63 protein-coding genes and 7 tRNA genes (2 of these 70 only partly in view) are annotated in these 56,832 nt (G+C 41.0%); 52 read left to right on the forward strand and 18 right to left on the reverse strand.

The window, feature by feature from the left end:
* The 4 genes from NST59_RS02475 to NST59_RS02490 form a co-directional block, all read left to right on the forward strand.
* On the forward strand, positions 1-1,202 hold the 3' portion of the coding sequence (locus NST59_RS02475; RefSeq protein ID WP_058837370.1) for a dicarboxylate/amino acid:cation symporter. 40 nt of this gene lie to the left of the window's left edge; 1,202 of the gene's 1,242 nt are visible here — the last part of the coding sequence; its start codon lies off the left edge, out of view; its stop codon occupies positions 1,200-1,202.
* 127 nt (positions 1,203-1,329) lie between these two features.
* Positions 1,330-2,256, forward strand: a complete 927-nt coding sequence (locus NST59_RS02480; protein WP_058837371.1) for an ABC transporter ATP-binding protein — start codon at positions 1,330-1,332, stop codon at positions 2,254-2,256.
* Positions 2,234-3,001, forward strand: coding sequence for an ABC transporter permease (locus NST59_RS02485; RefSeq protein WP_107164167.1), 768 nt, complete (start codon positions 2,234-2,236; stop codon positions 2,999-3,001). Before NST59_RS02480 ends, NST59_RS02485 begins: the two co-directional genes overlap by 23 nt.
* Before the next feature lie 117 nt (positions 3,002-3,118).
* Positions 3,119-3,454 carry a hypothetical protein gene (locus tag NST59_RS02490; RefSeq protein ID WP_008359528.1) on the forward strand — a complete coding sequence of 112 codons (336 nt, stop codon included), beginning with the start codon at positions 3,119-3,121 and terminating at the stop codon, positions 3,452-3,454.
* Between the two features lie 97 nt (positions 3,455-3,551).
* Here NST59_RS02490 and fbpB read toward each other — a convergent pair whose 3' ends face one another.
* Together fbpB and NST59_RS02500 are read right to left on the reverse strand one after the other, a co-directional pair.
* On the reverse strand, positions 3,552-3,701 hold the full coding sequence (gene fbpB / locus NST59_RS02495; protein WP_064498175.1) for a Fur-regulated basic protein FbpB: 150 nt from the start codon (positions 3,699-3,701) through the stop codon (positions 3,552-3,554).
* Positions 3,702-4,009: 308 nt separating this feature from the next.
* Entirely contained in the window at positions 4,010-4,330 is a 321-nt protein-coding gene (locus NST59_RS02500; RefSeq protein WP_012008983.1) for a thioredoxin family protein, read from the reverse strand.
* Between the two features lie 184 nt (positions 4,331-4,514).
* Here NST59_RS02500 and NST59_RS02505 point away from each other — a divergent pair, with 184 nt between their 5' ends.
* The 7 genes from NST59_RS02505 to NST59_RS02535 all read left to right on the forward strand — a co-directional run bounded on the left by NST59_RS02505 (position 4,515) and on the right by NST59_RS02535 (position 11,962).
* Positions 4,515-5,597: a D-alanine--D-alanine ligase gene (locus NST59_RS02505; RefSeq protein WP_039176698.1), complete on the forward strand. Its 1,083-nt coding sequence runs from the start codon at positions 4,515-4,517 to the stop codon at positions 5,595-5,597.
* 80 nt (positions 5,598-5,677) lie between these two features.
* A complete protein-coding gene (locus NST59_RS02510; protein ID WP_039176700.1) occupies positions 5,678-7,042 on the forward strand; it encodes a UDP-N-acetylmuramoyl-tripeptide--D-alanyl-D-alanine ligase in 1,365 nt (454 codons plus the stop codon).
* Between the two features lie 18 nt (positions 7,043-7,060).
* On the forward strand, positions 7,061-7,753 hold the full coding sequence (locus tag NST59_RS02515) for an alpha/beta hydrolase (RefSeq protein ID WP_058837372.1): 693 nt from the start codon (positions 7,061-7,063) through the stop codon (positions 7,751-7,753).
* Between the two features lie 127 nt (positions 7,754-7,880).
* Entirely contained in the window at positions 7,881-8,219 is a 339-nt protein-coding gene (locus tag NST59_RS02520) for a n-acetylglutamate synthase (RefSeq protein ID WP_064498174.1), read from the forward strand.
* Positions 8,220-8,384: 165 nt separating this feature from the next.
* Complete coding sequence (gene cshA, locus NST59_RS02525; protein ID WP_024427371.1) at positions 8,385-9,884, forward strand: degradosome RNA helicase CshA; 1,500 nt, start codon at positions 8,385-8,387, stop codon at positions 9,882-9,884.
* A 112-nt stretch (positions 9,885-9,996) separates the two neighbouring features.
* Positions 9,997-10,476, forward strand: coding sequence for a PH domain-containing protein (locus tag NST59_RS02530; protein ID WP_058837374.1), 480 nt, complete (start codon positions 9,997-9,999; stop codon positions 10,474-10,476).
* The gene (locus NST59_RS02535; RefSeq protein WP_039176705.1) at positions 10,466-11,962 is read left to right on the forward strand and encodes a PH domain-containing protein; all 1,497 of its coding nucleotides are present in this window, start codon (positions 10,466-10,468) and stop codon (positions 11,960-11,962) included. The genes NST59_RS02530 and NST59_RS02535 overlap by 11 nt, the downstream gene beginning before the upstream one ends.
* Positions 11,963-12,016: 54 nt before the next feature.
* On the opposite strand, the gene NST59_RS02540 is transcribed toward NST59_RS02535, so the two are convergent.
* On the reverse strand, positions 12,017-12,622 hold the full coding sequence (locus NST59_RS02540; RefSeq protein ID WP_126681956.1) for a rhomboid family intramembrane serine protease: 606 nt from the start codon (positions 12,620-12,622) through the stop codon (positions 12,017-12,019).
* A gap of 94 nt (positions 12,623-12,716) precedes the next feature.
* Between NST59_RS02540 and acpS the strand changes: the two genes are divergently transcribed.
* The 14 genes from acpS to NST59_RS02610 all read left to right on the forward strand — a co-directional run bounded on the left by acpS (position 12,717) and on the right by NST59_RS02610 (position 23,718).
* Positions 12,717-13,082, forward strand: coding sequence for a holo-ACP synthase (gene acpS, locus NST59_RS02545; RefSeq protein WP_059376208.1), 366 nt, complete (start codon positions 12,717-12,719; stop codon positions 13,080-13,082).
* Positions 13,083-13,242: 160 nt separating this feature from the next.
* The gene (locus NST59_RS02550; RefSeq protein WP_087975235.1) at positions 13,243-14,259 is read left to right on the forward strand and encodes an outer membrane lipoprotein-sorting protein; all 1,017 of its coding nucleotides are present in this window, start codon (positions 13,243-13,245) and stop codon (positions 14,257-14,259) included.
* Positions 14,260-14,400: 141 nt separating this feature from the next.
* Positions 14,401-15,582 (forward strand): alanine racemase, encoded by a 1,182-nt coding sequence (alr, locus tag NST59_RS02555; RefSeq protein ID WP_341039974.1) that lies wholly within the window; start codon positions 14,401-14,403, stop codon positions 15,580-15,582.
* 294 nt (positions 15,583-15,876) lie between these two features.
* Positions 15,877-16,158, forward strand: coding sequence for a hypothetical protein (locus NST59_RS02560; RefSeq protein WP_003214273.1), 282 nt, complete (start codon positions 15,877-15,879; stop codon positions 16,156-16,158).
* A gap of 4 nt (positions 16,159-16,162) precedes the next feature.
* Positions 16,163-16,513 carry a type II toxin-antitoxin system endoribonuclease NdoA gene (ndoA, locus tag NST59_RS02565; RefSeq protein WP_024425388.1) on the forward strand — a complete coding sequence of 117 codons (351 nt, stop codon included), beginning with the start codon at positions 16,163-16,165 and terminating at the stop codon, positions 16,511-16,513.
* Between the two features lie 116 nt (positions 16,514-16,629).
* Complete coding sequence (locus NST59_RS02570; protein WP_039176712.1) at positions 16,630-17,460, forward strand: RsbT co-antagonist protein RsbRA; 831 nt, start codon at positions 16,630-16,632, stop codon at positions 17,458-17,460.
* A gap of 4 nt (positions 17,461-17,464) precedes the next feature.
* The gene (rsbS, locus tag NST59_RS02575; RefSeq protein ID WP_003214235.1) at positions 17,465-17,833 is read left to right on the forward strand and encodes an RsbT antagonist protein RsbS; all 369 of its coding nucleotides are present in this window, start codon (positions 17,465-17,467) and stop codon (positions 17,831-17,833) included.
* 2 nt (positions 17,834-17,835) lie between these two features.
* Entirely contained in the window at positions 17,836-18,237 is a 402-nt protein-coding gene (locus NST59_RS02580; RefSeq protein WP_024425390.1) for an anti-sigma regulatory factor, read from the forward strand.
* A gap of 10 nt (positions 18,238-18,247) precedes the next feature.
* A complete protein-coding gene (locus tag NST59_RS02585; RefSeq protein WP_039176714.1) occupies positions 18,248-19,255 on the forward strand; it encodes a PP2C family protein-serine/threonine phosphatase in 1,008 nt (335 codons plus the stop codon).
* Positions 19,256-19,314: 59 nt separating this feature from the next.
* The gene (locus NST59_RS02590; protein WP_017358393.1) at positions 19,315-19,644 is read left to right on the forward strand and encodes an anti-sigma factor antagonist; all 330 of its coding nucleotides are present in this window, start codon (positions 19,315-19,317) and stop codon (positions 19,642-19,644) included.
* Positions 19,641-20,129, forward strand: a complete 489-nt coding sequence (rsbW, locus tag NST59_RS02595) for an anti-sigma B factor RsbW (RefSeq protein ID WP_039176716.1) — start codon at positions 19,641-19,643, stop codon at positions 20,127-20,129. The genes NST59_RS02590 and rsbW overlap by 4 nt, the downstream gene beginning before the upstream one ends.
* Complete coding sequence (gene sigB, locus NST59_RS02600) at positions 20,095-20,883, forward strand: RNA polymerase sigma factor SigB (protein WP_024427378.1); 789 nt, start codon at positions 20,095-20,097, stop codon at positions 20,881-20,883. Before rsbW ends, sigB begins: the two co-directional genes overlap by 35 nt.
* On the forward strand, positions 20,883-21,482 hold the full coding sequence (locus NST59_RS02605) for a PP2C family serine/threonine-protein phosphatase (RefSeq protein ID WP_039176718.1): 600 nt from the start codon (positions 20,883-20,885) through the stop codon (positions 21,480-21,482). Before sigB ends, NST59_RS02605 begins: the two co-directional genes overlap by 1 nt.
* A gap of 76 nt (positions 21,483-21,558) precedes the next feature.
* Positions 21,559-23,718: a Tex family protein gene (locus NST59_RS02610; protein WP_039176721.1), complete on the forward strand. Its 2,160-nt coding sequence runs from the start codon at positions 21,559-21,561 to the stop codon at positions 23,716-23,718.
* Between the two features lie 19 nt (positions 23,719-23,737).
* Here NST59_RS02610 and cmpA read toward each other — a convergent pair whose 3' ends face one another.
* Positions 23,738-23,872 carry a cortex morphogenetic protein CmpA gene (gene cmpA / locus NST59_RS02615; RefSeq protein ID WP_008346893.1) on the reverse strand — a complete coding sequence of 45 codons (135 nt, stop codon included), beginning with the start codon at positions 23,870-23,872 and terminating at the stop codon, positions 23,738-23,740.
* Positions 23,873-23,971: 99 nt separating this feature from the next.
* Here cmpA and NST59_RS02620 point away from each other — a divergent pair, with 99 nt between their 5' ends.
* The 15 genes from NST59_RS02620 to cspC all read left to right on the forward strand — a co-directional run bounded on the left by NST59_RS02620 (position 23,972) and on the right by cspC (position 33,496).
* Complete coding sequence (locus NST59_RS02620) at positions 23,972-24,445, forward strand: SprT family protein (RefSeq protein WP_099662930.1); 474 nt, start codon at positions 23,972-23,974, stop codon at positions 24,443-24,445.
* Positions 24,446-24,645: 200 nt separating this feature from the next.
* Positions 24,646-25,623: a thiamine pyrophosphate-dependent dehydrogenase E1 component subunit alpha gene (locus NST59_RS02625; RefSeq protein ID WP_064498168.1), complete on the forward strand. Its 978-nt coding sequence runs from the start codon at positions 24,646-24,648 to the stop codon at positions 25,621-25,623.
* Positions 25,624-25,643: 20 nt separating this feature from the next.
* A complete protein-coding gene (locus NST59_RS02630) occupies positions 25,644-26,681 on the forward strand; it encodes an alpha-ketoacid dehydrogenase subunit beta (RefSeq protein WP_008346887.1) in 1,038 nt (345 codons plus the stop codon).
* A gap of 17 nt (positions 26,682-26,698) precedes the next feature.
* Positions 26,699-27,832 (forward strand): dihydrolipoamide acetyltransferase family protein, encoded by a 1,134-nt coding sequence (locus tag NST59_RS02635; protein ID WP_126681957.1) that lies wholly within the window; start codon positions 26,699-26,701, stop codon positions 27,830-27,832.
* Positions 27,833-27,848: 16 nt separating this feature from the next.
* The gene (lpdA, locus tag NST59_RS02640; RefSeq protein WP_039176732.1) at positions 27,849-29,228 is read left to right on the forward strand and encodes a dihydrolipoyl dehydrogenase; all 1,380 of its coding nucleotides are present in this window, start codon (positions 27,849-27,851) and stop codon (positions 29,226-29,228) included.
* Between the two features lie 104 nt (positions 29,229-29,332).
* Positions 29,333-31,180 carry a sigma-54-dependent Fis family transcriptional regulator gene (locus tag NST59_RS02645; protein WP_126681959.1) on the forward strand — a complete coding sequence of 616 codons (1,848 nt, stop codon included), beginning with the start codon at positions 29,333-29,335 and terminating at the stop codon, positions 31,178-31,180.
* Between the two features lie 223 nt (positions 31,181-31,403).
* Positions 31,404-31,478, forward strand: a tRNA-Asn gene (locus NST59_RS02650).
* Positions 31,479-31,482: 4 nt separating this feature from the next.
* A tRNA-Ser gene (locus NST59_RS02655) sits at positions 31,483-31,573 on the forward strand.
* Positions 31,574-31,582: 9 nt separating this feature from the next.
* A tRNA-Glu gene (locus tag NST59_RS02660) sits at positions 31,583-31,654 on the forward strand.
* Positions 31,655-31,674: 20 nt separating this feature from the next.
* Positions 31,675-31,749, forward strand: a tRNA-Gln gene (locus tag NST59_RS02665).
* A gap of 31 nt (positions 31,750-31,780) precedes the next feature.
* Positions 31,781-31,856 (forward strand) — tRNA-Lys (locus NST59_RS02670).
* A 7-nt stretch (positions 31,857-31,863) separates the two neighbouring features.
* Positions 31,864-31,946 (forward strand) — tRNA-Leu (locus NST59_RS02675).
* A gap of 48 nt (positions 31,947-31,994) precedes the next feature.
* Positions 31,995-32,078, forward strand: a tRNA-Leu gene (locus tag NST59_RS02680).
* Positions 32,079-32,239: 161 nt separating this feature from the next.
* A complete protein-coding gene (locus NST59_RS02685; protein WP_039176737.1) occupies positions 32,240-33,034 on the forward strand; it encodes an alpha/beta fold hydrolase in 795 nt (264 codons plus the stop codon).
* 258 nt (positions 33,035-33,292) lie between these two features.
* A complete protein-coding gene (cspC, locus tag NST59_RS02690; protein ID WP_008346765.1) occupies positions 33,293-33,496 on the forward strand; it encodes a cold shock protein CspC in 204 nt (67 codons plus the stop codon).
* 266 nt (positions 33,497-33,762) lie between these two features.
* Here the strand turns inward: cspC and NST59_RS02695 are convergent, their stop codons facing one another.
* Both NST59_RS02695 and NST59_RS02700 read right to left on the reverse strand, forming a co-directional pair.
* The gene (locus tag NST59_RS02695) at positions 33,763-34,224 is read right to left on the reverse strand and encodes a CarD family transcriptional regulator (RefSeq protein WP_039176740.1); all 462 of its coding nucleotides are present in this window, start codon (positions 34,222-34,224) and stop codon (positions 33,763-33,765) included.
* Positions 34,225-34,452: 228 nt separating this feature from the next.
* Entirely contained in the window at positions 34,453-35,502 is a 1,050-nt protein-coding gene (locus NST59_RS02700; RefSeq protein ID WP_039176742.1) for an NAD(P)-dependent alcohol dehydrogenase, read from the reverse strand.
* Between the two features lie 208 nt (positions 35,503-35,710).
* Between NST59_RS02700 and NST59_RS02705 the strand changes: the two genes are divergently transcribed.
* Positions 35,711-36,112 (forward strand): MerR family transcriptional regulator, encoded by a 402-nt coding sequence (locus NST59_RS02705; protein WP_039176745.1) that lies wholly within the window; start codon positions 35,711-35,713, stop codon positions 36,110-36,112.
* Between the two features lie 42 nt (positions 36,113-36,154).
* Here the strand turns inward: NST59_RS02705 and bglS are convergent, their stop codons facing one another.
* Positions 36,155-36,883, reverse strand: coding sequence for a beta-glucanase (gene bglS / locus NST59_RS02710; protein ID WP_041089240.1), 729 nt, complete (start codon positions 36,881-36,883; stop codon positions 36,155-36,157).
* A 235-nt stretch (positions 36,884-37,118) separates the two neighbouring features.
* On the opposite strand from bglS, the gene NST59_RS02715 reads away from it, so the two are divergent.
* Positions 37,119-37,715 carry a TetR/AcrR family transcriptional regulator gene (locus NST59_RS02715; RefSeq protein WP_268464248.1) on the forward strand — a complete coding sequence of 199 codons (597 nt, stop codon included), beginning with the start codon at positions 37,119-37,121 and terminating at the stop codon, positions 37,713-37,715.
* A 79-nt stretch (positions 37,716-37,794) separates the two neighbouring features.
* Complete coding sequence (locus NST59_RS02720; protein WP_059376082.1) at positions 37,795-39,234, forward strand: DHA2 family efflux MFS transporter permease subunit; 1,440 nt, start codon at positions 37,795-37,797, stop codon at positions 39,232-39,234.
* Between the two features lie 139 nt (positions 39,235-39,373).
* Here NST59_RS02720 and NST59_RS02725 read toward each other — a convergent pair whose 3' ends face one another.
* From NST59_RS02725 to NST59_RS02735, 3 genes are all read right to left on the reverse strand, one after another.
* Positions 39,374-40,681 carry an aspartate aminotransferase family protein gene (locus NST59_RS02725; protein ID WP_341039990.1) on the reverse strand — a complete coding sequence of 436 codons (1,308 nt, stop codon included), beginning with the start codon at positions 40,679-40,681 and terminating at the stop codon, positions 39,374-39,376.
* 250 nt (positions 40,682-40,931) lie between these two features.
* Positions 40,932-42,065 carry an aminotransferase gene (locus NST59_RS02730; RefSeq protein WP_126681963.1) on the reverse strand — a complete coding sequence of 378 codons (1,134 nt, stop codon included), beginning with the start codon at positions 42,063-42,065 and terminating at the stop codon, positions 40,932-40,934.
* A 100-nt stretch (positions 42,066-42,165) separates the two neighbouring features.
* On the reverse strand, positions 42,166-43,221 hold the full coding sequence (locus NST59_RS02735) for an ornithine cyclodeaminase family protein (RefSeq protein WP_341039993.1): 1,056 nt from the start codon (positions 43,219-43,221) through the stop codon (positions 42,166-42,168).
* 394 nt (positions 43,222-43,615) lie between these two features.
* On the opposite strand from NST59_RS02735, the gene NST59_RS02740 reads away from it, so the two are divergent.
* The 4 genes from NST59_RS02740 (at position 43,616) to NST59_RS02755 (ending at position 47,068) form a co-directional block, all read left to right on the forward strand.
* Complete coding sequence (locus NST59_RS02740) at positions 43,616-44,497, forward strand: LysR family transcriptional regulator (protein ID WP_268473323.1); 882 nt, start codon at positions 43,616-43,618, stop codon at positions 44,495-44,497.
* 285 nt (positions 44,498-44,782) lie between these two features.
* A complete protein-coding gene (locus NST59_RS02745) occupies positions 44,783-45,676 on the forward strand; it encodes an alpha/beta hydrolase (protein WP_039176762.1) in 894 nt (297 codons plus the stop codon).
* Positions 45,677-45,816: 140 nt separating this feature from the next.
* Entirely contained in the window at positions 45,817-46,194 is a 378-nt protein-coding gene (locus tag NST59_RS02750) for an MmcQ/YjbR family DNA-binding protein (protein WP_151284049.1), read from the forward strand.
* 112 nt (positions 46,195-46,306) lie between these two features.
* Complete coding sequence (locus tag NST59_RS02755) at positions 46,307-47,068, forward strand: SDR family NAD(P)-dependent oxidoreductase (protein ID WP_039176767.1); 762 nt, start codon at positions 46,307-46,309, stop codon at positions 47,066-47,068.
* 201 nt (positions 47,069-47,269) lie between these two features.
* On the opposite strand, the gene NST59_RS02760 is transcribed toward NST59_RS02755, so the two are convergent.
* From NST59_RS02760 to NST59_RS02770, 3 genes are read right to left on the reverse strand one after another with little or no spacing between them, the layout of a single operon-like run.
* The gene (locus NST59_RS02760) at positions 47,270-47,626 is read right to left on the reverse strand and encodes a hypothetical protein (RefSeq protein WP_080967148.1); all 357 of its coding nucleotides are present in this window, start codon (positions 47,624-47,626) and stop codon (positions 47,270-47,272) included.
* A complete protein-coding gene (locus tag NST59_RS02765) occupies positions 47,611-48,468 on the reverse strand; it encodes an SAR2788 family putative toxin (RefSeq protein ID WP_126681967.1) in 858 nt (285 codons plus the stop codon). The genes NST59_RS02760 and NST59_RS02765 overlap by 16 nt, the downstream gene beginning before the upstream one ends.
* A 9-nt stretch (positions 48,469-48,477) precedes the next feature.
* On the reverse strand, positions 48,478-49,263 hold the full coding sequence (locus tag NST59_RS02770) for a S8 family peptidase (RefSeq protein ID WP_052773102.1): 786 nt from the start codon (positions 49,261-49,263) through the stop codon (positions 48,478-48,480).
* Positions 49,264-49,531: 268 nt separating this feature from the next.
* Here NST59_RS02770 and NST59_RS02775 point away from each other — a divergent pair, with 268 nt between their 5' ends.
* Positions 49,532-50,680, forward strand: a complete 1,149-nt coding sequence (locus NST59_RS02775; protein WP_058837402.1) for a type II asparaginase — start codon at positions 49,532-49,534, stop codon at positions 50,678-50,680.
* A 35-nt stretch (positions 50,681-50,715) separates the two neighbouring features.
* Here NST59_RS02775 and NST59_RS02780 read toward each other — a convergent pair whose 3' ends face one another.
* A complete protein-coding gene (locus NST59_RS02780; protein WP_341040006.1) occupies positions 50,716-51,609 on the reverse strand; it encodes an alpha/beta fold hydrolase in 894 nt (297 codons plus the stop codon).
* Positions 51,610-51,665: 56 nt separating this feature from the next.
* Positions 51,666-52,118: a MarR family winged helix-turn-helix transcriptional regulator gene (locus NST59_RS02785; RefSeq protein WP_039176776.1), complete on the reverse strand. Its 453-nt coding sequence runs from the start codon at positions 52,116-52,118 to the stop codon at positions 51,666-51,668.
* Between the two features lie 309 nt (positions 52,119-52,427).
* Between NST59_RS02785 and NST59_RS02790 the strand changes: the two genes are divergently transcribed.
* The 3 genes from NST59_RS02790 (at position 52,428) to NST59_RS02800 (ending at position 55,180) form a co-directional block, all read left to right on the forward strand.
* Positions 52,428-53,033, forward strand: coding sequence for a TetR/AcrR family transcriptional regulator (locus NST59_RS02790; protein WP_059376099.1), 606 nt, complete (start codon positions 52,428-52,430; stop codon positions 53,031-53,033).
* A 31-nt stretch (positions 53,034-53,064) separates the two neighbouring features.
* Entirely contained in the window at positions 53,065-54,267 is a 1,203-nt protein-coding gene (locus tag NST59_RS02795; RefSeq protein WP_039176781.1) for an MFS transporter, read from the forward strand.
* Positions 54,268-54,394: 127 nt separating this feature from the next.
* Positions 54,395-55,180 carry a GNAT family N-acetyltransferase gene (locus NST59_RS02800; RefSeq protein ID WP_341040008.1) on the forward strand — a complete coding sequence of 262 codons (786 nt, stop codon included), beginning with the start codon at positions 54,395-54,397 and terminating at the stop codon, positions 55,178-55,180.
* Here the strand turns inward: NST59_RS02800 and NST59_RS02805 are convergent.
* A complete protein-coding gene (locus tag NST59_RS02805) occupies positions 55,175-55,648 on the reverse strand; it encodes a GNAT family N-acetyltransferase (protein ID WP_039176786.1) in 474 nt (157 codons plus the stop codon). The genes NST59_RS02800 and NST59_RS02805 overlap by 6 nt on opposite strands.
* 53 nt (positions 55,649-55,701) lie before the next feature.
* Here NST59_RS02805 and NST59_RS02810 point away from each other — a divergent pair, with 53 nt between their 5' ends.
* Positions 55,702-55,971 (forward strand): YesK-like family protein, encoded by a 270-nt coding sequence (locus NST59_RS02810; RefSeq protein ID WP_039176789.1) that lies wholly within the window; start codon positions 55,702-55,704, stop codon positions 55,969-55,971.
* Here the strand turns inward: NST59_RS02810 and NST59_RS02815 are convergent.
* A complete protein-coding gene (locus NST59_RS02815; RefSeq protein WP_039176793.1) occupies positions 55,968-56,507 on the reverse strand; it encodes a GNAT family N-acetyltransferase in 540 nt (179 codons plus the stop codon). The genes NST59_RS02810 and NST59_RS02815 overlap by 4 nt on opposite strands.
* Positions 56,504-56,832, reverse strand: partial view of a VOC family protein gene (locus tag NST59_RS02820; RefSeq protein ID WP_126681968.1) — the 3' portion only. It continues 67 nt past the right edge of the window; the window shows 329 of its 396 coding nt (coding positions 68-396); the start codon falls outside the window, past its right edge; the stop codon is at positions 56,504-56,506. Before NST59_RS02820 ends, NST59_RS02815 begins: the two co-directional genes overlap by 4 nt.

The following is a 56,832-nucleotide window of genomic DNA, read 5'->3' on the forward strand; positions in this document are numbered from 1 at the left end:
GTGCCATCACAGGATTGCTGCTTAACCTTTTTGCTCCAAATGTATTCAAAGTGTTAGACCCTTATTTATTTACACCTCTAGGTCAAATCTTCTTAAACCTGATTAAAATGCTGGTTGTGCCCATTGTATTCTTTTCGATCACGCTTGGTGTAGCAGGCCTTGGTGATCCGAAAAAGCTAGGCAGAATCGGTGCAAAAACCATTACTTACTTCCTGCTCACTACGACTTTTGCCATCATCATTGGCATTTCATTAGCTGTACTAATCAAGCCGGGAGCCTTCGGCAATTTTGATACAAAAGCAGCAGATTATTCCGCAGAGGAAGCCCCGTCAATGGCAGAAACACTACTCAACATTATTCCAACCAATCCAGTCCAATCGTTAGTTGAAGGAGATATGCTTCAAATTATCGTCTTCTGTGTATTTTTAGGTCTTGGCATCGCCATGCTCGGTAAAAAAACGGAAGGCTTGCTAAAGCTGTTTGAACAAGGAAATGAATTAATGATGTATCTTGTCGGTGTTGTGATGAAATTTGCACCATACGGGACATTCGGTTTAATTGCAACCGCGATCGGCAGTCAGGGGCTGGATGCCATGAAAGCGATGGGACTTTACTTCTCGGTCGTGTTAATTGCGCTCATCCTGCATTTCTTCCTGACATATGGTTCAACCGTTGCGATCTTAGCAAAAAGAAATCCGATGGAATTCTTTAAAGGATTTTCCCCGGCGATGGTTGTTGCATTTAGTACATCAAGCAGTAACGCAGTGCTGCCGGTTTCAATGGAAACAGCGCAAAAGCGTTTAAAGGTACCAGAGTCGATTTCAAGCTTTGTGCAGCCGCTTGGTGCAACTATTAATATGGATGGAACGGCCATTATGCAAGGTGTTGCGACCATTTTTATCGCTCAAGTATATGGGGTTGAACTGACGCTTGTTCAAATGCTGACGGTTGTGTTAACGGCTGTATTAGCAAGTGTCGGTACAGCAGGCGTGCCAGGGGTAGGGCTCATCATGCTGGCCATGGTTTTAAATTCCGTGAATCTTCCTGTTGAGGGAATAGCGCTGATCCTTGGCATAGACCGCTTATTAGATATGGCAAGGACCGTAGTGAATATTACAGGTGACGCAGCATGTGCGGTGATTGTTTCTGAAACCGAAAAGAAACATGAAAAAGAAGCGCCGACACCTAACTTATCACTGTAATAAGCAAGAAGGGCTGAGTGGATCAGCCCTTTTTTTCATGGATTGATTTGTCTAGCGTGATATACTTTTTACAGGATGAGCGGTCGTAACTGCCGCCATAGGCTTTACATCAGAAGGAGGAACCACTTTGCAGTCTGCTGTTTTAAAAGTAGAGAAAGTCGACAAACAAATTGGCCGGAAAATGATCTTGCAGGATATATCTATGGAAATTGGGCGGGGAGAAATTGTCGGATTACTTGGCCCCAACGGGTCTGGAAAAACAACCTTGATTCGATTGATCGTTGGCTTGATGAAAAAAAACAATGGCCGCATCATGATCAATGGATATTCACAAGATGAGGACTTTCTCCAGGCGATGTCATCTGTTGGTGCAATCATAGAAAACCCAGAATTTTATTCGTATTTAACAGGCTTTGAAAACCTTGAAATGTATGCAGCGATGCACGACGGGGTGACGGAGGAACGCATTCAGGAAGTAGTGGAAAGAGTTCGTCTGGAGGATGCCATTCATCAGAAGGTCAAGACGTATTCGCTAGGGATGAAACAAAGGCTTGGGATTGCACAAGCTATTTTGCATCGGCCGAACCTGCTCATTTTAGACGAACCGACAAATGGGCTAGACCCTGCAGGCATGAAGGAATTCCGGGAGCACTTGCAAATGCTCGTAAAGGAAGAAGGAACCTCCGTATTATTTGCGACGCATTTATTGCATGAGGTAGAGGAGCTATGTGACCGCATGATCATCATTCAAAAGGGACAGATCAAAGCTAGCACTCATCTCCTTGATATGGAAGGGAAAGAGCAGGTGCTGATGAATATTCAGCCAGTAGAAAAGGCGGTTTCATGGCTTGACGCACAGGAGTATACATATGAACGAGACGGAGCGCGTGTACTGCTTCAACTGGACAAAGAACGTGTGCCAGAGCTAAACAAACAGCTTGTGCTGGCGGGGTTTGATGTACTTGAAATGACGCCTCAAAAGCAATCAATTGAAGAGGCGTTTATGAAATGGACGGAAGGCGGGAAGACAGATGCTGAACCTCATCAAAAATGAGCATAAGAAAATTATGAGGAAAAAAATCACATTCATTGCTCTTGGGTTGATCGTTGTATTTCAACTAGCAATGGCTCTCACCTTGAAACGAGTCATATCAAGCTTTGGTGGACAAGACACAGTCGCAAACTATTTTGCTTATTCCACGAATGTCGTGTTTATTTTACAGGTGCTTGCTGTCGTTATTGGGGCGACCTTGATCTCAACAGAGTTTCAGAAAAGGACGATCAAGTTTTTATTGATCAGGCCAAAAACAAGACTGCACATTTTTCTGTCAAAATACATCACACTTCTGCTGACAGTCATTTATTTATTTGTTTTTTATTATGTGTTAGCTTTTCTATTTGGTCTTATTTTCTTCGGTACTGATTTTGATGAAAGAACGGGGCAATTATTTCAGCATACGTTTGCCGTCATTGGATCTCAGTGGGTGGAAGTGGTCATGATGGCAAGCTTTGCTTTTATGTGTTCCAGTTTGTTTAGAAACAGTCTTGTTGCACTTGTGACCTCGTTTTTTGTTTTATATGCAGCGAAATCACTTGTACCGATCATGTCTCTCTTAGAAAATCAGTGGGGGAAAATCCTTCTTTTTGCGAATACGGACTTTACTCAGTACAGCTTTCAAGGACCGCCGCCTTTTCAAGGGATGAGCCTTTTGTTTTCTCTATTTATAGTAGGGGCACATTTTGTTTTCTTTGTTGGATCGGCTTGGATTCTTTTTTGGAAACGTGATGTAAATGTGTAAAAATTGTGTCAAATAACAAGAAAAATTCGTGACATCTTTGTGAAAACGAGTCTGTATTTCACGATAAACGGCTGATTTTGTCTTATAATAAGAAGGAGTCATGGAGGTGGCACTATCGTGAAAAATTTCATTACGGCTTTACCAATTTTGTTGCTGCTGTCGTTTTCGTTTGTGTCTTTTGCCTTCCAGTTTGATCATCTTGTTTATTTCAGACTAGCGCTGGGGATCTTTTCGTTAGCGGGTCTTTTCTTTCTGTATACACTTAAAAGAAACATGAAATGGTTCATGGTTTACTTATATGCGAGCTGGATCATTCTTGCTGCCGTTACAACATTTGAGGAACCAGTCTTTTCTCAATTTTTCTTCGGTGGTTTAACGATGACAATGGGTTATCTCACATATATGCTCATTTATTTAGGAATGAAGCAGGACCGTGTAGCGAAATCACATTAAAACAAAAGCCGATAAAATCGAATAACAGATTTTATCGGCTTTTTTATTTTATTGAAGCAGACAAAAGAGCAGCCAGTGATGACTGCTCCTCTTGTAGTTATGATTCACGCCCAGCAGCTGTAAGCTGCTTCTGGTGTTTTTTGTCGATGGTTTCGTATATACTTTCCATCATTTGAGGATCGCGCATGATCGCCTTTTTGTTCTCTTCAATCAATTGCTGATAGGTTTTGATCTTCTTCTTAGACATGTGACTCATCGCTCCTTTATTAGAATGACCGTCTATAGGATTTCACATAGATGAAATTGATAATCATTTTCAATTAGCAACTCCATTATACAAAGACAAATGTCATAAGTAAAGATTCAATTCAGAAAATTCACGTAACCGACATATTCCAAGCTGTATCGACGCTGCATTCTTTCCCAGGAAATAATTTTGTCATGACTTGTCGTAAGGGAAAACATCAATTTGAAACGTTTTGGCTGCGAAGCTCGTCTTATGAAGAGATTAAAAAAGAAAAAAGACACCAGCAAAAGTTTGCTGATGTCCTTCAATTAAGAAACGTGCTCTTGAAGAAACTCTGTCACTTCTTCAGGCGATTTTGCGTTTGCACTGTGTAAATGCCCTGTTTTTTCACCATTTTTGAAAATTAACAAGCTTGGAATACCCATTACCTGATACGTTTCCGCTAATTCAGGGAAATCATCTTTATTTATTTCAAACCATTCATGGTGAGCATAAGCTTCTAGGATGTCTGGAATGAACATGTCCATTCTTGTGCAGTCAGGACACCATGTTGCAAAGAATTTAACGATGACTTCTTTGTCTGATTGAATTATTTCATTGAATTGTTCAGTACTTGTGATTTTTTTCAATTTGTCACAACTCCTTTTCAATGTCATTTTAATATAAAATTAAGGCGAATGACATACAAATGCTCGGGAGGCGCTTACAACGTTTACAAATCATTTCAATTACGTAACAACAAAAATTAATTAGAGCATTTTTGCTTGAAAGTGATAAGATAGTAAAGATGAATTTTAGTGGGGGGAGTATCCATTGAAAATAAGTTTAGGATTGATTTACGGCGGAAAGTCAGCCGAACATAATGTATCACTGCAAACAGCCCTTGCAGTTACAAAAGCACTTAACACTGAGAAGTTCGATATACATCCAATTTATATTACAGAAGAGGGTGAATGGTTAAGAGGAGAAAAACTCACTGAACCAGTATCAAACGTCAAAATGCTTCAATTTGAACAGAACGCAAAGACGTTTTTACCAACTTCTTTAAATGAAAGCATGTTTCCACAGCCTGCAACGGTTGATGAGAAAATTGATGTTGTCTTCCCGTTGCTGCACGGACCAAATGGAGAAGATGGCACAATGCAAGGATTACTTGAACTGTTAAATATCCCGTATGTCGGCAACGGCGTTCTTGCGTCTGCTGCGGGTATGGATAAAGTCATGATGAAAGATGTTTTTGCACAAGCAGGACTTGCACAAGCAAAGCACCTTTCCTTCAATAAAAAAGACTTTGAGAAAGCGACAACAGAAAGCTTAGAACAAGTGGAACAAGTACTTGGCTATCCATGCTTTGTGAAACCTGCCAATATGGGATCAAGTGTTGGAATTAGCAAATGCCGCAGCAAAGAAGAGCTGCAGACTGCATTCGACCTCGCTTTCCAATATGATCGTCGTGTGGTCGTAGAAGAAGGCGTTGTTGGAAGAGAAATTGAGATTGGTGTATTAGGCAATGATGAGCCAAAATGCTCTGTCGTTGGTGAGATTGCACCTAAAACAGATTTTTATGATTACAAAGCAAAATATGAAGATGGCGATACAGATTTGATCATTCCTGCGAGTGTGTCAGAGGATGAATATAAGACGATTCATGACATGGCAATTAAGGCATTTAAAGCCCTTGATGGATCTGGTCTCGTACGTGCAGACTTCTTCCTTACAGAAAAAGGTGAAGTGTTGATCAATGAAGTGAATACAATGCCTGGATTCACACCTTTTAGTATGTTCCCATTACTTTGGAAGCACACTGGTGTAGAGTATCCAGAGTTGATTGAAAAGCTGGTGTCACTTGCAATTGAACGCCATCAAGAAAAACAAACCATTAAAACAACTTTTTAATGTGAGCAGCAAGCAGACACTATCCTTAGGTAGTGTCTCTTTTCCTTCAAACGTGAAATGAGAAAGAGAGGCGAAAAATCATGATCAAACGTACAGTGAAACAAATCGCCCAAATGGCTGGTGGAACCCTATCTAATCAAGCTTTTGGCGAAGAGCAGATTCACGGAGTGACAACAGATACACGAAAAGTATCAGACGGCGCACTGTTTATCCCGCTTATTGGAGAACATTTTAACGGTCACACATTTGCTTCAAAAGCAGTAGAGCTTGGAGCATCAGCTGTTCTATGGAATCAAAAAGAAGCCAATCCGCCAGAAGGCGTTCCTGTTATTCTTGTAGAGGATACACTAGCTGCGCTTCAACAGCTGGCGAAATCATACTTAAAAGAAGAAAATCCTCGTGTTGTCGGTATTACAGGAAGTAATGGGAAAACCACAACAAAAGACATGATTCATTCCGTCTTGCAAACAGCGTATCAAGTTCATAAAACAGACGGTAACTTTAATAATCATATCGGTCTTCCGCTCACCATTCTTGCAATGCCAGAAGGAACCGATATTGCGGTTTTGGAGATGGGTATGAGTGCAAAAGGCGAAATCGAATTTTTATCAGACCTCGCTGAGCCGGATGCAGCAGTCATCACAAATATCGGGGAATCTCATATGCAAGATTTAGGATCAAGAGAAGCCATTGCCGATGCAAAATATGAGATCGTAAAAGGCTTAAAAGAAGACGGCGTCTTTTATTACCTAGGTGATGAGCCATTGCTTCGAGAAAGATCAAGTTCACTTTCTCAGCGTGTAAAAACCTTTGGAGAAGCAGAGGACTGTGATATCAAGGTAACGCACATCAACCAGCTTGCAGAAGGAACAGAATTTCAAGTAGAAGGGTATGCCCAGGGTTTTCTCATTCCTGTATTAGGGAAACATAATGTGAAGAATGCACTTGCTGCTATTGCAATAGGTCAGCATTTTGGGCTGAATGAAAGACAAATTGCCCAAGGACTGATGCAAACGAAGTTGACAGGGATGCGGCTTGAGCTGTTTAAAACAGACAAGGGAATCACTGTCATCAATGATGCGTATAATGCAAGTCCGACTTCAATGAAAGCGGCCATTGATCTTGTGGGGGATATGGACGGCTTTGCCAACCGTATTCTTGTACTTGGAGATATGCTCGAAATGGGCAGCGAAGAAGAAACGTATCATTATGAACTTGGCCGTTACATCAAGCCAGAATTTATTGATCATGTCATGACGTATGGCCGTCTAGGTGCATTTATTGCTGAAGGAGCGAAAAAATCATTCGGGGCTGAGCACGTATTCTCCTTTATGGACAAAGAGGACCTGAAGAAAAAACTAGCTGAAGTGGCAGGGCCTGACGATGTTGTGCTTGTCAAAGCCTCACGCGGTATGAGATTGGAAGAAGTCATTACTGCACTATAAAAGTGAGAAGGTGACAGAATGATTGGCTGTTTATGTATTCACGGTTTTACTGGTGCCCCTTATGAAGTAGAACCGCTGGCGCAATATTTAAAACAGGCGGCAGATTGGAATGTGCAGTCTGTCACGCTTCCAGGGCATGGGGATGAGCTGCAGTTAAAAGGCATTCTTTATCAAGAATGGATAGCAACAGCTGAACTCGAACTTCTATCCCTTTACCGGACTTGTGACACCGTGTATTTGGTCGGCTTTTCTATGGGCGGAATGATTGCTTCTTACTTAGCGGCGAAGTACCCAGTTGCCCGCCTTGTCCTTTTAAGTGCTGCGGCCAAATATGTGAACCCAAAACAAATGATGCAAGACACACGGCAGATGGTAAAGGAGTCCCTGTCAGGGATCGTTGATACAAACCCTTTATATGATCGATATCGCCATAAGCTCACAAGCACGCCGCTGTCAGCTGCGATAGAATTTATGAAGCTGGTAAAGCAAACGAAGAATTCGCTTGAGAAGCTTCATCTGCCTGTGTTAATTGTTCAAGGTGAAAGCGACGGGATTGTGCCTGCTTCAAGTGCAGAATTTATTTATCATAAAGTCCCGTCTCGCCAGAAAGAAATGTTTTATTTGCCGGATTGTAAACATCATGTTTGCCATGAGCCATGTGCCCAGCAATTGTTTGAGAAAGTAGAACATTTTCTAAAAAAAGCAATTTAATATATAGAAAAGCTAAAATGTGGCTAAACTAATATAAATTGAATCCCACTTGTTAAAATTTGCATCATTTTTGTCGAATGAGTGACAGGCCTATGGTACAATAGGAAAGAAAAGGTGGTTGATTCGGTTGTTTCAATATGACGGAAAAACCTTTGTCCCGCAGTCTAATTCGAGTAACGGAGAAGTATCAGCAGGAACCATATTTCAATATCGTCAGGACGGGAATATATTAACGGGCACATATCAAGGCGGCAGTATTATATCTGGCGTACTTGTAGGAACTGTGAATGAGGATGGAACACTTCATTTTAGATACCACCATGTAAGCAAGGACGGCGGCATAAGAAGCGGGTCTTGCGACTCCACTCCTAAGCAGCTGGATAACGGAAAAATTCAACTATTTGAAAAGTGGAAATGGATGGACGGAGATCAAAGTGAAGGTGAATCTGTCATTGTAGAGCAGTAGATATATCCATTTCTGTCTTGTTGAAAAACAAATAGTGTAATGGTAAGATATAAGGTAGGGTAATTCGGGCTTTGTATATAATGGACCTGTCCTTTCAGAAAAGGGCAGTTTTTAATGATCATTCACGAGATTACTGAAACAGCAATTAGAAGGAGTTTGAATAAATTGACTATAACGTTTCAAGATTTTCAATTAAGCGAAAGTCTCATGAAGGCTATTAACCGCATGGGATTTGAAGAAGCAACACCGATTCAAGCAGAAACGATTCCTCTTGGTCTTCAAAATAAAGATGTCATCGGACAAGCACAAACAGGTACAGGAAAAACTGCAGCATTTGGTATTCCTCTGGTTGAAAAAATCGACCCAGCGTCTCCAAATATCCAAGCGATTATCATTGCGCCAACAAGAGAATTAGCGATTCAAGTATCTGAAGAGCTATATAAAATCGGCCAAGACAAGCGTGCACGCGTACTTCCTATTTACGGTGGACAAGATATCGGCCGTCAAATCCGTTCGCTCAAGAAAAATCCTCATATCATCGTAGGGACTCCAGGACGTTTACTCGATCACATTAACCGTCGTACAATGCGTCTTCAAAATGTTGAAACAGTCGTGCTAGATGAAGCAGACGAAATGCTAAACATGGGTTTCATCGAAGACATTGAAGCGATCCTTTCAAATGTACCAAGTGAACACCAAACACTTTTATTCTCTGCGACAATGCCTGCACCAATTAAGCGCATTGCAGAGCGTTTCATGACAAACCCAGAACACGTAAAAGTAAAAGCGAAAGAAATGACTGTATCTAACATCCAACAGTTCTATTTGGATATTCACGAACGTAAGAAGTTTGATACATTGACTCGTCTTCTTGACATTCAATCACCTGAGCTTTCAATTGTCTTCGGCCGTACGAAACGCCGTGTTGACGAATTGACTGAAGCACTTAACCTAAGAGGTTATACAGCTGAAGGAATTCATGGTGACCTGACTCAAGCAAAACGTATGGTTGCGCTTCGTAAATTCAAAGAAGGTTCAATCGATGTGCTTGTCGCAACAGACGTTGCAGCACGTGGACTTGATATCTCAGGCGTCACACACGTGTATAACTTCGACGTGCCGCAAGATCCAGAAAGCTACGTACACCGTATTGGACGTACTGGACGTGCTGGACGTACAGGTATGGCGATGACATTCATCACACCACGTGAAAAAGATATGCTTCGTGCGATTGAGCAAACGACTAAACGTAAAATGGATCGTATGAAAGAACCTACACTTGATGAGGCAATTGAAGGACAACAGCAAGTAACAGTTGACCGTCTACGCACGATCATCAGTGAAAACAACTTGAACTTCTACATGACAGCTGCTGCTGAATTGCTGGAAGATCATGATTCTGTAACAGTGGTTGCAGCTGCTATCAAAATGATGACAAAAGAGCCGGATGCAACGCCTGTTCGTTTGACAGATGAAGCACCAATGATTTCAAAACGTCATCGTAACAACCGCAGCTCTTCTAAACGCAGAGACGGCGGCGGTGGCGGAGGCTACCGTGGAAAAGGCAAGAACAGCCGTTCATCTTATGGTGATAAAAAGCGTTCTTCAAATGACCGCAATCGTTCTTCTAACGATCGTCGTCAAAAGAAATCTTATAACAACTAATACAAGAGCGAATCCTTTGCAGGGTTCGCTTTTTTTAACAGGCTAAAATTGAAACTTTTTAGGCTTTGTTACGTAATATATTGATAGAAAAGTAAGAGAATGGGGGAAGAATGTGAGAAAACAGCCGCAACGTCAAATTAGTCTAAATGGTTTAAAGGTATGGCGTCTTCAAAATGGAATTATCTCATTGATTTTCTTACTCATCATCATTGGGGTATTTGTTACTAGCTACTATTTACAATGGCCATATTGGATTGGAGCGATCCTTTCTGGTTTATGGGTCTTACAGGTCATCTTTGGCATTTGGCTCATACCAAAAATCCGCCATCACATCTGGCGCTACGAAGTATTCGAAAATGAAATTGAAATACAGCATGGACTCATTCGTGTCACACGTGTGATTGTGCCGATGGTTCGTGTTCAGCATGTTGATACATCTCAAGGGCCGCTCTTAAGGCGCTACCGTTTAGCCTCTGTTCAAATTTCGACTGCTGCCACAGTTCATGATATACCGGCGCTAGAATTAGAAGAGGCAGATGAGCTTCGTGATTACATATCTCGTTTAGCAAGGGTGACGGAAGATGATGTCTGAACCAAAACGTGTACATCCTATCTCGATGTTCATTGATTTTATATCAGATGCTGTATCCATGATTAAAAACTTCATTATCCCTTTTTTCGTATTGATTTTTGTGAACTCGAATTCGAGCATCCGCTTTTATGCATTTATCATTCTTGGTGTGCTTCTTTTATGGAAAGCCGTTTATACCATTTTAGAATGGAGACGATTCACCTACCGGATGGAAGACGATGAATTTCGTGTGGAATCGGGCGTAATTACGAAAAAGAAAAAATATATCTCATTAGAACGAATTCAAACAGTCAATACAAGTGAAGGTATTTTCCAACGGATTTTTGGTTTAGTACGGGTTCAAATCGAAACGGCAGGCGGCACGGATGGTCCAGAAGTGAGCCTGACCGCTATTACTAAAGCAGAAGCGGAACAATTAAAGCAGTCGATTTTCAACCGGAAGAAAAGCTTGCAGGAAGAAGAAATGACGGATGAAGCAGGAGATCTGCATGGCCATTTGGCTGCCCAGAAACCTGTGCAGGAAGAAATCAATGTCTCCTATCGTATGGGTGTGCCAGAATTGCTTTTGGCTGCGACCACTTCAAGCGGTATCGGGGTCATTATATCTGGGTGTCTTGCCATCTACACGCAAATAGATGAAATTCTCCCTTTGGACGGGTTCTTCAAAAAGTTCTCTTTTTTAAGTCATGCGAGCGTTGAAATTTATGCGATTTTGATTTTTCTTGCCGTATTGATCGCGTGGATCCTGAGTGTTGGGGTAACAGCGCTTCAGTATGCGAATTTTGCTGCAAAACGAAAAGGGAATGACATCATCATTACAAGAGGACTCATCGAGAGACATCAAATGACCATTCCACTTGCGAGAATTCAAGCAGTGAAGATCAAAGAGAATATTATCCGTGAGCCTTTTGGCTTTGCGACAGTGATGCTTGTTAGTGCAGGAGGTTCGATTACAGAGAAAGAAACCTCTTCCGTCTTATTTCCGCTCATTCGGAAGAAAAAAATAAATGAATTGCTGTCCCAATTCACGGATCATTATCATGTTGCACCAGAAACAGAGCTGAAAAAGGTGCCAAAGCGTTCACTCAAACGCTACCTGATCTCATATGGCTTTGTGCCGTTACTTGTAGGTGTTATCCTGTCGGTGCGCTTTCCGCCATGGGGATATTTGGGACTCATTCCGTTACCACTTGCTCTATTCTTTGGCTATTTAGCTTATAAACAATCAGGATATACAATCAAAGATTCATTGATTCAACTGACATCAAGAGGCATTGGCAAGACCACTGGCATTGTCTTGAGAAAACGTATGCAAAACTATACGATGACGCAATCTTTTTTCCAAAAGAAAGGCCGGGTCGCAAGTATTCACACCTTTGTAAAATCCTCCGCGCTGCTTGATTCCTTTGGTGTGCATCACCTTGAGGAAGAAGATGCTGCACGTGTATTTGATTGGTATTCATATGAAAAAAATCAATCGTCTTAAACGAAAAATGTCGATCAGCTCCAGCTCAAGGAGTGATCGACATTTTTTATGAGATTAATAGCGTCTTTTTTTCGAATGGAAGAACAGCGTAATAGGTGCTAGAATCATTCCGCCGATCAATCCAAACAAGTGAGCCATGATATTGATGTTCGAATTGACGAAGGTCATGATGACAGAAACAGCAAGAATCGTTAAAATCACTTGTGAATTGCCGCGGTCCATCATGTGCGGTTTAAATAGGACAAGGTATAGATACACCCCAAATAAACCAAAGATCGCACCAGAAGCGCCAACGTGTACATACTCCAAAGGCTCCACCCAATAGGTCCCGAGATTGCCAATGAACCCTGCACCAAGATAAATGATTAGAAATCGAACCTTCCCTAGCAAATGTTCAAGCGCTGGGGCGAATAAGAAAAGGGACATAGAATTAAATAAAATATGCGTGAGACTTCCGTGGAGAAAAATAGGTGTGACGAGCCGCCACCATTCCCCAGCCGCTACACCATAGTTGAAACCGACGAGATGATCCTGTCCAAGCTGTATAATAGGGATAGGAATCGCAAATATAAGCCACAGGCCGATTTGTAAAGCGAGGATCGCTGTTACGATTGGATACGATTTAATAAATTGTTGAAAGCTCTCCGTTCGAATAAACATAACAAACCCCTTTTGACTAGATAATGGTAAGTTTATAGTAACACGTTTATGAAGAGAACACTCAAATTAGTACGAGTATCATAGGAGGTACCTCATGATCAAAGGAATAGGCATTGATATTGTAGAGATCGACAGACTATCGCGAGTGCTCAGCAGACAGCCCCGTTTACCAGAACGAATTTTGACTTTAAGTGAACAGGATGTCTTTCGTACACTCAGTGAAAAAAGACAGCTGGAATTTTTGGCAGGACGTTTTGCGGCAAAGGAAGCTTTCGCTAAAGCATACGGAACCGGAATCGGTCAGTATTTAAGCTTTCATGACATAGACATTCAAAAAGACGATAATGGAAAACCCTTCATCAAAAGCGAGAAAGCGGAGGGAGATCAGGTTCATGTGTCCATTACTCATACAAAGGAATATGCTGCTGCACAAGTTTTAATTGAAAGGTTGTCAAGCTAGTCTGCATATTGTTTGTCCCCCCTTCATATATTGGGTAGTGCGATAAGGAAGGGCGAGTTGCTAACAGGCTTTGATGGTTCGCGGTACGCAGTTAACTTTTGAGGCGTACTGTTAAAGTCAAACAAGCGGTTTCTTCCTTTTAACACAATTAACGAAGGGGTTGAAAAGGGTGAGAAAAAGCTTTGTTTTGCTTGTAACGGGAATCCTTTTTGTACTGATTCTCTCCGCATGCGGTCAAAAATCTCAGCAGGATATCGTTGGAGATTTAAACAAAAAGGCAGAGGAAATGACATCATACAAAGCCAAAGCAAAAATGACCATTGAGACAGGAAATGACCCGCAGGAGTACCAGGTAGAAATTTGGTACAAAAAGCCGGAGCTTTACCGTGTCTATTTAGAAAATCCGAAAAAGGATCAGAGTCAAGTCATTTTAAGAAACGGCAATGGTGTGTTTGTGCTGACACCTTCATTGAACAAGAGCTTCCGTTTCCATAGCGATTGGCCGAATAATAGCAGTCAAGTCTATTTATTCGAATCACTCGTGAAGGACATTAAGAATGACAGTGCAGCTCAGTTCAAAGCGAAAGAGTCAAAGTATGTATTCGAAACGAAGACCAATTATCAGCACAATCAAATGCTGCCTACCCAAGAGATTACCTTTCATAAGAAAACAATGGCGCCTGCCAGTGTAAAAGTGCTGGATAGCGACAAAAAGCCAATGGTGAAAGTGGAATTCTCTCACTTTGAATTCAATAAATCCTTTGACAAAGATGCATTTGATGAGAAGAAAAACATGACACTCTCTCAAATGGATGTTGCCACAAGTGCAGACCCATCTGACAGCTTTGCGGTGAAAACACCAGTTGATATGCCAGAAGGCGTGAAGAAGATGGAAGAGAAAGAAATGACGACAGATGCTGGGAAGCGTTATGTGATTACGTACGGCGGCAAGAAATCCTTCACACTCATCCAGGAAAAAGCGAGAGTAGCGGAAGCATCTACGCCTGTCACGATGAACGGCGAGCCGGTCGATCTTGGTATGACAGTAGGGGTTCTGACAGATCAATCTCTCTCATGGACTTCTGACGGAGTTGACTACTTAATTTCCTCAAGTGATCTATCGAAGGAAGAGCTGTTGATGGTCGCAAAGAGTGTAGAAGGCCAGTCAGCTAAATAAATGAGGTTCTCAGGCGGAAAGCCTTGATAAATGCAGCATCAGCCCTGTGCAAGGGCTGATTTTCTTTGATTTGTTTCACATTATTCTTGATTTTTAGTATCATATGAGGGGATTGAATCATTCAATAGGGAAGTGTGACTGATGGACACAAATGCCTTTTATAGAGACACATGGGCAGAAATTAATTTAACAGCAATCAAGCACAATGTTTCACATATGAAAGATCATATCGGTCAAAATGTTCAACTGATGGCTGTTGTGAAAGCCAATGCATATGGACATGGAGATATAGAAGTGGCAAGAGCTGCCCTCAAAGCAGGTGCAGACTTGTTAGCTGTAGCCTTTTTAGATGAGGCCATTTCTTTAAGAAATAAAGGTATCAAAGCACCGATTCTTATACTCGGCGCAGTACCGCCGGAGTATGTCAAAACCGCTGTTCGATACAATGTAATTATGACCGCTTACTCCACCAGGTGGCTGAGGGAAGTCGTCGATATGGTGAAAGGGCAGATGGGACAACCCATTCGTTTTCATTTGAAAATAGACAGCGGAATGAACCGTTTAGGTGTGAAAACGTTAGAGCAAGTGAATGAAGTAAAGAAGCTTGTCAGCGAGCATTCTTATTTACAGCTGGAAGGAGTATTTACTCACTTTGCGACCGCGGATGAAAAGGATGAGAACTATTTTGATCGGCAGGTCGACACCTTTCAAACCTTGCTTCAGCCGCTTCATACGGAAAAACTGCTTGTTCATTGTGCCAATAGTGCAGCAGGATTAAGGTTTAAAGAAGTTTTATTTAATATGGTTCGCTTCGGCATCAGTATGTACGGGCTGTCGCCGTCAGAGGAAATCAAAGATGAACTTCCTTTCAAGCTAGAAGAAGCCATGTCGCTTTATACAAAGCTTGCCCATGTAAAGCTCATTCAAAAGGGTGAGAGTGTCAGCTATGGGGCGACGTATACAGCTAATCAAGATACGTGGATCGGTACGGTACCAGTCGGCTATGCAGACGGGTGGATCCGGAAGCTGGCAGGTACGGAAGTACTTGTTGGCGGAAAGCGCCGGAAGATTGCCGGAAGGGTATGTATGGATCAATTCATGGTTGAACTGAAAGAGAACCTTCCAGTAGGGGAGCCAGTCGTTTTGATTGGTGGACAAGGTGAAGAAATGGTATCAGTCGATGAAATTGCAAAAAGGCTTGAAACCATTAACTATGAAGTCACATGCTCCATTGGACACCGCGTCCCAAGAGTATATATAGAGGACGGCAAAAGGGTGCATGTGCGGAATCCGCTGCTTCAAGGCGGGCCAAGCTTTTTCTAAACAGCTTTCACAGGAACGATCGTCAAACTGACATCGTTCCTTTTTATTCTACAAAGAAGGGGTAAACATTCTCCCTTTTTTAGAGATTTTGGAAATACCGTATGATTTTCGGAAAAAAGCGTATAATGTGAAAGAGGAACTCCATTATCATCTTTGATTTACGGGTGAACAGCCGCTTCATGTTCTAATAAGAAATCATGAAAAAACAGCTTTGCTTGCGCATTGAATAATGGTATGATTAGTCTTGGAATGGATCGAAACGGTATCCGTAAGTTTTGTGGAGGTGTATGTTTTTTGTCTGAATCCAGCGCAACAAACGAAATGAAGATTCGACTACCGGAGGCTTTGATGTCTGAAATCGAACGAGTAGCAGAGCAGGATAAGGTAACAAGAAATGAATTGATCTACCGAGCGACAAAAACGTATATTCGTGAACGTAATATTCGACAAAATCGTGAATCGATGAGACGCGGCTACATGGAGATGGCGAAAATTAATCTGAATATCTCTTCAGAGGCACAATACGCAGAATTTGAGGCTGAGAATACAGTTGAGCGATTAGTCAGCGGGGGTTAAACATTTGATTGTTAAACGCGGTGATGTTTACTTTGCTGATTTATCTCCTGTTGTTGGCTCCGAGCAGGGCGGGGTTCGCCCAGTATTGGTGATTCAAAATGACATTGGAAATCGCTTCAGCCCGACTGCTATCGTTGCAGCCATAACAGCCCAAATACAAAAAGCGAAATTACCGACTCACGTCGAAATTGATGCAAAGCGCTACGGCTTTGAACGAGATTCTGTCATTCTCTTGGAGCAGATTCGTACAATCGATAAACAAAGATTGACAGATAAAATCACACATCTTGATGATGAGATGATGGAGAAGGTTGATGAAGCCTTACAAGTTAGTTTGGCTCTTATTGATTTTTAATATGGTGAGATTTGGTTGCTCTCTTGAGAGCAACTTTTTTTTGTGTTCAATTTTTATTAACGTTATAATGAAGAAAGAATAAAAGAAGTGCTGTTTATGTACGTAGGGGGTAAAACATGTCGAATCATATCGTGTTAGCTTTCGCAAGGGAGCATCAAGAGGAATTACAAAAAGAGTGGACGGACATTTTTAGACGACTCGGAGAAAAAGAAACGGACATGATGCTGAACGACAAAATGTATGAAACCATCTGTTCGGAATATGTTCAACTAATCATTACATCTCTTTCAGAGGGGTATAATGAGGATTTTGAAGAAAAAGTGCAAACTCTTGCTTTAAACATTGTTCAAATGGGTATATCACTTAAGTTACTGGCAAATGGTCTAACTGAAATCCGTACACATTTATATCAAAAAATGAACGATGACAAAGATACAACAGAAGAAAGTCATGACCTCATCTGGCAAATCGACCAATTCATCACACCAATTCATAACGAGATCTTAAACCAGTATTCCATCTCATGGGAGAAAACAGTCAGCCTTCAAAAAATTGCGCTGCAGGAACTTTCTGCCCCGCTGATCCCTGTATTTGAGCACATCACCGTCATGCCGCTTGTTGGAACAATTGATACAGATCGTGCGAAAAAAATTATGGAGAACCTGCTCAATGGTGTCGTCAAACATCGCTCACAGGTCGTCTTAATTGATATTACGGGTGTCCCTGTTGTTGATACAATGGTAGCCCACCATATCATTCAAGCGTCTGAGGCTGTGAGATTAGTAGGTGCGAAGTGTTTGCTTGTCGGTATTCGCCCAGAAATAGCCCAAACCATTGTGAACCTTGGAATTGATTTATCTCAAGTTACAACAAAGAATACCCTTCAAAAAGGAATTCAAACTGCTTTGGAAATGACAAATCGAAAAATTGTTTCATTGGAGGGATAACCTAGTGAGAAATCACCCGAAGATTCCAATCTTAAAACTATATAACTGTCTTCTGATTTCAATACAGTGGGAGCTTGATGATCAGACAGCTCTCCACTTTCAAGAAGACTTGCTGAATAAAATTCATGAAACAGGAGCAAACGGTGTTGTCATTGACCTCACATCTGTCGACATGATTGATTCCTTTATTGCAAAGGTATTAGGCGATGTCATCACGATGTCCAAGCTCATGGGGGCAAAAGTTGTATTAACAGGAATACAGCCAGCAGTCGCTGTGACGCTGATTGAACTTGGAATATCGCTTGAAGAAATTCAGACAGCACTAGATCTTGAACAAGGGCTTGAGACACTGAAGCGGGAATTGGGGGAATAGATATGAAAGACCAATCCTGTGTAAGAATATTGACGGAATGGGACATAGTCGCAGCAAGACAATTGGGGCGCAATGTTGCAAAAGAACTTGGATTTGGAACAGTTGACCAAGCAAGAATTACGACGGCCATTTCAGAATTAGCTCGAAACATCTATTTATACGCTGGTAAAGGTCAGATTTGTATAGACGAAGTGATGGAGCGCGGAAAGCGTGGACTCAAAGTCATCGCAGCCGATGAGGGGCCGGGTATCATGGATATACGTAAAGTAATGGAAGACGGATTTTCAACATCAGGCGGACTCGGAGCAGGTCTTCCGGGTGTCAGAAGACTGATGGATGAATTTAAATTAGACTCTGCACCAGAACAAGGAACGGAGATACAAGCTGTTAAGTGGCTTCGCTAGGAGGGAAACCATGGATTTTAAGGAGGTAATGGAGCAGCGGTACCATCAGCTGCTCAGTCGTTATATCAGTGATTTAACTGAAACATCGCTTTATCAAGCTCAAAAATTTAGCCGTAAAACCATTGAGCATCAAATACCTCCTGAAGAAATAGTGAGTGTTCACCGAAAAGTAATTCAGGAGCTTTACCCTGATTTGCCGGAAGATGTTTTTCATTCACTAGACTTCTTAATTGAAGTCATGATTGGGTACGGACTTGCCTACCAAGAACATTTAACACTCAGAGGCATCCAGCAAGAAATAAAATCTGAAATCGAAATTGCTGCAAATGTTCAGCAAACCCTTCTGGAAACGAAAATTCCAGAAGGAGATACCTTTGATATTGGTGCGATTAGTGTACCGGCAAAACAGATGAGTGGAGATTATTACCACTTTGTAACGGATCACGATACAATCAATATCGCGATCGCAGATGTCATTGGAAAGGGAATCCCGGCTGCGCTCTGTATGTCGATGATTAAATATGCGATGGATTCCTTACCAGAGTCAGGGAGCGGCCCAACAAAGGTGCTGAAAACCCTGAATCGTGTTGTCGAGCAAAACGTAGATCCAAGTATGTTTATCACAATGTTCTATGGCAGCTATAATAAAGAAACGCATGAGTTTAAATATGCATCGGCTGGTCATGAGCCGGGCTTTTTCTATTGCAAAAAAGAGGACAAATTTTACGATTTAGAAGCGAAAGGGCTTGTCCTCGGGATTGCACCAGACTTTGATTACAGACAGTATGAGAAGCATTTAGACATAGGAGACATGGTGATCTTATTCTCTGATGGGGTCACAGAATCCAAGTCAGAGGACGGTTTCCTAGAGCGGGAGGACATCAAAGCACTCATATCAGAGCACCTATCCTACTCAGCTCAAGAAATGGTGGATGCCATCTACGCCAGCTTACTCAAACTGCAGGATTTTCAGCTGCACGATGACTTTACTTTACTTGTTCTCAAAAGAAAGGTTTAGAAAATGAACATGCGGGTATATAAAACTTTAGGAAACAAGAATTTCGAGGTGAATGCATAATGAATATGTCTGTAAAAGAGCATCAAATAGATCAAAAAACGAAAATCAGTGTCAGCGGAGAAATCGATGTGTACTCCGCTCCTCAGCTAAGAGAAACGCTCATGCCTAAAGCAGAGGCGGGAGAGCATCTTGAAATCTGTCTAAAGGATGTTACGTATATGGATAGTACAGGTTTAGGTGTATTCGTTGGGCTGTTTAAAGCGGCTCAAAAAGCAGGTGGAACATTAAAGCTTGAGAACTTGTCAGAACGGCTTGTAAGGTTGTTTGAAATCACTGGATTAAAGGACATCATTGACATTTCTGCAAAGTCAGAGGGTGGGGTACAATGAACGAATCAGTAGATCTAATCGAGATGAAAATACCGGCAAAACCAGAATATGTAGGCATCATTCGTTTGACTCTTTCAGGCGTAGCGAGCCGGATGGGCTATGCCTATGAAGAGATTGAAGACTTAAAAATTGCCGTCAGTGAGGCCTGTACAAATGCAGTTCAGCATGCCTACAAAGGTGAAGACGGCGAAGATGGAGAGGTAGCTGTTCGCTTTCTTGTCTACGCGGATCGTCTAGAAATCATTGTCGCTGACAAAGGCGGTAGCTTTGACTTTAAGCAAAAACAGGAAGACTTGGGACCGTACACATCTGCTCATACGGTGGATCAATTGGCAGAAGGAGGTCTTGGTTTATACTTAATGCAAACATTGATGGATGAAGTCGAGGTGCAAGCAAACTCCGGAGTTACCGTGGCGATGACAAAGTTTTTAAACAGGGAGCGAGTTGACCATGACACAACCATCCAAAACTATGAAACTAACTAAAGATGAAGTAGATCGCCTCATCCAAAGCTATCAAACCAATCAAGATGAGCAGGCGCAGCTCACGCTGGTCGAATGCTATACAAACTTGGTTGATATGCTGGCGAAAAAATATTCTAAAGGAAAAAGCTTTCATGAGGACCTCAGACAAGTTGGAATGATTGGTTTACTTGGCGCCATTAAACGATACGACCCGCTCGTCGGTAAATCATTTGAAGCCTTTGCTATTCCAACCATCATCGGGGAAATCAAACGCTTTTTACGAGATAAGACATGGAGTGTCCATGTACCAAGGCGGATCAAAGAGCTTGGACCAAGAATCAAAATGGCAGTCGATCATTTGACAACAGAGACACAGAAATCACCTAAAGTCCAAGAAATTGCAGAATACCTAGATGTAACAGAAGAAGAAGTACTTGAAACCATGGAGATGGGCAAAAGCTATCAAGCACTGTCTGTTGACCAAGGCGTAGAGGCTGATTCTGAAGGAAGTACTGTGACGATTTTAGACGTTGTCGGCTCACAGGAAGAAGGCTACGAACGTGTGAACCAAAAAATGATGCTTGAGAGTGTGCTTCATGTGCTGTCGGATAGAGAAAAAGAGATTATCAATCTGACTTACTTGCAAAATAAGAGTCAGAAAGAGACAGGCGATTTACTTGGCATATCCCAAATGCATGTATCGAGACTGCAGCGGAAGGCAGTGAAAAAACTGCGAGATGCATTATCAGAAGATGCGTCTATGGAGCTAGGGTAATGAAACAGATTGAACAGCATGAGCATGTAAACGCCATTATCTATCAATCGAATAAAGAAGGAAAACCATGCTGCGGGGACAGTTTTTTTATTAAAGCAGATGATGAAGAACTAATTTGTGCTGTAGCAGACGGATTAGGCAGCGGCCAGTACGCCAATGAATCATCTTCTTTAGTCAGCGAAATTGTCGAAGAATATGGACATGAGGATGTGGCGACCCTCATCGACAGATGCAATCAGGCCATGAAAAATAAACGCGGTGCCACAGCTGCGATCTTAAAGGTGAATTTTTCCCAGCAGCAATTTACCTATTGTTCGGTTGGTAATATTCGTTTTATCTTGAATGCACCTTCTGGCGACTATATTTATCCACTTCCGACATCAGGATACTTATCAGGGAAACCTAGAAAATATAAAACATACACCTATTCCTACGAAAAAGGATCGATATTCATTATGTATTCAGACGGACTGAATGTGCCAAACATGCGCATGTGTTTAAAGCATGGACATTCAGTTGAAGACATCGCCAAACAGCTTGAAACATACACACAAGACAAAAAGGACGATCTCACCTATGTACTTGGTCAGCTCACGTAAAATAGCTGACCTTTTTTCTGTTTTGCCGGTTTTTTTGATACACTAAAAGAGAAGACACAGTGAGAGGATGCAAAGTATGAAGACATCTGACTTTTTATTGAAACAAATTGCGACAGAATTAAAGCTTTCAACGAAACAAATTGAAAGTGTGATCAAGCTTTTAGAGGATGGCAACACCGTCCCGTTTATTGCCCGTTATCGGAAAGAGCAGACAGGCTCACTGGATGAGGTGCAAATCCAAACCATTTCAGAGCGCTATACATATATCCAAAATGTCACGAATCGAAAAGAAGAAGTCATTCGCTTAATTGCTGAACAAGACAAACTAACCGATGAATTAAAACAGAAAATTGAACAAGCTCATAAACTGCAAGAGGTCGAAGATTTATACCGGCCATTCAAACAAAAGCGCAAAACAAAGGCGAATGTAGCCAAAGCAAAAGGGCTGGAGCCGCTGGCGGAATATTTACTCACGCTGCCAAGCGATCAGATCGAGAAGAAGGCAGCTGCTTTTATGAATGAAGAAAAAGAAGTGACGAATGTAGAAGAGGCACTTGAGGGTGCGCAGCACATCATTGCTGAACAACTGGCAGATGATCCTGATATGCGAAAATGGATTCGCAGTGAAACGTACCAAAAGGGCAGTCTGGTCACATCAGGAAAAGACGTCGAAAGCGATGAGAAAAACGTCTATGAAATGTATTACGATTATCAAGAGCCAATCAAAAAGATTGTCCCGCACCGTGTACTAGCGGTCAACCGTGGGGAGAAAGAGGGCATTTTAAAGGCAGCCATCGAACCACCTGCTGAAAATATTCGCTTCTATCTCGACAAACAAGTTCTAAAAGGCAAACAGACGACGGCGAGACCGTTTATTGAAGCAGCAATCGATGATGCATATAAACGTCTCATTCAGCCTTCCATCGAACGAGAAATACGAAAAGAGTTGACAGAAAAAGCAGAGGAACAAGCGATTCATATTTTTGCTGAAAACTTAAGAAAACTGCTGCTTCAACCGCCGATGAAAGGGAAGCGTGTACTTGGAGTCGATCCCGCATTTCGGACAGGCTGCAAATTAGCCGTCGTGGATGATACAGGCAAAGTCCATCATATTGGCGTCATTTACCCGCATCCGCCCGTGCAGAAAAAAGCGGAAGCGAAACAAAAAGTGAAAGAGATCATTCAATCATCGAACATTGAAGTCATTGCGATTGGAAACGGAACAGCCTCAAGAGAGACAGAACAATTCATTGCAGACTTGATTCAAGAGCTGGATCAGCCGGTGTCCTATTTGATCGTGAATGAAGCAGGAGCAAGTGTATACTCCGCATCTGCACTTGCGCGAGAAGAGTTTCCAGATCTGCAAGTTGAAGAACGAAGCGCCATTTCAATCGCTAGAAGATTACAAGATCCTTTAGCAGAGCTCGTGAAAATTGATCCGAAGTCTGTTGGTGTGGGCCAATACCAGCATGACGTCAGCCAGAAGCAATTAAACAGCTCGTTAACCTTTGTGGTAGAAACAGTCGTCAACCAAGTTGGTGTAAACGTCAATACAGCCTCACAGGCGCTGCTGCAATATGTGTCAGGCCTTTCAAAAGCCGTCGCTGGGAATATCATCAAAAGGCGCGAAGAGATTGGGAGATTCACAAGCAGAAAAGAATTGAAGGATATTCCAAGGCTCGGTGCTAAAACATATGAGCAGTGTATCGGTTTCTTGCGTATTACAGACGGACAAGATCCGCTTGACCGTACAGGCATTCACCCAGAGAGCTATAAAGAAACAAAACAGTTTTTACGCATGATCAACATGACGCCAGACGATCTTGGCACAGAGCAGTTAAAAGAGAAAATTGCTGAAGTGAAACTGGACGAAGCAGCAGAACAGCTAGATATTGGGACAATTACACTGCAAGATATCATCGATCAGCTCACAAGACCTGAGCGTGATCCGCGGGATGAAGTACCAAAACCGCTGCTCAAAACAGATGTATTGAAATTGGAAGACTTGAAGCAAGGAATGGAGCTGCAAGGAACGGTAAGAAACGTCGTAGACTTTGGCGCATTCGTTGATATTGGCGTAAAGCAGGATGGGCTTGTGCATATTTCCAAACTAAGCAATCGTTTTGTGAAGCATCCGCTTGACGTTGTATCAGTTGGTGACATTGTGACCGTCTGGGTGGACTCGGTTGACCAGGCAAAAGGCCGCGTTGCCCTCTCCATGCTGAAACCAGAGTAAACAAAAAACGAGGCGCACCTTAGGATGGGGTGTGCCTTGATGTGACTGAATGTTTTTTTCTATAAAAGTACCAGCATTGATTCAGCAATTTGATTTGATAATGATTTTTCTCATAAAATGCCTTCTGCATCTGATTTTTCAGCCAGTTGGGCATCGCCCATTCCTCCTTTGATCGAAACAGTGGGTGTATCTTCAATGTATGCATAGGGGAAATTGTCCCGTTCGAGGTTTTTATAGAAAGGAACGATCTTGATTGAACGAGAGAGAGTTACAGCAGTTAACAGAGCACATTTCCCAGCAGTTCTTTGGCAAGACATTCCGCCATCAGGCTGTTTTTAATGAACGGTTAAAAACGACAGGCGGGCGATATTTACTTGGTACACACAATATCGAACTGAACCGCCGATACCTAGAGGAGCATGGACGAGAAGAATTAATCGGGATCATCAAGCATGAGCTGTGTCATTATCATCTACATCTTGAGGGAAAGGGCTATCAGCATCGCGACCGTGATTTTAAAGCGTTATTAAAACAAGTAGAAGCCCCGCGTTTTTGTACACCGCTTAAGACCGTACAAAAGAAGCGACGTGTGGGGAAACGCCATGAATACATTTGCACAGGATGCGGCCGGTCTTTTATCAGAAAAAGACGGTTTGATACCTCTCGTTATGTATGCGGCGTCTGCAAAGGGAAATTAAAGTGGCAGAGCACAACCGATTCATTATGATAAGCATTCCTCTAAGGGGATGCTTTTTTTATTCCATTAGATGTGTGGACATATGGAGACAAAAAGAGACGCATGTCTCATTTTGTCTCTTTTTTCATCGGTGTGATTCGGTCAAAGCCTAAGTGTTCATGTATCTTCATGTTGGCACGATTTTTGCTTGTATAGTAGTGCAAGCAAAAAAGGATAGGAGGTTTTACCAAATGGAAAAGGCATTGACTAAAGAAAAAGCCGTATGGATGTATCAAAAAATGCAGGAAATCCGCCAATTTGAAGATCGAGTACACGCGCTTTTTACAAAAGGAATCTTGCCGGGGTTTGTCCATCTTTATGCTGGCGAAGAAGCTGTTGCCGTAGGAGTCTGTGCACATCTGAATGAAAAAGACAGCATTACAAGTACCCACCGCGGCCACGGCCACTGTATAGCGAAGGGCTGTGATCTAAAAGGAATGATGGCAGAAATCTATGGGAAAGCCACAGGTCTTTGTAAAGGCAAAGGCGGATCCATGCACATTGCAGATTTTGATAAAGGAATGCTTGGTGCCAACGGAATTGTTGGAGGGGGCTTTCCTCTTGCGTGCGGGGCAGCCCTCACAGCCAAATATAAAAAGACAGAAAATGTAAGCGTTTGCTTTTTTGGGGATGGTGCAAACAATCAAGGGACTTTCCACGAAGGAATCAATCTCGCGGCCATCTGGAAACTGCCCGTCATTTTCATCGCAGAAAACAATGGGTACGGAGAAGCGACACCATTTTCCTATGCTTCAAGCTGCAAATCAATCGTCGATCGAGCGGCCGGTTATAACATTCCTGGGATTCAAGTAGACGGAAAAGATGTGATGGCCGTTTATCAAGCCGCAGAACAAGCAATTGAACGAGCGAAAAATGGAGAAGGTCCGACATTGATTGAATGCATGACATATCGGAATTATGGCCATTTCGAAGGAGACGCCCAGCGTTACAAAACCAATCAAGAAAAAACAGAACATCAAGAAGAGAGGGATGCGATCACTCTTTTTAAAAATGAATTGATCAAGCAGCAGCTGCTGACGAATGGAGAGCTATCAAATATTGAAGCGGCAGTAACTGAAGCGATAGATGAAGCCGTTCAATTCAGTGAAGAAAGTGAATATCCAGATCAGACCGAATTATTGACCGACGTGTATGTTTCGTATCAATAAATCAGAAGGAGGAGAGGAAAATGACAAGAGAAATCAGCATGTCTAGTGCATTGAATGAAGCGATTAAGCTTGCCATGAGAAGAGACGAGGATGTCATTTTAATGGGGGAAGATGTTGCTGGAGGCGCTCATGTAGATCACTTACAAGATGATGAAGCATGGGGCGGCGTGCTCGGTGTAACGAAAGGAATCGTTCAGGAGTTTGGACGTGAGCGAGTCCTTGACACACCGATTAGTGAAGCTGGCTATGTAGGTGCGGCCATGGCAGCTGCTTCCACAGGGCTAAGGCCAATTGCAGAACTCATGTTTAATGATTTTATCGGCACCTGTCTGGATCAAGTGCTGAATCAAGGGGCTAAATTTCGATACATGTTTGGCGGAAAAGCAGAGGTGCCAATCACGATCAGAACGACACATGGAGCGGGTTTTAGAGCAGCTGCTCAGCATTCGCAAAGCTTGTATGCGCTATTTACAAGCATCCCTGGATTGAAAGTGGTGGTGCCTTCTTCACCATACGATGCCAAAGGATTGCTACTAGCAGCCATCGAGGATCAGGACCCTGTCATCTTTTTTGAAGACAAAACGCTTTACAATATTACAGGAGATGTTCCGGAGCGATATTACACGCTGCCGCTTGGCAAAGCAGATGTGAAAAGAGAAGGCTCAGATGTGACCATTTTTGCAGTAGGCAAACAAGTTCATACAGCACTCGAAGCAGCAGAACAATTAGCTGCCCAAGGAATAGAAGCCGAGGTGATTGATCCTAGAAGCTTGTCACCGCTCGATGAAGAGGCCATTCTGACTTCAGTAGAGAAAACGAATCGGCTTGTCATTGTGGATGAAGCAAATCCGAGGTGCGGAATTGCCGCAGATATTTCTTCTCTGGTTGCGGATAAAGGCTTCGATTTACTCGACGCTCCAATCAAAAAAGTGACGGCTCCTCATACACCGGTCCCATTTTCACCACCGCTTGAAGATATATATTTGCCGACACCTGATAAGGTTGTGAACACTGTCTTAGAGATGGTTGGAAAAAGTCATGACAAGATCTTGAACTAAAGAAAGGAGAGAGGGAGATGGCTGTCGAGGTTGTGATGCCGAAATTGGGCATGTCAATGAAAGAAGGAACGGTATCTGTCTGGAATAAAGAGATCGGAGAGACCGTGAATAAAGGGGAAAGCATTGCAAGCATCAACTCTGAAAAAATTGAAATGGAGATCGAATCACCTGCAGAAGGAACTATATTGGATATAAAAGTGTCTGAGGGAGAAGGTGTACCGCCTGGCACGGTCATCTGCTATATCGGTGAAGGAAATGAACAGGTCGAGGAAAAGAAAGAAAAAGACCTGCCGCCAAAACAAAAGAAAGAGAGAATAAAAATCTCCCCTGTTGCACGTAAGATTGCTCAAAGTGCTAATTTGGATATTCATACACTAGTGGGAACAGGTCCAGATGGGAGAATCACGAAAGCGGATGTGCTTCGGGCACTTCCTGATGAAAAAGAAAAACAACACAATGAACCAACAAAGCATCAGCCAGTCAGCATGATGCGGAAAACCATTGCCTCGCGAATGATGGAAAGCCTGCAAACAAGTGCACAATTAACAATAACGATGAAAGCGGATGTGACAAAACTTACAGCTTTACAGTCTGAGTTGAACGAAACAGCTGGAGCACAACACGATATGAAATTAACCATGACCGATTTTGTAGCCAAAGCAGTGATTCTTTCTCTGCAAAAGCACCCTGCAATGAACAGTCAATATCAACATGATAGAGTCGAAACTTTTGAGCATGTACATCTTGGAATCGCTGCTGCTTTAGATCATGGGCTGGCAGTGCCTGTTATTCGGCATGCGGAAAAGCTTTCACTTATTGAGCTGGCGAAGAGTATCAAATCGTATGGCAAAAAAGCACGTGAAGGCAAACTTCTCCACGATGAAATTGAAGGCTCTACCTTTACAATCACTAACCTAGGTGCTTATGGTGTGGAACATTTCACCCCGATTTTGAATCCGCCGGAAGCAGGTATTCTTGGCGTTGGAAAAGCGGATCAAATGCCTGTTTATCAGGGGAATGAATTATGTAAAGGGACGATCCTGCCACTCAGTCTGACATTTGACCATCGCGTGCTGGACGGGGCGCCGGCATCACAATTTTTATCAACTGTTAAAGCGTATTTAGAAAATCCAGTATCCATTCTTTTATAGGAAGCAGGTGAAATGAATGACGCTTGTCATTATAGGAGGCGGGCCAGCAGGATATGTGGCGGCAATAACAGCCGCCCGTTTTGACAGAGAGGTTGTACTAATCGACCAAGGCCTGTTAGGAGGTACCTGCCTGAATGAAGGCTGTATCCCAACGAAAGCACTTTTACAAAGCGCTGATATGTACGAGCATGTGAAATCAGCTGGTCATTTTGGAATTGAGCTTCCAGGGAAGGAGCCTATCATTCATTGGGATGCCGTTCAAAAGCGGAAGCGGTCAGTCGTCAAGCAGCTGACTGATGGCGTTCGTTATTTGATGAATAAAAACAAAATCAGCGTGTTAAATGGGAAAGCATCATTTCTTTCGGCACATGAGCTATTGATAGAAAGTGAAGGGACATCTGAAATCATTCAAGCAAAACAAATCATTATTGCTTCAGGATCAGAACCTGCTGCTTTGCCTTTCGCCCCATTTGACAGGGAGTGGATCATTGATAGTAAGGATGCCATGACGCTCCCTTCAATACCAGATTCGCTTTGTATCATTGGCGGAGGGGTGATCGGTTGTGAGTTTGCAAGCATCTTTAGCAGAATGGGATCAAAGGTTGTCATGGTTGAACAGGCAGCACACATTTTACCTGAAGAAGATCACGATACCGCTAACTGTCTTCACGATCAGCTTCAAAAAGCTGGTGTGGAGATTTTGACATCAGCAACAGTCAAACAGCTTGATGCAATCTCAAAAAAAGTGGTGGTTGAGAAGGAACATGGAGAGCGCTGTGACATCAAGGCCGATCATTGTTTAGTCGCCATTGGCAGAAAGCCGAGGCTGGGAGAGCTGAATCTTGAACAGGTCGGCATTGAATTTGATAGAAACGGGATCTGCGTCAATGAGCATATGCAAACCAATCTCCCGCATATCTATGCGTGCGGTGATGTGACAGGCGGTGTTCAGCTTGCTCATGCTGCTTTTCATGAAGGAACGATTGCGGCATCACATGCATCAGGTGAAGATGTAAAGGTCAATGAACAAGTGATTCCAAGGTGCATCTACACGTCTCCAGAAATCGCGAGTGTCGGTTTAAATGAAGAGAGTGCTAGAAAACAATATGGGGAGATTCGGATAGGGAAATTCGCTTTTTCTGCTAATGGAAAAGCACTCATTTTAAATCAGCCAGCAGGTCAAGTAAAGGTCATTGTCGAACCGCAATATCAAGAAATTTTAGGTGTATCCATTATCGGGCCAAATGCCACAGAACTGATTGGACAAGCGGCAGTGATGATGCATACAGAGTTAACAGCTGATACATTAGAGCAGTTTATTGCGGCACATCCGACACTCTCTGAGGCGATACACGAAGCCTTGCTGCAAACAAATGGACGAGCGGTGCACTGCTGATAGAGAAACATTTTATCCGAATGAATTCCCTGGGTCAGCCAATAATTGAAAGCGCTTTTATAATTATCTATAATGGATAAAAAGCCCCCAGAGGAGAGGATGGAATGAATCCGACGCCTTGTTATTTAAATACTTGGAAACGTTTTGTTCGTGAAGGTTTACTTGATAGGTCTCGTCTGGATAAGAGAGTGATGGAGTCATGGCACAGATGTAAACAGGCAAATGTGAACCCGTATTTAGATAAAGGACAGTCGTTGTTAGAAAAGGAATTATTCAGTATTCAAAAAAAGAAGTACTCACTATTCCTAAATGCCGCTCTTCCTTACTTAAATAAAATTAGTCAGCAATTAAAAGAATCGGACATGATGGCCTTACTCATCGATGCAGATGGCTATGTGCTGAGTTTGACAGGAAGCCAAAGGACACTGGTAGAAGCGAAAAAAATAAATTTTATGGAGGGCGCGCGCTGGACCGAAGCCGATGTGGGGACGAACGCTATTGGAACGGCACTGGTCATTGGGGAAGCTGTAGCGATCAACGGAACTGAGCATTTTTCAGTCGCTTCCCACCATTGGAGTTGTTCAGCGGCCCCTATTCGTGATGCAGACGGCACGATCATAGGAGTCATTGATATCTCCTGTATGGCGGATCAAAGGCATCCTTTTATGCTTGGGATGGCTTCAACAGTTGCATATGCTATAGAGAGAGAAATTCAGGTCCAGCAAAAAAGGAAAGAGATGGAGCTGGTCAGTCATTGTCTCCAGCAGGTGGAAGCGGACGAGCCGTATGTTGTCTGTAATGAGAAAAAGCAGATTGTTTCGGCAAGCAAGCCGATTAGAGATCGGTTTTCAGACTGGTATGGAATGGATGTTGAGCTGCTCATGGCTGATACATTTGTTACACGAGACAAGCGTCTCATTCAGTCAGAACAAGACGGAGAGCTGCTTGGGATGTCTTTTTCTCTTGAAGAAGCAAAGAAGAGAAATATCACCGTTTCTTTTCCTCAATTTCCCGGGGAATCTGGAACAAGTACAGTATTTCAGCAGACACTTAGCGAATTGAAACGAGCGGCACAAACAGATGTAAATGTATATATTTGGGGAGAAACAGGTACAGGGAAAGAACTGGCCGCTCGAGCAATTCACTTAGCTAGTGAAAGACATAAAGGACCGTTTATTGCCGTTAATTGTGGAGCCATACCAGAAAGCCTGTTAGAAAGCGAACTATTTGGTTATGCTGAAGGAGCTTTTACAGGGGCAAAACGTCATGGAGCAAAGGGGAAATTTGAACAGGCTCAGAAAGGAACTCTCTTTTTAGACGAAATTGGCGAAATCCCTTATGCGATGCAAGTGGCGCTTCTTAGGGTCATTGAAGAAAGAAAAGTCGTACCGCTCGGCGGGACACACGAAATCCCTTTGGATATTAGAATCATAACAGCGACACACCGGAATATAAACGAACTGCTGAAGGAAGGAAAAATACGTGAAGATTTGTATTACCGTCTTCATGTCTATCCAATCAACATCCCGCCGCTTAGAGAAAGAAAAGAAGACATTGTTGATTTCTATCGCTATTACCAAAAGAAACACCAATGGAATGCGACATTTCCTGAATCTTTTTTTCGTAAGCTAGAAGCGTACCACTGGCCAGGAAACATACGAGAGCTTTTTAATCTGTTTGAACATATAAGGGTACTATTTCCTAAAGGAGGATGGATTGGTGAATCGCAATATGCGGCGTTATTAGAGGCGATGGATCAGAAAAAGCAGAAGCTGCATCTACCAGAGTATACTGAGAATCCAAAAGAACTCACGCTAAGGGAACGCATTCAAAAGCAAACGGTGATTGAAGCATTGCACAAAACAAAAGGTCATGTGTCAGAAGCAGCGAGGCTGGCAGAGGTGCCAAGAAGCACCTTTTACAAGTGGATGCGAAAGTATAAGCTGTCATGAACTCATAGGGAGCGCAGCAGCAAGGAGACCTTGGTCTTTCAGTTAGAGGTCGGGGTCTTTCTGTCATGTCTAAACAGAAAACAAAAAGGAAGGAAGAAAGGCTTGACTGTTATATTAGTATATGTTAAATTATAAAAGCCGTCGCTAATGAGACAGGAATGAAACACTTAAAAATTCTTGACACATTTTTCTGGCATAGATATAATGAAACATGTCTTATTATTCCGCAGTAGCTCAGTGGTAGAGCTATCGGCTGTTAACCGATCGGTCGTAGGTTCGAGTCCTACCTGCGGAGCCATAATGGAGAAGTACTCAAGTGGCTGAAGAGGCGCCCCTGCTAAGGGTGTAGGTCGCGCGAGCGGCGCGAGGGTTCAAATCCCTCCTTCTCCGCCATTATTGTATGGCCCGTTGGTCAAGCGGTTAAGACACCGCCCTTTCACGGCGGTAACACGGGTTCGAATCCCGTACGGGTCATGTTTTGTTTTTTGATTCGTTGGGCTATAGCCAAGCGGTAAGGCAACGGACTTTGACTCCGTCATGCGTTGGTTCGAATCCAGCTAGCCCAGCCATTTTTTATATATGTTTTTCTGCATAGCAGATGAGCCATTAGCTCAGTTGGTAGAGCATCTGACTTTTAATCAGAGGGTCGAAGGTTCGAGTCCTTCATGGCTCACCATTGTCACGCGGGTGTGGCGGAATTGGCAGACGCGCTAGACTTAGGATCTAGTGTCTTTATGACGTGGGGGTTCAAGTCCCTTCACCCGCATTGTTTTTTCAAACAGTGCACTTATGAATATATGAGCACATCATACACGCGGTCGTGGCGGAATGGCAGACGCGCTAGGTTGAGGGCCTAGTGGGTGAATAACCCGTGGAGGTTCAAGTCCTCTCGGCCGCATCTAAGAAACCAAAGGTTGTAGACCTTTGGTTTTTTTTGTGCTTTCTAATTAGTTTGAACAGTTATATATGATAGTTTACGATGATAACAAGTTTAGTGAATAAAGAATTTTTCTAAAATTGTGATAAAATATTGAAGAGTAGGAAAGGGGAAATAAAAACATGTCAATTTACCATAAAGTCATTGGAGAAGGGTATCCGATCGTGATATTGCATGGTTGGACTCTTGACCATCAGGTAATGTTACACGCATTGGAACCGGTATTCGAAAAACGAAGCGGTTGGAAGAGAATATACATAGATTTACCAGGTATGGGACGTTCAAAGCCACATCCGTCTATTCAGAACTCTGATGATGTGCTAGAAGCGATATTGTGTCTTTTGGACGAGATTATCCCTGATGAACAGTTTATTGTTTGTGGTTATTCATATGGAGGGTACATCGCCAGAGGTATCGTTCGTTCACGTCAGGAAACCGTTCGTGGATTACTGCTTGTGGCGCCCATGACTATACCAGAATTCAATGAAAGAGTCGTACCAGAGGCGGCGGTTTTAAAAAGTGACAGCAGCTTCATATCACAATTGTCTTCAGAGGAGGTAGATGAATTTTGCTCTATGATAGTTGTGCAAGGAAAAACGGAATGGGAGAGGTTTCGAGATGAAATTTTACTTCCTTCTAAACAAACAAATCATGATTTCATCAACAACATTCATCAAAATGGATATGGTTTTACCTTCGATATTTCAACTGATCTTAAGTATCCAACGCTCATTATCACAGGGCGCCAGGACAATGTAGTCGGATACCACGATGCATGGCGGCTCATCGAAGATTATCCAAGAGCCACTTTTGCGGTGCTTGATATGGCTGGTCACAACCTACAAATTGAACAACCCGATGTATTTAACTCATTAGTCGATAATTGGTTAAATAGACTTGAGTTGGAAAGTCTTTAGTAAGGTACAACTTATTATAGAATTCAAGCTTTATGATTAACATGTCTATACCTTTTACCATCATCCCCCTGTCTAATGATGTACTTATGTTTCTTCTAATCAACAAATTGCAATTATTACCGATTCATGCTATAATGAAAAGTAATTATTTTTGTTCGGCGTAAAGGATAGTATGAAGATTGACTTTTCGTCTTGAGGGTACTTTGGGCAAGGATAGTATAATACATTGTGTGGTAAACGCACGAGGAGGCAACAATCATGGAACAAGGTACAGTAAAATGGTTTAACGCAGAAAAAGGTTTTGGATTTATCGAACGTGAAGAAGGCGACGATGTATTCGTACATTTCTCAGCTATCCAAGGCGACGGATTCAAATCTTTAGACGAAGGTCAAAAAGTATCATTTGACGTAGAGCAAGGTTCTCGTGGAGCTCAAGCTGCTAACGTTCAAAAAATTGCTTAATCTTCATTCTTTTAAAACAGGTTCTCTACGGAGAGCCTGTTTTTTTGCATGAAAAAACCCTACTCAACGTACAAGTAGGGAGATGGTACAAGGTATTCGTAAAAATTTCATGCTTCAAAGGTTAGTTTAGTATAACATACTGGATTGACAATATGCGGAATTTTCCTAAATAATTTCTTTTTCTTTTCAAAGTGACAGGGCGTGGAGCTATTCGTAGAGAATAACAAATGAGGGAGAAGGTGGGAGTAAAAAAGTGATATAAATTTTTAAGAAAAGCTCTTAATCTGTTTTTCGGTAATTCCTTCGATGACTTCCAGTTCACTAATCAAATACTCATAAGCATCATCCAGCATTTTCTTTTCACTTGAATTGAGTGGTTTTTCTTTTTTCATTCGCAAGAGGTCACGTACAACTTCAGCGCCTTCTTGGATATCGCCTGTTTTGATTTTGTTTGTATTGATTTTATACCTTTCTTTCCAGGACAATAATGTATCTGAGGTTTCATTCTGAAAAATGTGGATAATGTTCTTGATGGCAAGTATATTCGTAACTGCTCTTATATTTGACCCTGACATTTTCTTTGTTGGAATCATCACTTTCATCTGGCTGACGGACATCTTAATGACATAATACTCTTCTGTCTCGGCAGAAAATTTCTTTTCTTCTATGGCTTCAATTATGCCTGTTCCGTGCATTGGATAAACAATGTTATCACCAATTTGAAACATTTCATCCACCTCCATAAATTGTATCTACTATAAGGGTATCACAAATGAAGGTGTAATAACCAAATTTTTAATAATAACATGTTTTTTATTTTTATGTCAATATTTTTTGTGCGAATTTCAGAGGATTTTTGCTGTGAAATGTCCATTGCATACACCTGTGTAAAAGGAAAAGGTTGAAACATAACAAAAGACCAGCCAATCAGGCTAGTCTCTTAAAACAAATAGCAATCACAACGTAGCAATATCAATCACAAAGCGGTAACGCACATCACTTTTCAGCACACGTTCATACGCTTCATCAACTTGATTAGCATTGATGACTTCAATTTGTGGTGCAATGTTGTGAGCAGCTGCGAAATCGAGCATTTCTTGTGTTTCTTGGATGCCGCCAACGAGTGAACCAGCAATGCTGCGACGGCCGGAAATTAATGAAAAGACGTGGAATTGATCCGGCTTAGGCGGTGCACCGACGTTTACCAAGGTTCCATCTACACGGAGTAAGGACAGATAGGCATCCACATTAATGTTGGCAGAGACCGTATTGAGAATGAGGTCATACTGACCGGCTAGTGTCTGAAACGTTTCAGGATCACTTGTAGCAAAATAGTCTTTTGCGCCAAATGATAGTGCTTCTTCTTTTTTATTCAAAGAGCGGCTTAAAACCGTTACTTCAGCACCAAGTGCGCGTGCGAATTGAATGGCAACATGGCCGAGTCCGCCCATTCCGACGATAGCAACCTTTTTGCCAGGGCCTGCCTTCCAGTGCTTTAATGGAGAATAAGTTGTAATGCCAGCACAGAGAAGAGGGCTTGCGGCATCAAGAGGCAGTTGTTCAGGAATGCTGACGACAAATCGTTCAGTCACGACAATTTTTTGACTGTAGCCGCCATAAGTCGGTTCCCCGTCATAGTCACGGCTGTTATACGTTTGGACGACTCCTTTTGTGCAATACTGCTCGTCTCCATTTTGACAATATTCACAGGTGCCGCAGGAATCCACAAAGCAGCCAACACCTACACGGTCACCGATCTGAAACTTCGTCACATCATCCCCTACAGCTGCAACGACCCCAGTAATCTCATGACCAGGAACCATTGGGAAAATACCGCCGCCCCATTCATCAAAAGCGCTGTGGATATCTGAATGACAGATCCCGCTAAATTGAATATCAATTAAAATATCATGTGGACGAAGCGCTCTTCGTTCAATGGTCGTCCGTTCAAAATTCGCTTTTGCGTGTGAAACACTTAAAACATTTGATTGGTGCGTCTGGCACATTCTTGATCATCCTTTCAAAAATAAGATTCGATTCTTTCTTCTATACTGTACTTCTTAAAGTGAACTATAAGTCAACAGAAAACCTTTTGTAATAACGAATTCAACATTCTTGAATCAAGAATTGAGTCAAAAGCATCTTGCTTTCTTTTTCAAAATGGAGATGATGAGGAAAGGGAGATCGGAAGGTAAGAGAAAGAGGGAGGGCACAATGAAAATAGCACAAGCAGCAAAACAGCTCGATTTATCCACTGCGACACTTAGATATTACGAAAATATTGGTTTGATTAGGGAAATCAAACGTGATGATCATGGGATTCGTGATTATACAGAGGATGATCTTCAATGGATTGAATTTATCAAGTGTATGAGAAATGCTGGGCTCTCGATTGATGCGCTTAGAGAATATACAGCCTTATTTTTTGAGGATGATAATCATACGTTATCTTCGCGAAAAAACATTTTGGTCAATGAACGAGAAAGACTCGTCCAAAAACAAAAGGAAATCGAAGAGACCATTAAACGATTGGATTTCAAAATAGAAAGTTATGAAGATATTATCCACAATCATGAGAAAAAACTCGCTCATCAGCTGAAAACTAGTTCAAATTAAACGAAGAAAAACCTGTGACAAGTCACAGGTTTTTTGATAGAGTTATCTTTTTGTGTAACGCACCCAGTTATAATGTGCGTGGAGTGGTGTAACACCGTTGTAGGAACCAAGCCATTCATCGACACCTGCACCATTCCACAGGTTCATCATAATTTTCCCTGGTGTTTGAGGAATTTGTGTGGTGGCGGTATGCTTTAATTGTCCATCGACATACCATTTGATGGAGTTTGGCTGCCAGTCAAATGCATACGTGTGATAAGAGTTCGCTGCATCGAAACCAAGGTTGACGATCTTTTCATGATTTCCTACACCATTGGTATAGTAGTTAAACTGTACCTTTGTCGTATCTTTTCCTAGAAATTCAATGTCAATCTCATCCCAAGGCGTGCCATCAGTCGGTCCCGTATAAGTGAAGAAAGAAGAGACGATCCCCACATTTTTGGCGGGCTTCATGTTGACTTCATATAGCCCATAGCCGTACGTTTGAACGGAGCGGTTTTCTCCGCAGTCAAACTTGTTATAGGAGGGACTTGTGAGCGATAAACGCATTTCACCTGCTGAGGTCATCGACACATTATTTGCACGCCACGTACAGTTAAACATGTTTCCATTCGAGTATCCATCGGCTTTTTGCCATAACCCCGTATTATAGTTGTTAAAAGGTTCATAAAACGATCCACCCGTTTGTGCCGAGGCACCCACAGTAAATGTGGACAAACTCAAGACTAATCCAGTGACAACCAGCATCAACATTCGTTTCATACGGTACATATTCGCATTCTCCTCTCCTTTTATGGAAGCGCTTTCTTTATTGATCATACATGATTCTTTCAAAAGGGAAAATCGGTCTAAATAATGATAAACTGTGTGCATCATTTAATAGAATTGAAAGAAAAAAATAATGATTGACAATGCGGACAGTTGTCCGTAAGATAATATCGGGACAATTGTCCTAAGAAAAACCTAAAGTGTTTTGATTTAACACATAGAGATGAGTGTCATGTGGATGAAGGTAAAGAAGGTGTGTATGGTGGAAAAGGATATTGGTGAGGAAATTGAAGAGATCGCATTCTCCTTGTTTCAAGAATTTGGTGTGGAAAATGTCAGCATGCATAAAATTGCGAAAACAGCTGGTGTTGGACAGGGCACTCTTTACCGCCGCTACGCCAATAAAAGTGATTTGTGCCTTTCTATCCTTGGGGAGAGATTTGAACAGCTGATCCCAGCTTTGCATCTTTACTTGAGCAAAATAAGTGATCAGCCGGTTCGTGAACGATTACGCTATGTTCTCGAAGAAATTCATCTGATCGTCGGTAACCATTTAGACTGGATTCGGATGCTCACAATCTCGGGGAATTTAGAGCAGACAAGTAAAGTGTATGATAGTCATTACAGTCAATCACTCAGACAAATCATTCGTGAATTGCTTGAAGAAGCGAGAGAAAAGGGAGAAGCGAATATAAAGGATATAGAACTGACAACGTTATGTATGTCTTCTCCAATGACGCCTGAGCTCATGTTTTATATACATGAATCTGGCTATTCGATCGACAAAATTGCTCAATTTGCTGCAGAAAAACAGATTTTATCCGTCTTTCAATAGACATGAAAGTGGCTCATTTCTGACCACCCTGACTTCCTAAGGTTCATCTAAATTGAAAAAGAAAAGGAGCCAACTTAATATGAACAAACAGCAAGCAGCAGCTTCTGAAATTCGAACGCTGCCCATTATTATTTCTTTTATCACAGCTGGATTTATTGGCCTGTTCAGTGAAACGGCATTAAACATGGCGCTGAGAAGTTTAACGTTAGACTTTGGAATTGAAGCGACGACTGCTCAGTGGCTGACAACAGGATATTTATTAACACTTGGTATTCTCGTACCGATTTCAGGACTCATTCTTCAATGGTTTACGACAAGGCAGCTTTTCATTACGTCGCTCGTCTTTTCGATCATCGGAACATTTATTGCGGCGGTTGCGCCGGTCTTTAGTATTTTAATGGTAGCACGTGTCGTGCAGGCAGTCGGTACAGCATTGCTTCTGCCATTGATGTTTAATACGATTTTGGTCATCATCCCGCCTCATAAACGAGGCCGATCAATGGGGATTATTGGTCTTGTGATTATGTTTGCACCAGCTGTCGGCCCGACAGTCTCTGGCCTTATTTTGAAATCGTTGACTTGGCATTGGATTTTCTGGATTTCACTTCCTTTATTAATGGCTGCACTTGTTTTTGGTTTTATTTTTATGCAAAATATTACAGAACCAACAAGACCGAAAATCGACATCTTATCGATTGTGCTTTCAACCATTGGTTTCGGTGGAATAGTATATGGCTTTAGCAGTGCCGGTGAAGGCGGCGGCTGGAGCAGTATGCATGTCATCGTTGCAATTGTAGTTGGTGTCATAGGGATTCTCGTGTTCTCTTTAAGACAGTTGAACATGAAAGAACCAATGCTGAACTTAAGCCCGTTTAAATATCCGATGTTTGTCATTGGGTTACTTCTGATTTTAGTGTGTATGATGGTAATGCTGTCTGCTATGATGATTTTGCCATTGTATCTGCAAACGTCCTTGGCGCTTTCTACATTTACAGCAGGTTTAATGCTGTTGCCAGGTGGAATTATCAACGGACTGCTATCTCCAATCATGGGGGGGCTATTTGATAAGTTTGGTCCAAAATGGCTTGTCATTCCAGGTCTTGTCATTGTCGCAGCGACGATGTTTGGCTTTACGAATCTAAGTGTGAATACGTCGATTGGATTCATTGTAACTCTTCATATTACCTTAATGATCGGAATCGCGATGATCATGATGCCTGCTCAAACCAATGGATTAAATCAGCTTCCGCCAGAGCTATATCCGCATGGTACAGCGATTATGAATACTTTGCAGCAAGTGTCAGGAGCTATTGGTACTGCGATCGGTATCTCGATCCTTTCATCAGGAACTCGCAGCTTTATGGAAAATGTATCTGATCCCGCAAATCCGGTGAATCAGCTGCTCGCCTTTACAAATGGTGTCCAGCATGCATTTATCTTTGCCGTGATCATGACCGTCATTGGATTGATTATTGCTTTCTTCATTAAACGAGTGAAGGTAGAACAGCAAGTATCATAAGAGAAATGAAAAGCACTGAGGACATAGCGCCGCAGTGCTTTTTTTCAATAAATTAGTCTTTCATCAAATAATGATATCATTAAATATGAAAAAAAGAGTCGTACATAGAATAGCGGTGAATACTCGAAACGGCTTCTACTTAAAATTCTTTCTCAAATTGGTGCAATGCCTTTTCTAATTTTGAAAGCCCATCGTCAATCTGTTCTTTTGTGACGGTCAGAGGAGGGATCATTCTAATCACTTCTCCTTCGTTACCGCATAAGTAAAAGAGAACTCCCTGCTCAAGGGAATAATCTAAAATCTTCATGACGGCGCTTCCATCGGGTTTTTTTGTTTTTGGGTTTATCATTTCAATTCCAATCATTAAGCCTACCGAGCGTATCTCTCCAATGATCGGGTGATTTTTTTTCATTTGTTTTAGTTTTTCAGCAGCATATTGACCAACCACTTTTGCATTATCTAGTAATCTTTCTTCTTTCATTATTTCAAGAGTGGTCAACGCTACCGAACAGGCAATTGGATTTCCACCGAACGTTGTTCCATGACTTCCAGCAGGCCATTTGCTCATCAGTTCTTTTGAAGCTACTGTGGCACTTAAAGGTAGACCAGAAGCTATTCCTTTAGCGATAGCCATAATGTCTGGGGTGACTTCAAATGTCTGAGCAGCAAACCACTCTCCTGTGCGTCCAAAGCCAGTTTGTACTTCATCAAAAATAAGCAGTATACCATGCTGATCGCATATTTCGCGGATCTTTTTCAGCCACCCTTTAGGAGGGATGATGTAGCCGCCTTCTCCTAATACAGGTTCTAATATGACGCAGGCTACTTCTTCAGGTGTCACTTGGTGTTTAAATAATTCTTCAAAATGTTTTTCTAATTCGTTAATGCAGAAAGTTTCTGGGTCTTTACCTTCGGGGCATGCCTGCATATTAGCGTAAGGCAGATGATAAGTCAGGTGAGACGGATTTATATATTTTCTATATTTACTTTTTGATGTTGATACGCTTAAAGCACCTAAAGAACGGCCATGAAAGCACCCCGTAAAAGAAATAGCATAAGGTCTCTTTGTTGCATATTTAGCCAATTTTAAAGCTCCCTCAATTGCTTCAGCACCACTATTGGCAAAGAAAAAACAATTTAAATCTCCTGGCAGAATTTCACCTAGAGATTTGGCCAGCTTTAAAATAGATTCATACATAATGACTCCCGAAGGGCCATGAGTTAATTGATCTGCTGCATCCTTGATACTTTGTACGATTTTAGGATGGCGATGTCCTGTATTAGCTACTGCAATCCCGGAAGTAAAATCTAAATAGGTTTTCCCATCCAGCCCGTAGTAATAACAACCTTCTTCTTTTACCACAGGTAAGTTTGGATGATCTTTGGCCATGCTAGGTGCTAAATAATCACTCATGTTCTCAACTAAGGAACTCCAGTTGTTGCTCATAAAATCTCCCCCCTTAAGCTTTTTACACCTCTACCTTTCTTCTGTTGCAGGTGTAGAATAACACGAAAATAATTAACTGAAAATTTTAACTTATTTATAGTAACTATTGAAGATAATGATGTGAGATAATCTGACAAGAAAAGGTTTTTAAATATCTTTTAACTTTACAAAAAAACCGAACTAACCATAATTGGCAGTTCGGTTTTTTGTACGATCAGATATTCCAAATATCTATCTTAATGGTTGTTAATCAGCTATTTACTTTAAGGGTACGCAAATATTCAGAGAATTTCTCAAGACCTGCTTTTAATACATCTGTTGAACATGCGTAACCGATACGAACGTATCCTTCCATATCAAAGCAAGAACCTGGCGTTAAGAATGTGCCATTCGTTTTAAATAGGTCAACGCAAAATTCTTCTGATGAAATAGGGTAATCGTATTTCAGCATAGATGTTGTGCCTGCACGTGGCTTTACGTAGGAGATTGAAGGTTCATTTTGAACCCACTCATCTAAAATAGCCAGATTATCTTTGATAATTTTGCGGCTTCTTCCTAGGACTTTATCATAGTTTTTAAGAGCATGAACGGCTAACATATCGTCAAGCACACCACAGCTGATTGTTGTGTAATCACGGTGTTTTATGCATTCAGCGATCACATCACTTGGACCTGCAATCCACCCAAGGCGCAAGCCGGCTAATGAAAATACTTTTGACATACTTGATGTACTGATTCCTCTTTCATATAAATCAGCAACAGATGGCACAACAAGGTTATCTTCCTGTAATAGGTTTCTGTATACTTCGTCGCACAGCAAGTAAGCATCACATGAGCGTGCAATTTCTACAATTTCTTCAAGCATTTCTCTCTCAATAATAGCACCTGAAGGATTATTCGGATTGTTGATAATAATCAATTTTGTTTTTTCGTTAATCAGAGACTTTAATTCGTTTAGATCCGGCAGGAAGTTATTTTCTGGTCTCAATGGCAGCAGATCTACATTCGCGCCAAATGAAGCAGGCACATCATATAACTGCTGGTATGTTGGGTGTACAGCAATTACATGATCTCCTGGCTCAATAAGAGAATAGAGCACTAAGAAGTTTGCACCAATTGCTCCATTCATGACAAGTACATTATCAGCTTCAACTGTCTCATACAGGCCAGATACTAAGCTTTTAAACTCTGGAGATCCTTCAATATGTCCGTATGTTAATTTTTTCTTTCCGACTTCATTGAAAAAATCTGCCGGATTTGTGCCGTCAATCCCAATCAACTCATTTACAGTGAAAGATTCAACACATGTTTCCGCGATATTATAAACGGCCTCTTGCTCGTATAAATTCATCCAATGTTCTACAGCAAATGTTTTAATATTCATCCGATTAACTCCTTTGTAAGTATGATCTTATTTTTTGATACATAGTCTTTTGGTAAAGAATACTTTCTAAAATCTGCTTATTTAAAAGGCTATCGATCAGTTACAGCTTTGTCGACATCCCAATTTGTTTTTCTTCTGCCTGTTCTAGAACATAGCTCGCTGTCAATAGATCTTGAAGAGAGATGCCTGTACTGTCAAAAACAGTGATATCTTCTGGAGAAACGCGTCCTGGTGCTTGATTTGTAATCACTCCTCCAATTTCCGAAATGATGCTATCTTTTGCGATGATGCCTTTTTTGAATGCAGTTTCAAATTCTCCTACCGTAACAGACTGTTCAAGGTCATCAACGAATATGCGAGCATCAGTTAAAATATTTTCATCAATTTCCTGTTTTCCTGCCATGTCTGCACCCACACATGAAAAATGAGTACCTGGCATTACCCATTCTTTTAGAATAATTGGTTGGTGTGCTGGAGTAGCTGTAATAATAATATCTGCATTTCTCGTAGCTGATTCAATATCATTAACCGGCGTATACTCAATCTCTATCTTTTGAAGCATTTCTTCATAAACTTCCGGGTTTTGTTCTTTAGTTTGAGCTAACAGCTCTTTTAACTTGCCTTTGATGTCTGCACAAAACTGACCAGCTCGGTCAAATGAATGAGCATTATACACTCGAACTCTTTTGATATGGTTCATTGTCATTAAAACAGCTAAGATTTGATAAGCCGCAACATGACCTGATCCTACCATAAGTAATTCTTCTGATTCTTTTCTTGCTAAATATTTAGCTCCAATTCCACCAGCTGCTCCGGTGCGCATCATGGTCATATACTCACCGCTCAAGATACCGATTGGAAGGCCTGTACGGCTGTCAAGAACTAAGACAGTTCCAACAACAGCAGGAAGGCCTTTAGAAGGGTTGTCACCGAACCAGGAAACAAGTTTTAAACCGAAAATGCCTGCTCCTGACAATTCTCCTGATTTAATATCCATGTCCGCTTTACCAGGTTCGAACTCGTGAAACACCATTGGGAATAAAGAAGCTTCTTTATTTTCTTTTAAGACGTAAGCTTTTTCTACGATATCGATTACATTTTTCATATCAAGAATAGCTTTGATATCTTCATGATTTAATACTTTAAATGGGTACATAATATTCTCCCTTTCCCTTACTTCGTTAAGCTCTTTATCAAATCTATCACAGGATGAAACAAGCTAAAAATTAATTAATTTAATAGTATGCATTAGAAAACTTTAGCGATATATCATAACCTTAAGAGTAAGGAGATGATTTGGTTTTTTATTGGTATTTTAAATTAGGCGATTCAATAGTTACCAATAAAAAATGAATGATTCGTATCAAACTTTTAGATTCTCCCGTTAAAATTTTTGATATAATGATTTGATTGCTATTCGCTTCAGAGCATCTTGTCTATGGGGTTATATGGTTAACCTTATATCCTATGAGAAAGATGATTACTTTATATACTTTTGGTTAGGAGCTTTTGTAGGCTATAAAAAATATAGATAGTGAGATGAAGGTTAAATGGAACTCAGAAATCTAAAAACTTTTCAAGTAGTAGCCAATGAATTGAATATGACCAAAGCTGCAAAGATCTTAAAATATACTCAACCCACTATTACTTTGCAAATTCAAGTATTAGAAAGGGAACTAAACCATTCTCTATTCACCCGTATTGGAAAAAAAACGTTTTTGACGCCTGCTGGAAAAAAATTAAAGCAGCATACAGATAGATTATTTGAATTAATGGAATATATGGAAAGAGACATGGAAGAGTTAAATGGTCCTTCCGGAAGTCTAACTGTGACAGCTTCAGAATATTATTGTACGAATCACCTTTCCCTACTGCTTAGTTCTTATACAAAATTGCATAAACAAGTTAAGCTGCGCCTCATGCCAGCAAACAGCCTTATAGCTGTCGATAAAATTTTAAATAATGAAGCAGATATTGGGATTGTTGCAGGGGAAGTTGATTCCTCAGAATTAGAAAAGTTTGTTTTAGAAAGGGAAAAGGCGGTGTTGGTTGTCTCCGCCGATCTTACAAAAAACCGCTCTAAAGAAGAGATTATAGAATCTTTTCCGTTTCTTGCTTATCATGAACATTGCGGTTTTAGCTCAATTACAGAGCAGTGTTTTTCTGAAATTAACACCCGTCCATCTTCTATCATTGAATGCGGGGGAAGTGATGAAACGATTAGGCGGGCAGTTTTAAATAAAACCGGAATCGCCTTGCTTGGTGAAAATATGATTAAAGAAGAATTAGCAGAGGGTATTCTTATCCCATTGCATTACTGTGAAAAACCAATTGAAACATCTGTCGTATATTTAAAAAGTCGTTCAGAAGGGCCAACCATTCAATCTTTCTGTGAATTGCTCAAAGAAACTTGGTTTGCAGTTACAGATTGATCGTATTTTAGGTTTTTTGCGTAATATAAAAACGAGTTTTCCACGTTTACATTGAACATGGAAAACTCGTTTTCTTCTTTTTTCATTCTCTTAGTATCGTGTGTTAAATTCAGTGTGTTACTTAGCTTTATTGATTAGTTTTAGCTAATAAACGTATACCTTCTTCAATGTCTTCTCTTTTTTATTTTGATTAATCCAGTAAGGTGCCGCTGATTCAGTAGAAGGAAAAGAGGAAAAAGGAACGAATGAGTTAAGAAGAAATGAATAAGATAGGAGTCTGAGATCATGAACTTAGAAGAACAAATCAAAATCGCTGCTTCATTACGCCAGCCATCTGAAGGTTCATTAGCAAGTCAATCGGAACTAAAGCCAGTAAATCCTCCTGATGTGAACAAAATGGAATATGACATTCCAACAAGTGCTGGCGAAACAAAGGTGTGGGTGTTTAAGCCAGTGAACACATCAAAGCAGCCACTTCCTGTTTTTGTGAATTTACATGGTGGCGGATTTATCATGGGCAGTGCTGAAATGGATAATCCATGGTGTCCAGTCATTGCAGACCGGGCGCAATGTATCGTGGTCAATGTCGAGTATCAGCTTGCTCCTGAGCACCCTTTCCCAGCGGCTCTTCATGAATGCTACGATGTACTGAAGTGGCTGTATGAACACCCTGACGAGCTTCAAATCGATCGGAATGCATTAGCCGTTGGCGGACATAGTGCAGGAGGAAATTTGGCAACGGCTGCTTGTCTATTGAATATTCAAAAAGGAAATACACTCCCAATTGTTTATCAGGTGCTTGATTATCCGCCGCTTGATCTAGCCACTGATCCAGCAGAAAAGCCAGCGTTTGATGAAGCGATTCCAGTTGAATTGGCGAGACTCTTTAATTCCTTCTATCTGCAAGGCCAAGATCCGCGCAATCCGCTCGTTTCTCCGGTTTTTGCAGATCGTACATCCTTGGCACAAATGCCTCCAGCTCTCGTCATCACAGCAGAGAAGGATTCGCTGGCTGAAGAAGCTGAGCAATATGCTGCCAAGTTAAAAGAAGCTGGGATAGACGTCACGTATAAACAATTTAAAGGAGTTCCACACGGCTTCACGCACGCCGGAGATTTAGCCATAGCTGAAGAAGCTTGGCATTTAATGGGGGATCAACTAAAGAAGGCGTTTGAATAAAAAAAGCAGAGTGATTCAAAAGCACAGGAGACAAAGGGCCTGTGCTTTTCTTATTGTTTCTGAAAAAAAGCGTCAGATATCTTTCCTCATTGTCGATATAATAGAAAAAATAGATGATTTCTAAAAAAGGAGCTAATGAAATGAAAAAAGAACAGCTGCAGGCATTTTGTCTTTCCTTAAAAGGAACAACCCATGATTATCAACCTGAGTGGCAGGCAGATCGTTATCATATTGGCGAAAAGATGTTTGCTATGATGGGGGGAGATGCGAATCGAAAGCCTGTCATCACTTTAAAATGTGATCCTCTTCGTGCTGAAGAACTAAGAGAGATGCATGAAGGAATTATCCCTGGCTACTATATGAATAAGACTCATTGGAATTCCATTTACCTTGATGCAGACATTCCATCCTCATTTGTAGAGGAGTTAATCGAACATTCCTATCAATTGGTTTTTCAAAAATTAACAAAAAAATCTCAGCATGACATCCTCCAAAATGATTCAAAAGGAAGTAACTGAGGAGCTGTATCTAAGTTGACATGATGCCCTTTGACTCTCTTCAAAATTGACTTGAGCGAAACGCTGTCGTTATAATTTAACCAGTTAGAAGACGCGAATAGGGGGATATAAAATGGGCTATACAGTCATTACAGGAGCAAGCTCAGGTATTGGATATGAGGCGGCTCTCGCATTTGCAGCACGAGGGAAAAATCTTATATTAGCTGCACGCCGGCTCAATAAACTCCAAGAATTGAAGAAAAAGATTCATGATCAATATCCCGATATCACAGTAGTCATACAGTCAGTTGATTTAACAAACATAGAGCAAGTGTATTCATTTTATGAATCATTGTCAGATTATGAACTGGATACGTTCATTAATAATGCAGGGTTTGGTCATTTTGGCTCTATAGGAGAACAAGATTTAAGTAAAATTGGGGATATGCTTCATCTGAATATAGAAGCATTAACGATTCTATCCACCTTATTTGTTCGTGATTATGAGCAAGTAGAGGGAGCTCAGCTCATTAACATTTCTTCACGAGCAGGCTATACAGTCGTTGGCAATGCCGTCACCTATTCAGCAACGAAGTTTTACGTGAGCGCCTTTACAGAAGGACTGGCCCTAGAATTGAAAGAAAAAGGTGCCAAATTAAAGGCAAAAGTTTTAGCGCCATCCGCGACAGAATCAGAATTTGCAAAGCGCTCATTGGATCTAGACGAATTTGAATATGAAGGCAATTTCAAGAAATATCATACATCAAAAGAAATGGCTGCTTGTATGCTTGAGCTTTATGACAGTGAAAAAACAGTCGGTATTGTGGACGGAAAGACATTCGAATTTGAATTGAAAGATCTAATCTTTTCACACGCAGGTTCAATGAAGAAATAACGATTCCCATCACTGAGGTAGATATCCTCAGTGATTTTTTTTGGCATGATTGACTGTGTGGTCAAGCATATTTGGAGCACTTAAAATGCGTAATAAATCAGGTAAAAACAACCTATACATTAAATATTTTTTTGCTGTAGTAAAGACATATATTAAAATATGAAAACCACTCAGAATAAAACCTGAGTGGTCTTTGTTCGTTTAAATGTCATTAAAATCTAATCCAAGATTCTTTTTCAATTGAATCTCTAAGTAATCTCTTTTTAAAAATTTACCGTTTCGAAATTCTGGAGAAAAGATTTTAGGATTGAACAACTCTAGCCCGTTTTCAATCCAATGTTTTCTCCATATGATATGGGACTTTTCAACAATTTCTTGGTCTGTTAACCCCTCATGATCAAATTCATCACAATCAAAATCATCTACTCCAAACTCAAAACCGCAACATGGACAAATTTCGTTACTACCTGCAAAATCGGAATAGTAAGGTCTTTCTTCTAATTCATTATAGCCGCAAATTAAACAAACGTTTTTATTCATTTCTACTGGTCCTTCCAATAATTAATTCCTCTTTTAGGTTTGAAAAAAGTGATAATGACATCTTTATCTTTTTGTTTCTCTACAGATAAAAATTCATTTGTTTTTTTATTATATTTATAATAACGGTGTTTACCATTAAACTTTTTCTTGCTTTTCTTTTCTAAAATATTGTTGCTCTTACTTGCTCCTAATAGTTTGCGTGCTTTATTTAAATACTCAGATTTTGTAATGTTACCAAATTCTTTTTTGTGTTTCTTATAATGATAGTCTAGCCGCGACATACTCACTTTTTTGACTGCGTTTGAAGTAGTGGTTTTCTTACCATGTTTTTTAACAGCATTTTTAACAGCAGTTTTACCAAACTTCTTTATTGCTTGGTTAATTCCAACACGAGCAATATAGATTGCTACGACTACTAAAGGATACCATGATGCTTGAATTTGTGAGTCACTTACTGTGTACTCTTCACCAGTTTCAATATCCACTAATAAGAGATGAGGTTCGCTTTTTTCAGCAACATCAATATCTGCTATTTCAAAATTATATTTTACAGTCTCTTTTGTGTCTTCATCAACAATTTCAGCTTCAACCATTGGTAATTGTTCTGATTCTTGAGATAAAATCACTTTACTGTTGATCAATAAATTTTCGTTTTCAACACTTACTTCAAGTTCCTGTTCATTATTCGTGTTTTTAATGACCTCTGTACTATGCAATTCCCCCGTGTTTGGTAGAGTGTTAATATCATTTGAATTAATTTCATCATGTTCATTTGAATTCATGGTCGCATTAGAAATGCTAGGTCCAATAATTGAAAATATCATTACTAAACTTATTACTTTAATAATATTCTTAAACATCATAAACTCCTAATTCTTATTTAATAATAGGCCATAACCATATGTTGAATCTCGTTCGTCATTATTCAGCGTTTGAGTTTTTTGTTTTAATCTGTGAAGAATATCTTTAAAAGATAGCGAAAAGTCATCTGGTATTAGCTTGGAAATATACCCTGTAGCATTTGCTGTAGCAAAAGAAGTACCGCTTAAAACTTTAACTTCAGCCAATTTTTTTATTTTCACTGTTTCTACATCGACACCAAGAGAAACAAAGTCGATTTTTCCTTTAGCTGCAAATTTATATATCTTATTTTTAGAATCAACAGCAGAAATAGAAATCACGTTATTATAACGAGCAGGATAATCACTTTTTAAACCAAATTTATTACCTGCAGCAGCTATAATTAAAATATTATGACTAACGACTTCGTCAATCTTTTTTTGTAGTTTTACATTATTCTCAGAAAGACCAAAACTCATATTGATGAGATTCACTTTGTTGTCAATACACCAATCTAAAGCTTTGATTAAAGTTTCTACACTTGTGTTTCCATTCTCGTCTAAAATATTTCCATCATAAAAATCTATGTTCTCATTGTTTTTATTAATAATTTCAGCAATAGCAGAACCATGTCCGAAAGAATCCATCACTGTTTTCTTATTATCAAAGCGCTTTATCACAGAAACATCAACATGATTTACGTCAATACCGCTATCAATGACTGCTATTTTAATGTTGTGATCATTTTTAGGTATGTAAATGAAAACAATAGTGATTATTATGAACAAGAAAAGAAAAATAAACTTTATTTTCATATTCCCTCCTTTATAGTATATTCTACTCACGTAAATATATTTTTCCATATGTAAATAATTTTGTTAAGGTAAAATTAAGGTTAAATGGGTTATTTTTATAATTTAGTTTTATGTTTTAAAGTAATTCATTAAAAATATAAGGAGTATTCCCAGTATTTGGTTCTATATCTTTAGCCTCATGTCGATGAATGAAGGTATGGTATAAAGTAAAGTCTATAGAAAGAGATTTAGCCATGAAATCCATCAAATGAGGAAAAGAGATGATCCAATGAACATGACAAAATGGTTAGGTGCTGTCCTTCTTTCTGTTTTATTACTAGTGACAGCAGCTTGTGCGAACACAGGCACTCAAGAGAATAGTCAAAGCGAAAAAGAAAACGTATCCAGTGAAACAAAAGAGAAAAACAATGCGGTTGAAACAGGGAATAAGTCCTTATCAAATATTAAGGTATTAGCCACAGGCGGGACGATTGCTGGCAGTTCAGACAGTGATACAGATACGACGGGCTATAAATCTGGTGCACTTGGCATCGATAAAGTCATTGCTTCAGTTCCACAGCTGAAGGATATTGCAAATGTCACTGGTGAGCAGGTTGCGAATGTTGGAAGTGAAAATGTTGATGACGCTCTTCTTTTAAAATTAGCCAAACGAGTCAATGAGCTATTAAAAGATGATCAAGTGGATGGCATTGTCATCACGCATGGAACAGATACACTTGAAGAAACAGCTTACTTTTTAAATCTGGTGGTCAAAAGTGATAAGCCTGTTGTGGTTGTTGGCTCAATGAGACCAGCATCGGCTATCAGTGCAGATGGCCCGCTTAACTTGTATCAGGCGGTGAAAATTGCATCCACCAAAGAAGCGAAGGGCAAAGGGGTCATGGTCACATTAAATGATCGAATTGCATCAGCTCGTTTTGTTACGAAAACAAACACAACCACAACTGATGCCTTCAAGTCACTTGAGCAAGGATACATCGGAGTAGTTACTGGTGAAGTGGTGTCCTTTTATAACGAACCGACAAGAAAACATACAACTGAAAGCGATTTTGATGTATCGAAGATAAAAGAATTGCCACAAGTTGATATTTTATACGGCTATCAAAATGATCAAAAATATATGTATGATGCTGCAGTAAAAGCAGGAGCAAAAGGGATTGTTGTAGCCGCAGCAGGAAATGGAACGATGTCAACAGAAGCCATCAAAGGAGCAACAGATGCAGTGAAAAAAGATGTGGTTCTCGTGCGATCAAGCCGTACGGGTAATGGAATTGTCACCCATGAAAAAACGGATGATGAACATCACTTTGTGTCGTCTGATTCATTAAACCCGCAAAAAGCACGTATTCTGCTCATGCTGGCACTGACGAAGACAAAGGATCCAGATAAAGTACAGAGGTATTATGAACAATATTAATGAAGAAAAAGACCCGAGTCATATTGGGTCTTTTTTTATGCATGTTTCTGATGTTCAGCACGCTCCTTTAAAGAGCGTAAAATATCTCGCCAAATATCGTCTACATCAGTAAGAAAGTGCCCTGCTTGATCTATATAATGCGTTTTGACGTTTGGAATCGCCCGAGCTATTTTTTCTATTTCTACAAATGGAGCCATCGTGTCTTCTTTTCCATGCCAGACATCAACAGGGATTTGAATATCTTTCATATCGAATGCCCATGGTTTCGAAAGTAAAATGGGTTCACGAATACACTCATCCACCGATTGACGAGTCGCTTCGTGTAAATGTGTCATCATCATTTCTAACTGCTCATCGGTTTGAAGGAATTGCCGATCCCACGGATGTAAGTGCTTGTTCCCATTTTTGGCCAGCTTCTTAAATTTCTCTGGTTTGTTCTCAATCATTTTTTTCTGGGAACGATAGCTTGCTTTCAATAGCCAAGGAAACCTCTTACTAAGGAAAAAGGCTAATTTATTTTCTTTCAGCATGCTTTTCGGCGGTTTTCCGCCCTGAAAAGGGGTTGTACTGGAGATCAGAGCGGCAGAAAGAACGCGATCCGGCAATTGATAGGCACAACCAGCAGCGAATGCCCCGCCTCCAGATACACCCAGCACTGAAAAATGTTGAATGCCAAGATCATCTGCCACTTCCTGCACGTCTTTTGCCCAGTCTAAAATTGTGCGGTCAGGTAGAGGGGTGGATAAACCAAATCCAGGTCGATCCAAACAGATGAGACGAATGCCGAGCTTTTGAGAGATTGGATCATCATCTAAAAACATCACTCTTGATCCAGGTGTTTCATGAAAAAAGAAAATTGGAAACCCCTCAAGATCACCGTATTGAATCAAACCGATGTGCCGGCTATCTTGTAAATGAATGCTTCTCATATTTTCAACCCCTTAATAGTTTAGTTAACTTAAATGTTGGGGAGAGAAACACCGTATTAAGGCGCTTCTTTCGCAATCTGATAGATTTTTTCGTATAGAGATAGTAATGTTTTTAAATCTTCTTTTGGAAGCTTTGCATAGTATTTTTGAATTAGATGCAATTGAATGTCTTCTGTATTCTTGTGATAGTCATGGCCCTTTTGAGCACAATCAACAATGATTTCTCTTCGGTTATGCGGATTAATTTCTCGTGTGACATAGCCGAGCTGCTCAAGCCTTGATACAAGCTGGCTAGCTGCACTGGCAGAAATCGAAAAGTAATCAGCTAATTCATTGATCGTTCTCGTTTTCGTACGCAGCAACTCAAGCGTCAGCTCTTGTTTGGCTGATAAATCTGCATACTCATGTTTTAAAAATCGCTGATACTCTTCTACATAAATTGAGCCTAGAGCATTCGAGTATTCTATGATTTTTTTACTGTAATGAATAATTTCCTCATCCAATGACATCACCTCTATTCTATTATAGGCAATTTTTATATTTAAGTGAAGTTAAATATAAAGTGAAATTAAATGAATGATGAACACGTAGTAGGTCAAGGCAGTCATGAAAAGGCCGCAGAAGAAAGATGCGTATAAGTCCTTTTTAGTGATAACGCAGATGACTGTTTTGTTTGTTTTCACATGAATTACGCATTATGAATCGATGCCTTTTTCATTGTATTATGAGGAAAATCCATTTATAATGAAAAAATAAACCAACTGGTCGGTTTTATTTTTTCACATTAAGAAATGTAGGGTAGAAAGGGATTGTGACACATGACAAGTACACAAAGCGGGGCTGGAAAGAGTGAGAAGACGAAGCAAAAAATCGTCACCGCTTCTCGTGATTTATTCGCGAAAAAAGGTTATTCAGAAACATCCGTACGCGATATTTTAGAGGCTGCTGAGGTGAGTAAAGGTAATCTCTATCATCATTTCAAAGGAAAAGAGTTTTTGTTTCTTCATATTATGGAAGAGGATCATCGTGTGATGATGGAAACGTGGCATGAGGAAAAGAAAACACTGAACCGAGCTATTGAAAAGCTTGCCGGATTTGCAGAGCTGCTCAGTCAAATGGGGATTAACTACCCATTAATGAGAGCGAGTGAGGAATTTTGTGCCAGCGCCTTTACATCAGATGAAGTCATGGAACGGCTGAACAAGATTGATGTCGATTTTGATGATGTGATGAGAGATATCTTACTTGAGGGAAATGAAGATGGCAGCTGGTCGATCCAGCATGTGGAGTCAAAAGTGAAAATATTACTTTCCGTTTTTTATGGATTAGACGTGTTATATAAAAATGACACCATTGAGCAGAAGAAAGAGTTACAAAAAGAGGCGATCTCATTGTTTATTCACGGAATCAACCATCATGAGTAACAAGTGAGTCAGTAAAGGGGAAACAAACATCATGCAAAAACCGATTCGTGAGCAAAAAGCTGTACTCGTTATTTTATTGAGTAATATTTTTATTGCGTTTTTAGGCATTGGTCTCATTATTCCTGTCATGCCGCTATTCATGAATGTGATGCATCTAACAGGAAGTACGATGGGATACCTTGTGGCGGCGTTTGCCGTTGCTCAGCTCATCGCATCACCGATTGCAGGTAGATGGGTAGACCGCTACGGAAGAAAGATAATGATTGTGTCTGGGCTGTTCCTCTTCGCGTTATCGGAACTCGTTTTTGGTCTTGGAACACACGTGTATGTTCTGTATGTTGCAAGGCTTCTAGGCGGAATTAGTGCGGCATTTATCATGCCGGCTGTCACTGCGTATGTCGCAGATATTACGACCGTTCAAGAAAGATCAAAGGCGATGGGCTATGTTTCTGCGGCCATTAGTACTGGTTTTATCATTGGCCCGGGAATTGGCGGGTTTATTGCAGAATACGGCGTACGCCTGCCATTCTTCTTTGCAGCAGGGATTGCGTTTATTGCCGTCATTTCGTCTATGTTTATGCTGAAGGAGCCTTTAACAAAAGAAGAGCGAGAGAAGCAAATGATTGAAGTGAAAGAATCGACTTTCTTTAAAGATTTGAAAAAATCGATTCATCCTAGCTACCTCATAGCCTTTATCATTGTATTTGTCCTCGCATTTGGACTATCTGCATATGAAACAGTCTTTAGCTTGTTCACAAATCATAAGTTTGGATTTGGTCCAAAAGATATAGCCGTGATTATTACCGTCAGCTCAATTGTGGCAGTCATCATCCAAGTACTTGTGTTTGGTAAACTGGTAAATACCCTAGGAGAAAAAAGAGTCATTCAGCTATGTCTGATTATCGGGGCTGTCCTTGCTTTCGTTTCAACCGTTGTGTCAGGCTTTTTGGTTGTATTGATTGTCACATGTGTCATTTTCCTTGCGTTTGATTTATTGCGTCCAGCATTAACCACCTTCTTATCCAAAATCGCTGGCAATCAGCAAGGATTTGTCGCAGGAATGAACTCTACCTACACAAGCCTAGGTACGATTTTCGGGCCGGCACTTGGCGGCATCTTATTCGACCAAAATATTCACTTCCCATTTCTATTCGCAGGTGTTGTCTTATTTCTTGGATTAGGCTTAACCCTGATTTGGAAGGGAAAAGTGACAGAAGAGGCAACGGCAGAATAATGAGAGACCTTTTAAATAAGGTCTCTTTTTTTAAATTGCGCCATTGATGCAGAAGATTGCTTTTGCTGAAAAGAGTCCTGTATGTCAGCAGCTTTTTCTTTATAATGGAAGGAAAGGAGGAAAAATCGTGCATCTCTTGGAACGGAAAAAGATACCATCAATGAAAAAAGGAATTAAGCAGATCGATCCGGCATATCCAGTGTTTGTAGATGCAGTCATGGATGGCGTCATACAAGGGCATCTTTATGTAGATGATGAAGCGCATCCGCTTGTATATTTTCTCGAAGCTTCATGCGGCATTTATTATGTGGCAGGAAGGAGTGAAGCGGAGCTGTTACGCTGTTCAGCCTTCATTGTGGATGTGTACGAAAGGCAGAAAAGACAAAATGCCCGATTCACCATATTTTCAGCAAACCCATTAACAGATGCATTGATGAAAAAATGTCTTGGGTTATATCTGAATGAAATGGAAAGACATGCGTACGTTTATTCACAGGCACATTCTCATATCTCTGCACCTTATCCAGGCTATAGAGTAGAGCGGACAAATGAGCAGGTGATGACTGCAAGCAGGGCTTTTCCTCCTAGCTATTACGAAGCCTATTGGGGAGAAACAGCTCGCTTTCTATCAAAGGGAATCGGGATTGCCATTTTAGATGGAGAGAACGTGGTGAGTGAGTGTGTCTCTATTTTTTCAAGTGAGGATCGTGCAGAGATAGATATTTGGACAGATGAGACTTATCGAGGAAAAGGTTTGGCGCTGCTGGCAGCTCAGCATATGCTTAGCATCTGTCATGAAAAAAAGAGGACACCGCATTGGGATTGCGATGTCCATCACCAAGCTTCAATCAAACTAGCAGAGAAGTTAGGCTTCCGGAGGATCAAAACCTATCGATTGTTTTATGGTTCATGATGAGAAGGTCTTGAGATACCAAGCATCCATTGCAGAATGCTCGGAGCCTTCAAGCGGTTCTGAAAGAAGAGAAAAGCCATATCGCTGATAAAGGCCTATAGCCGCTGTTAATTCTCGGCGGGTTTCTAAATAACACGCTTCGTAGTATGTAGAGGCATATTCCAGCGCCGTATCCATCAGTTTTTTGCCCGCACCTTTTCCTTGTGCTTTTGGACTTAAATAAAGCTTTTGTAATTCACATACTCCATTTGTGAATGGAGCAATCCCTACACCACCCACAATCTCACCATGCTCTTCAGCAATCCAATAGGCTGCATGAGTCAATGATTGATAATATTCGAAAAGCTGGTCAAGTTGGGGGTCAGTGTAGGCTGTTCCTTCAATTGCTAGATTCGCTGATTCTAGTGACTGGCGGATAATCGCTGCGATATAAGGATTGTCTTTTTGCTCGATGGGTCTAATGTTCATTTGAAGTACCTCCGTTGTCATGGGATCAAAAAGAGAAAGGGAGTTGATATCATATGTTCTGGCTGCAAACAGCTATTTTTACAATCGTTATTTTGTGTCTCTCATGGTGGGCAGGGAAAAGAAGCCGGCAGCGTCATGCGGGGTTCATTGTCCCTATATGCTTGATTTTATTTGGTTTGGTTTTATTGATTGTCAGTCTCTTTATTGGTAGATGGGAAGGCATGGCGCTCAGTCTATCAAGCGTCTCTATCGTTCTCTCTTCCATCATTTGTTTAATCATCGTCACTGGGATTCAATTTTTTAAAAAAGATGACCCTTCTTAAGCAGGAGCATCTGTATTCATCATGTTTTTATATTCTTCACGAAGGATGCCCATGATGATGACATCTGAGTATGTACCGTTGAAATAGAGCGCTTGGCGTCTTTTTCCTTCATATTGAAATCCGGCTTTCTCATAGCTTCGAAAGGCTCTTGGATTGTGGGAAAAGACTTCAAGCTCAAGACGGTTGAGTTCTAATGTGTCAAAGGCAAATGCTTGAACCATCCGAACAGCTTCAGTGCCATAGCCCTTTTGAAAATGCTCCGGCCCGTGAAGCGCAATGCGGAAGCTTGCCGTATGATTGATTGGATCAATGTCCACAATCGCCGCATCTCCAATCATCTCTTTCGTATCCAGCAGACAAATGGCGAAATCTCGTCTGCTGTCATCCTGCAAAAAACGGGTATAGGCGGATCGAATTTCTTCTAGTGTGAACGTTTTTCGTGTGCCAGTCATATGAAGTGTTTCTGCATGCTGGCACCCTCTTTGAATACCAGGATAATCTTGCTCTTCAATCGGTCTCAAAAATATACGAGTCATGACGGATCACCCTCCTCTATATATCGAGAGATTTCAATTAAATTCAGATCAGGATCACGGATGTAAACAGATTCAATTGGACCTAATGTACCGGTGCGTATGACCGGCCCCTCTTCAATGGGGATCACTTGCTTCCGGAGGTGCAGCAGCAAACTGTCCATGTCTAAATCGGTGATAAAGCACAAATCATGAGATCCAGGAAGAGGATGAGCCGCTTTTGGCTCAAATTCATGACCAGCTTCATGAAGGTTGATCTTCTGTAAACCAAAACGAAGCGCTTTACGGTCTTCACCAAAAGTTTCTTCCTTCATTCCTAATACGTTTG

The sequence above is a fragment of the Bacillus sp. FSL R5-0439 genome, assembly GCF_038008805.1.
Classification (GTDB): domain Bacteria; phylum Bacillota; class Bacilli; order Bacillales; family Bacillaceae; genus Bacillus; species Bacillus safensis.

Coding starts and splice junctions, on each gene's coding strand:
- sigB (WP_024427378.1), top strand. CDS start 20,095: ATGACACAACCATCCAAAACTATGAAACTAACTAAAGATGAAGTAGAT.
- NST59_RS02815 (WP_039176793.1), bottom strand. CDS start 56,507: ATGACTCGTATATTTTTGAGACCGATTGAAGAGCAAGATTATCCTGGT.
- NST59_RS02540 (WP_126681956.1), bottom strand. CDS start 12,622: ATGTTTATTCGAACGGAGAGCTTTCAACAATTTATTAAATCGTATCCA.
- NST59_RS02805 (WP_039176786.1), bottom strand. CDS start 55,648: ATGAACATTAGACCCATCGAGCAAAAAGACAATCCTTATATCGCAGCG.
- NST59_RS02605 (WP_039176718.1), top strand. CDS start 20,883: ATGAAACAGATTGAACAGCATGAGCATGTAAACGCCATTATCTATCAA.
- NST59_RS02720 (WP_059376082.1), top strand. CDS start 37,795: ATGAACAAACAGCAAGCAGCAGCTTCTGAAATTCGAACGCTGCCCATT.
- NST59_RS02580 (WP_024425390.1), top strand. CDS start 17,836: ATGAAAGACCAATCCTGTGTAAGAATATTGACGGAATGGGACATAGTC.
- NST59_RS02745 (WP_039176762.1), top strand. CDS start 44,783: ATGAACTTAGAAGAACAAATCAAAATCGCTGCTTCATTACGCCAGCCA.
- NST59_RS02485 (WP_107164167.1), top strand. CDS start 2,234: ATGCTGAACCTCATCAAAAATGAGCATAAGAAAATTATGAGGAAAAAA.
- NST59_RS02705 (WP_039176745.1), top strand. CDS start 35,711: ATGAAAATAGCACAAGCAGCAAAACAGCTCGATTTATCCACTGCGACA.
- NST59_RS02730 (WP_126681963.1), bottom strand. CDS start 42,065: ATGAATATTAAAACATTTGCTGTAGAACATTGGATGAATTTATACGAG.
- NST59_RS02765 (WP_126681967.1), bottom strand. CDS start 48,468: ATGTTTAAGAATATTATTAAAGTAATAAGTTTAGTAATGATATTTTCA.
- NST59_RS02695 (WP_039176740.1), bottom strand. CDS start 34,224: ATGTTTCAAATTGGTGATAACATTGTTTATCCAATGCACGGAACAGGC.
- NST59_RS02750 (WP_151284049.1), top strand. CDS start 45,817: ATGAAAAAAGAACAGCTGCAGGCATTTTGTCTTTCCTTAAAAGGAACA.
- cmpA (WP_008346893.1), bottom strand. CDS start 23,872: ATGCCCAACTGGCTGAAAAATCAGATGCAGAAGGCATTTTATGAGAAA.
- NST59_RS02630 (WP_008346887.1), top strand. CDS start 25,644: ATGACAAGAGAAATCAGCATGTCTAGTGCATTGAATGAAGCGATTAAG.
- NST59_RS02535 (WP_039176705.1), top strand. CDS start 10,466: ATGATGTCTGAACCAAAACGTGTACATCCTATCTCGATGTTCATTGAT.
- rsbW (WP_039176716.1), top strand. CDS start 19,641: ATGAACGAATCAGTAGATCTAATCGAGATGAAAATACCGGCAAAACCA.
- NST59_RS02790 (WP_059376099.1), top strand. CDS start 52,428: ATGACAAGTACACAAAGCGGGGCTGGAAAGAGTGAGAAGACGAAGCAA.
- NST59_RS02515 (WP_058837372.1), top strand. CDS start 7,061: ATGATTGGCTGTTTATGTATTCACGGTTTTACTGGTGCCCCTTATGAA.
- NST59_RS02755 (WP_039176767.1), top strand. CDS start 46,307: ATGGGCTATACAGTCATTACAGGAGCAAGCTCAGGTATTGGATATGAG.
- NST59_RS02635 (WP_126681957.1), top strand. CDS start 26,699: ATGGCTGTCGAGGTTGTGATGCCGAAATTGGGCATGTCAATGAAAGAA.
- NST59_RS02700 (WP_039176742.1), bottom strand. CDS start 35,502: ATGTGCCAGACGCACCAATCAAATGTTTTAAGTGTTTCACACGCAAAA.
- NST59_RS02785 (WP_039176776.1), bottom strand. CDS start 52,118: ATGTCATTGGATGAGGAAATTATTCATTACAGTAAAAAAATCATAGAA.
- NST59_RS02590 (WP_017358393.1), top strand. CDS start 19,315: ATGAATATGTCTGTAAAAGAGCATCAAATAGATCAAAAAACGAAAATC.
- NST59_RS02645 (WP_126681959.1), top strand. CDS start 29,333: ATGAATCCGACGCCTTGTTATTTAAATACTTGGAAACGTTTTGTTCGT.
- NST59_RS02610 (WP_039176721.1), top strand. CDS start 21,559: ATGAAGACATCTGACTTTTTATTGAAACAAATTGCGACAGAATTAAAG.
- NST59_RS02770 (WP_052773102.1), bottom strand. CDS start 49,263: ATGAAAATAAAGTTTATTTTTCTTTTCTTGTTCATAATAATCACTATT.
- NST59_RS02585 (WP_039176714.1), top strand. CDS start 18,248: ATGGATTTTAAGGAGGTAATGGAGCAGCGGTACCATCAGCTGCTCAGT.
- NST59_RS02625 (WP_064498168.1), top strand. CDS start 24,646: ATGGAAAAGGCATTGACTAAAGAAAAAGCCGTATGGATGTATCAAAAA.
- NST59_RS02810 (WP_039176789.1), top strand. CDS start 55,702: ATGTTCTGGCTGCAAACAGCTATTTTTACAATCGTTATTTTGTGTCTC.
- NST59_RS02735 (WP_341039993.1), bottom strand. CDS start 43,221: ATGTACCCATTTAAAGTATTAAATCATGAAGATATCAAAGCTATTCTT.
- NST59_RS02570 (WP_039176712.1), top strand. CDS start 16,630: ATGTCGAATCATATCGTGTTAGCTTTCGCAAGGGAGCATCAAGAGGAA.
- NST59_RS02725 (WP_341039990.1), bottom strand. CDS start 40,681: ATGAGCAACAACTGGAGTTCCTTAGTTGAGAACATGAGTGATTATTTA.
- cspC (WP_008346765.1), top strand. CDS start 33,293: ATGGAACAAGGTACAGTAAAATGGTTTAACGCAGAAAAAGGTTTTGGA.
- fbpB (WP_064498175.1), bottom strand. CDS start 3,701: ATGTCTAAGAAGAAGATCAAAACCTATCAGCAATTGATTGAAGAGAAC.
- NST59_RS02740 (WP_268473323.1), top strand. CDS start 43,616: ATGGAACTCAGAAATCTAAAAACTTTTCAAGTAGTAGCCAATGAATTG.
- alr (WP_341039974.1), top strand. CDS start 14,401: ATGGACACAAATGCCTTTTATAGAGACACATGGGCAGAAATTAATTTA.
- NST59_RS02780 (WP_341040006.1), bottom strand. CDS start 51,609: ATGAGAAGCATTCATTTACAAGATAGCCGGCACATCGGTTTGATTCAA.
- NST59_RS02510 (WP_039176700.1), top strand. CDS start 5,678: ATGATCAAACGTACAGTGAAACAAATCGCCCAAATGGCTGGTGGAACC.
- NST59_RS02795 (WP_039176781.1), top strand. CDS start 53,065: ATGCAAAAACCGATTCGTGAGCAAAAAGCTGTACTCGTTATTTTATTG.
- NST59_RS02775 (WP_058837402.1), top strand. CDS start 49,532: ATGAACATGACAAAATGGTTAGGTGCTGTCCTTCTTTCTGTTTTATTA.
- acpS (WP_059376208.1), top strand. CDS start 12,717: ATGATCAAAGGAATAGGCATTGATATTGTAGAGATCGACAGACTATCG.
- NST59_RS02685 (WP_039176737.1), top strand. CDS start 32,240: ATGTCAATTTACCATAAAGTCATTGGAGAAGGGTATCCGATCGTGATA.
- lpdA (WP_039176732.1), top strand. CDS start 27,849: ATGACGCTTGTCATTATAGGAGGCGGGCCAGCAGGATATGTGGCGGCA.
- bglS (WP_041089240.1), bottom strand. CDS start 36,883: ATGTACCGTATGAAACGAATGTTGATGCTGGTTGTCACTGGATTAGTC.
- NST59_RS02715 (WP_268464248.1), top strand. CDS start 37,119: ATGAAGGTAAAGAAGGTGTGTATGGTGGAAAAGGATATTGGTGAGGAA.